We start from the raw sequence: 57,671 nt of genomic DNA on the forward strand, positions 1-57,671 counted from the left end.
CGCCCTGCTCCTCGAAGAGATCAACAACAAGCCGCCCCGGATACCCGGCGACGACCGGCCCATCACCTACACGATCAACCCGTGATCGACATTCAACGGCTCGCGGAGCTCAATTTCCGGAGCTCTGAGTCCCAGGGCGGCGAAACACTCCTAACTAGGCCGCGGAAATGGACTTCGGCAGAGCCGCAGGCCCATCCCCTCGGGATGCCTCCCGTGCGATGGGAAGAGCCGCTCACTCCCGATGGCGCTGCGTGTCCGGAATGTTTCGTTTTAGGCAGACCATTGACGGCTTGGAACCTTGACCCATATCGTCCCGGTGAAACGAACGATGTACCAATGAACGGAACGCACATGAAGGGTTGGGTACCAGAGCATGACGTCGAGCGAAATCCGGCCGCTGCTGGAGCCCTTCCTCTTGGGTGGCGTCTACCTGCGCAATCGTGTCTTCGTCGCCGGCCACACCACCAACTTCGGCCACGACAACCGCCCCACCGTCCGCCACGTGGACTACCACGCAGAACGTGCCAACGGCGGCGCCGGGATGATCATCACCGAGGCGATCCGGGTGCACCCCACCAGCGCGGGCCGCCACATCAGCCTCGGCAGCTTCGACGACGCCTCGATCCCGGCGTACGCGGCGGTGGCCGAGGCCGTGCGGGCCGGCGGCGCGGCGATCTTCGCGCAGATCATGCACGCCGGGCGGCAGGCCAGCGGCGACGCCACCCGCACCGCCGCCTGGGCCCCAGCCGGGGTGCCGTGGGCCGCGGGCGCGCACATTCCACACGCCATGGGCCGAAGCGACATCGCCACCGTGGTCGCCGCCTTCGGCGCGGCGGCCAGGCGGATGCGCGCGGCCGGATACGACGGCGTCGAGGTGCACCTGGGCCACGGCCATCTGCTCCAGCAGTTTCTCTCCCCGTTCTCCAACACGCGCGACGACGCCTACGGGGGCGACGCCGACCGCAGGCTCCGCCTCACCCGGGAGGTGCTGACCGAAGTGCTGGCTCAGGCCCCGGGACTGCCGGTCGGCATCCGGGTCAGCGCCGACGAGTTCCTGCCCGGCGGTCTCACCCCGCCCGACGTGGTGGAGATCGTCGCGACTCTGCGGGGCGAGTTCCCCTTGGCGTACGTGCATGTCAGCCACTCCGCCTACCACGGCAGTTACTCGCTGGCCACCCAGATGGCCGACATGAGCTTCGGCCACGCCCCGTTCCGGCACCACGCCGCGCTCTTCAAGCGCGAGTTCCCCGGCCTGCCGGTGCTGGCCGTCTGCCGCCTCGACACCCTGGCCGAGGCCGCCGATCTGGTCCGGTCCGGCGACGCCGACCTGGTCGGCCTGGCCCGCCCGCACATCGCCGACCCGCACCTGGTCCGCCGCGCGATGGCGGGCGAGCCCGCCCGCTCCTGCCTGGCCTGCAACCAGGGCTGCGTCGGCAGGTTGGAGGCGAGTCTGCCGATCTCCTGCGTGGTCAACCCGGAGGTGGGGGCCGAGCGGGCTTGGGCGGCCGTGTGGGCCGGACCGCATGAAGAGACCCGGCGGGTGCTGGTGGTCGGCGGCGGACCGGCGGGGACGGAGGCGGCGCTGGCCGCGCACCGGGCGGGCCACGAGGTGACGCTCGCCGAGGCGGCCGACCGGCTGGGCGGCCAGATCGTGCTGGCCGCCCAGGTGGCGGGCCGGGAACGGCTCGGGCTGCTCGCCGCCGAACCCGCCGCCCGGCTGGCCGCGACCGGCGTATCAGTACGGCTCGGCCTGCGCGTGACGGCCGACGACCTGGTGCCAGGCGGGCGGCTGGCCGGGTTCGACGACGTGATCGTGGCGACCGGGTCCCGGCCCCTGCGTCGCGAGCTGCCCGCCGGGCCGCCGGTCTTCGACCTGTGGCAGGCCGTACGGGCACTCGCCGACCTGCGCGGCACCGTGGTCGTACGCGACGACGAGGGAAGCTGGGCGGCGGCCTCGGTCGCCGAGCACCTGGCCCGGCTGGGCGCGAAGGTGCACCTGGTCGTCCCCACCGCGTCGCTCGCGGCCAGGGTCACCACCTACTCCAAGCTCGCCCTCACCCGCCGCCTTGGCGACCTCGGCGTCAAGGCCCACCTGCTCAGAAGCGTGACCGGCGCCAACGGCGACCGGGTCACCCTCCAGGACTCCCTGACCGGGGAGACCGAGGAGCTGACCGGTGTCTCCGCCGTCGTGGACGCCGGCCGCCCGGAGGCCGCCGATGAAATCTATCGCGCGCTGGACGGGCAGGACAGCGCGCCGAGAGTGCACGTCGTCGGCGATGCCAACGCTCCGCGTACCGCGCTCGAAGCCGTGTACGAGGGCCGGCTCGCCGGTGCCTTCCTTACCGACCCCGTCGGCGGCGCCACGGCGCTCGCGCAGGCGGGCTGACCATGAGGAGAAGTCACGTGATCGACATCGAGGACCGTCTGGAGCTCGACGAGCGTTCCGCCGTCGACTTCGTGCTGGCCATGCGGAAACGCTGGTCGGACACCGTCTACCCGACGATGGCGGAGCAGTACAGCCAGAGCGGGCCGCCCTCGGGAGACGTCGCGGAGGCCGGACGGCGGCTCCGGGAGCTGGACCTCTACCCGTGGTACAGCCACCTGGAGCGGGTGCAGCAGAAGATGCTGTGGAAGATCGCCGGGGATGCGGTGCTGCGCCGCCGGGCCGACCTGCTCGCCCAGTACGACCAGGGGTCCGAGGTGCTCGGCAGCCTGACCCTGGACCCGGACCTGGAACTCCCCTCCTGGTACACCGACTACGACATCCACATCCAGCCGGGCAGCTTCTACTCCGACGACATGTCCGCCTACGTGTACGAGTTCGGCGCCCGGATCGTCATGCTCCGCGACAACGACGGCTACAAGTTCCACCGCCTGTTCACCGAGACGGCGCTGCCCGCGGCGGACGGTGTCTCCCGTGTGGTGGACATCGGCTGCGGGTTCGGCAAGAGCACCCGCCCGCTGGCGCTCCGTTACCCGGACGCCGAGGTCATCGGCATCGACCTGGCCGCACCGGGGCTGCGCCTGGCGCACGCCGAGGCCGAGGCAGCGGGGGTGCGGATCTCCTACCGGCAGGGTGACGGCCGGGCCACCGGCCTGGAGGGCGGTTCCTGCGACGTGGTCACCGGCACGATGGTGCTCCACGAGATGCCCGCCGCGGCGGTCGGCGAGACCCTGCGGGAGGCGGCCCGCCTGCTCAAGCCGGGCGGCGCGCTCCGCTTCCTGGAGTTCCAGCCGACCGGAGACCCGTTCCGGGACGCCACCATCTTCGAGCACGCCGAGCGGAACAACGAGCCGTTCTTCCACGACCTGTTCGGCTCCGACCTGCTCCAGATGTGCCGGGACGCCGGGCTCGTCGATCCCCGCTGGACCCCGTTCGACGAGCGCCGGGACGGCGTCAGCCCCGACGGCTGGGGAGAGCGCCGCGAATGGCACTTCCCGTGGGCCGTCCTGTCCGCGACCAAGCCGGAGTGACGTAAAGATGGCCGACGAATTCGACTACTTCCACGACCGCGCGGTGGGCAAGCTGTTCGATCTGATCCTGCAGCTCGGCACCGACCTGCACGTGACCAACAACCGGCTGCACGCGCTGGAGGCGCTGCTGGTCCGCAAGGGCGTGCTGGCCGCGGGCGAGCTGGACGCCCTGGTGCCCACCCCCGAGGAGCGCCAGATCCTGGACGCCCAGCGGGACGCCCTGATCGGCCGGCTGATGCGGATCATCACCGAGAGCGGCCCCGCCGAGCACCCGCTGCGCGACCAGTGGGAAGCGGCGCTCGCCGCGAAGGCCGGCTGATGACGAGCCCGTCCCCCGCCGCCCTGGTCGATCGTTACCTCCAGCTCTGCGAGGACCGCGACCTGGCCGCCGCGTCCGCCTTTCTGGCGCCGGGCGCGCGGCTGAACTTCCCCGGCGGGCGCAGCCACCCGTCGCTGGCCGCGATGGCCGCGGCGGCGAGCGGCGCCTACCGGTGGGTGCGCAAGCGGCGCGACCGCTACTTCGAGGCGGCGGGTGACGGCGCCGACCAGGTCGTCATCTCGCTCGGCACGCTCTACGGCGAGGATCTCGCGGGCGAGCCGTTCTCCGGCGTGCGCTACGCCGACGTGTTCGTGCTGCGCGACGGACTGATCGTCGAGCAGAACGTTTTCAACGATCTCCCCGAGGCCGGGATCGTCCCCGTCCCCACCCCCCGATAGCCGGCTCGAACGAGGTGCCGAAAACCATGAAAATCCCCCACCGCATCACTGCTCTCGCGCTCACCTTCACCACCGCACTCGCCCTGTCCTCCTGCGGCTCCGACCCCGAACCGGCCGCGCAATCCACCGGGGACGCCGTCACTCCGCTGGTGTTCGCCATCGCCTCCGCGGTGATCGGGCCCAAGGAGGAGGTGGCCACCTTCGGCGTCGCCAAGGACCAGGGCTTCCTGGCGGAGGAGAAGCTGGAGGTGAGCACGATCAACACCGACGGCTCGGTCGCCGCGCTCCAGGCGGTCGCCTCCGGCAGCGCCGACATCACCGCCGCCGACGCCGGGTCGATCCTGGCCGCCAGGGAGAAGGGCCTGAAGATCAAGGCCATCGGCGGTCTGGTCCAGAACTGGCCCTGGAAGATCGCCGTCAAGCCGGGCTCCGGGATCGCCGCGGGCGCCGACTTCAAGGGCAAGCGGATCGGCGTGATCAGCCTCGCCTCCGGTTCGGCCCCCTTCGCCCGCGGTTTCGTACGGCAGGCGGGCCTGGACCCGGAGAAGGACGTCGAGCTGGTCCCGGTCGGCGTCGGCGCCCAGGCGGCGGCCGCGATCAACGGCGGCGAGGTGGACGCGCTGGCCCTCTACGACCAGGCCTACCAGGTGATCGCCAACTCCGGCACCACCTTCGACTACCTCCCCAACCCGGACATGTTCCAGGGCATCCGGTCGATCACCTTCGCCGTCCGCGAGGAGGCGCTGACCGAGCAGAAGGACGCGATCACCCGCTACCTGCGGGCCGCGTACAAGGGCATGCTCTTCTCCGCGGTCAATCCGGAGGCCGCGATGAGCGTGGGCTACAAGGTCTTCCCCGCGATCCTGGCCGGTAAGGACGCCAAGGCGCAGCTGGCGGGCGACACCACGGTGCTGAACGCCTGGATCAAGACCGCCACCCCGCTCACCGGCGCGCCGGAGACGTTCGCGAACTGGGGCGCGATCAGCGACGCCGAGTGGTCCAAGACGCAGGCGTACACGCTGGGCGCCGGCCAGATCACCAAGGAGGTGCCGCTGGCCGAGGTGTGGGACGCGAGCCTCCTGACCGGCGCCAACGACTTCGACTCGGCCGCCGTGGTGACCAAGGCGAAGGCGTACACGGCCGGCTGACAACGCGACAACGAGCATCACGAGAGGAGGGCCCGATGGCCATCAGAACGCACCGGGCGTCCGCGACCGCCGCGACCGGCACGGCCGAGGAGTCCTGGATCGAGGTCGGCGGGTTGCAGAAGTTCTACCGGCCGCGCCGGTCGGAACCGACGCACGCGCTGTCCGACATCGGCTTCACGGTCCGGCGGGGCGAGTTCGTCTCGGTCGTCGGGCCCTCCGGCTGCGGCAAGACCACGCTGCTGAAGATCCTCGCCGGGCTGATCCCGAAGAGCGAGGGCGTCGTGCGGATCTCCGGGCGGGATGTGCGCAAGCCCATTCCCGAGGTCGGCATGGTGTTCCAGTCGGCGACGCTGCTGCCGTGGCGGACCATCCTGCAGAACGTCATGATCCCGGCCGAGGTGCAGGGCCTGAATATCGCGACCCACCGCGCGCGGGCCCGCGAGCTGCTGAGCATGGTCGGCCTGGACGGGTTCGAGGACAAGTACCCGCATGAGCTGAGCGGCGGCATGCAGCAGCGCGCCGGGATCTGCCGGGCGCTGGTGCACGACCCCGCGGTGCTTCTGATGGACGAACCGTTCGGCGCGCTGGACGCGATGACCCGCGAGCACATGAACGTGGAGCTGCTGCGGATCTGGCGGGAGAGCGGCCAGACCATCGTGTTCGTCACCCACTCCATCTCCGAGGCGGTGTTCCTGTCCGACCGGGTGGTGGTGCTCAGCCCCCGTCCCGGGCGGATCGCCGAGATCGTGCCGATCGACCTCGGCCGGCCGCGCGACATCTCGCTGGTGTCCTCCGACGCGGCGGGCGTGTACGTGAAGCGGATCCGCGAGCACTTCAACGGCGCCGGCGCCATCGACTGACGAGGGACGATCCATGACCATGACCGTGAAACCGCCCGCGACCGCCCGCAAGCCGCGGATCGACCTCAGGGAACGTCCGGAGATCGTGCTCGTCCCCGCCGTCTTCGTGGTCGTGGTGGCCGGCTGGGAGTTCCTGCTCGAACCGCTCGGGGTGGAGGCGTACGTGCTGCCCCGGCCGTCGCAGATCGCGGCCTCGCTCGGCGACCAGCTCGGCGACGAGCTGTTCTGGAGGCACCTGTGGGTGACTCTCCAGGAGTCGCTGGCCGGTTACCTGATCGGTGTCGCGGCGGCGCTCGTGCTCGGCACCCTGATCTCGCAGATCCGGCTGGTGGAGCGGACGCTGATGCCGTACATCGTGGCGTTCCAGACCGTGCCGAAGGTGGCGCTCGCGCCGCTGTTCGTGGTCTGGTTCGGGTTCGGCATGACCAGCAAGATCGTGATGGCCGCGGTGATCTCGTTCTTCCCGATGCTGGTGAACGTGGTCGAGGGGCTGCGCGCGGCGGACGCCGACCGGATCCAGATGCTGACCGTGTTCGGCGCGAGCAAGGCGCAGGTGTTCCGCCTGGTACGGCTGCCGACCGCGCTGCCGTTCATCTTCGCCGGGCTGGACATCGGCATCGTGTTCGCCATCCTCGGCGCGGTGGTCGGCGAGTTCATCGGGGCCAAGGAGGGGCTGGGGTACCTGCTCCTGCAGACCAACTACAACTTCGACATCTCCGGCATGTTCGCGGTGCTGGTGGTGCTTTCGGTGCTCGGGCTGGTCGCGCACTTCCTGATCCGCTTCCTGCAGCGGCGGATCGCCTTCTGGGCCGAGGACAGCCGGGTGATCGGCGCATGACCGCGGTGAACCGGTTCGACGGGCGGGTGGCCCTGGTCACCGGCGCGGCGCGTGGTATCGGGGCGGCCGTCGCGCTGGTGCTCGCCGAGCGCGGGGCCACCCTGGCGCTGGCCGACCTGACGGAGGCGGACTGGGAGCTGCCGGAGCTGCCCGGGGCCGGGCACACCCGGCACCAGGTGGACGTGCGGTCGGGCGAGTCCTGCCGGGCGCTGGTGGCCGCCGTGCTCGACGCGCACGGGCGGCTGGACCATCTGGTGAACAACGCCGGCATCGTCCGGCGCGGCCCGGCGACCACCATGTCCGAGCGTGACTTCACCGACGTGCTGGACGTCAACCTGACCGGCACGTTCCGAATGTCGCAGGCCGCCCACCCGGCGCTGCGCGGGTCCGGCCACGCCAGCGTGGTCAACCTGGGCTCCACCAACGGGCAGGTCGCGGTCCGCGACTCGCTCGGCTACTGCGTCAGCAAGGCGGGCGTCATGCATATGGCCCGGGTGCTCGCGCTGGAGTGGGCCGGGGACGGCATCCGGGTCAACGCGGTCGGGCCGACCATCGTGCCCACCGCGATGACCGCCGACGTGCGAGCCGACGCGGCGTACCTGCGGGACAAGCTGGCGAGCATCCCGCTGGGCCGGATGGCCGGGCCCGTCGATGTGGCGAACGCGGTGGCCTTCCTGCTCAGCCCGGCTGCCGCGATGACCACCGGCCAGACGATCTTCGTTGACGGCGGCGTCACCATTCACTGAAAGGAACCCCCCATGCCTCAGTACGACGTCTCGGCCGCGCTGGCCGCGGTCGACGAGCATTTCGACACCTTCGTCGCCGAGCTTCAGGAGTTGTGCCGGATCCGGAGCCGCCGCCAGGAGCCGGATCAGATGGCGGTCACCGCCGATTTCGTGGCCGGGTCGCTGCGCCGGTGGGGCGGGAGCGCCGAGGTCGTGCCGTGGGAGCACTCCTATCCGTACGTGATCGGTGAGTTCGGCGGGGGTTCTCCCGCGTTGCTGCACTTCAATCACTATGACGTCGAGGTGGAGCCGACAGGGGACGACGACGCGTGGACCAGCGCGCCGTACGCGGCCGAGATCCGGGACGGGCGGCTGTTCGCGCGCGGCGTCGCCGACGACAAGGGCGCCCTGATGTCCCGGGTGCACGCGGCGGCCGCGTTCCGGCTGGCCGGGCTGGACGCGCCGGTCACCAGCCGGTTCCTGATCGAGGGCAAGCGGCAGTTGCACAGCCCGGGCCTGGCCTCCTTCGTCCAGGCGTACGCCGACCGGCTGGCCTCGGACGCGGCGCTCTGGGAGAACTCCTGGGTGGACGCCGCCGACCGGCCGCTGCTGAAGCTGTCCGAGAAGGGCGTGCTCTACCTGCGGCTCACCGCGACCACCCTGGGCCGCGAGCTGACCAGCCAGAACACCGCGCTGCTCCCGGCCGCGACGGCCCGGCTCGCGGCGGCCCTGGCCACCCTGCAGCGGCCGGACGGCACGGTGCTGGTGCCGGGCTTCGCCGACGACGCCCGAGTGCCCACCGAAACCGAGCTGGCGCTGCTGCGGGCGCTGCACTTCGACGGGGAGTTCCTGCGGACCAGAGCCGGGGTGAACAGGTTCATCGGGGACCTGACCGACGAGCAGGCCGCCGTCGAGATCAGGACCCGCCCGACGCTCACCGTCACCGGCTTCACCGGCGGCGACAACCGGGACGACGTCACCCTGGGCATCCCGGCCACCGCTTCCGCCAAGCTGGAGATCCGCCTGATCGCCGGGCAGGATCCGGTGCGGGTCAGGGAGACGATCGTCAAGCACCTGGCCGACCAGGGTTTCGGTGACCTGACCGTGCAGACCATGGCGACCAGCAGCCCGCACCTCACCGACCACCGCGACCCCTTCGTGACGCTGGTGGCCGACGCCGCCCGGCGCGTGTACGGAGCGGAGCCGGTGGTGGAGCCCTACACCCAGTGGGTGGGCAACCAGGGCGTGCTGGCGGGGCGGCCGATCGTCGGGGTCGGGGTGTCCAGGTTCGACTCCGGCGTGGACGGTCCTGACGAGAACATCCGGCTGGACGACTACCGCGACGGGATCAAGCACGTGATCGAGGTCATGGGCGCGATGGCGGTGACGGCGTGAGCAACGCGTCTCATCTGCGGGGCGACTCGCCGCGCGCGTACCTGACCCTCCCCTGGGGGCAGGTGCACTACCGCGCGGCCGGCGACCCCGCCGCGCCGCCGCTGGTGCTGCTCCACCAGTCCCCGCTCTCCTCGGCCACCTACGAGCCCGCGCTGGCCGAACTGGCCGGGCACGGCGTGCACGCCATCGCCGTCGACACCCCCGGCTTCGGCCTGTCGGACGCCGCCCCCGCGCAATGGACCATCCCCGAGTACGCGCGAGCGATCTGGCAGATCATCGACGCCCTCGGCCTCGGCCGGGTCCACCTGCTCGGCCAGCACACCGGCGCGATCATCGCCGCCGAGGCCGCCCTCCAGCAGCGCGACCGGGTGACCGGCCTGATCTTCCAGGGCATCCCCCTGTACAGCCCCGCCGAACGCGCGGAGAAGAAGGCCGGGTACGCCCCCGGCTACACGGTCACCGCGGACGGCGCCCACCTGACCGTCATCTGGGACCGCATCCGCTGGCTCTACCCCACCATCTCCGGCGAGTCGGCCAGCCGCCAGGTCGCCGAGTACCTGAGCGTCGGCCCCGACTACGCGGTCGCCTACCGCGCCGTGTTCGACCACGAGCTGGACGTGCCCGCGCTGGCCGGGATCCCCACCCTGCTCCTGCACGGCGACCAGGACGTGCTCAACCGGATGAACGACGTGGTCACCGCCGCCTTCCCGGACGCTCCGCTGGTCACCATCCCCGGCGGCACCGACTTCGTGGCCGAGGAGCAGCCGCAGGCCTTCGCCAAGGAGGCCGCCGCGCACGTGCTCGCGCACGCCCCGCGCGGCCAGGCCCCCTTCACTCCCGTCTACACCGCGCGGGTGGCGGTCACCGGCGGACGCGGCGGCACCGCCAATTCGCTCACCGGCGACTTCACCGCGACCCTGGTCCGGCCGACCGACCGAACGGCCGCCGGCACCGACCCCGAGGAGCTGTTCGCCGCCGGGTACGCGGCCTGCTTCGACAGCGCGCTGGCGGTCGTCGCCCGGCGCGAGCGGATCTCCACCGGACCGGTCGAGGTGACCGCCGCCGTCACGCTCGGCACCGCCCCCGGCGGGACCTACCGGATCGAGGCCGCGCTCCGCATCCAGGCCCCCGACTGCCCGCAGCAAGACCTGGAACGCCTGGTACGGCAGGCCGACCTGGTCTGCCCGTACTCCAACGCGATCCGCGGCAACACCAAGGTCACGATCGAAGTGATCGGTGGCGGCTGAGCCGCGCCTGCCACTGGACTTCCCCCATGACCATTTCCACAGAAAAGGCTCCGATGGACCCCAACGACCTGGCAGAAGAGCAGGGACCGTCCAGATCGGGCATCGCCCGCGCCCTGTCCGTGATGGACGCCGTGGCCCGGTCACCCCGGCCGCCCGGCGTCTCCATGCTCGCCAGGGAGACCGGCCTGTCCAAGGCGGTGGCCCACCGCATCCTGCGCGAGCTGGTGGTCGGCGGGTTCCTGCGGTTCGACGAGGACACGAAGGTCTACCAGCTGGGGCCGCTGGCGCTGAAGATCGGCCTGGCGGCGATGCGCGAGTTCGACGTGGCGGCGGTCGCGCACCGGCACCTGGTGGCGCTGACCGAACGTACCGGCGAGACCTCCACGCTGTCGCTGCGGCAGGGCTGGTCCCGGGTGTACGTGGACCAGGTGCTGTCCACCCACGAGATCCGCATGTCGGTGGCGCTCGGCACCAGCCACCCGCTGCACGCCGGGTCGTCCTCCAAGGCCATCCTGGCGGCGCTGCCGGACGGCGAGGTGGCCGACTATGTCGCCCACCACCGGCTGGACAGCGTCACCGACGCGACCATCACCTCGGCCGACACGCTCCGCGAGGAGATCGACCGGATCCGCCGCCTCGGCTACGCGGCCAGCTCCGGCGAGCGCCAGTCGGGCGCGGCCAGCGTCGCCGCCGCGGTGTACGGGGCGACCGGCCAGGTGGTCGGCTCGGTCTCGCTCTGCGGCCACCAGGACATGTTCACCCGGAGCCGCAGGGACGCATTGGCCGCGCAGATCGTGGCGGCGGCGGCCGTCATATCCAGCGAGCTCGGGTACCGCCCGGCCGCGGGCGCGCCGGGCGACGTGGCCTAAATTCACGATTTTCACGACTTGGGGGTAGCAATGCCGGACGGACCGCTGCACGGGCTGCGGGTCCTGGACGTCTCGACCATCCTGGCCGGGCCGCTCTGCGCCCAGCTGCTCGGCGACTTCGGCGCCGAGGTGCTGAAGATCGAGCACCCGGTGGCTGGGGACGGCATGCGCGGGCACGGCGCGTCCAAGGACGGCCATGCGCTGTGGTGGAAGGAGATCTCCCGGAACAAGCGGACGCTCGGCCTGAAGCTCAGCGACCCGAAGGGCGCCGCCCTGCTGCTGCGCCTGGCAGAGCGCTCGGACGTGCTGGTGGAGAACTTCCGTCCCGGCACCCTGGAACGCTGGGGTCTTGGCCCCGACCTGCTGCACGAGGTCAACCCCGGGCTGGTCATCGTAAGGATCACCGGCTTCGGCCAGCAAGGTCCGTACGCGGGCCGGGCCGGGTTCGGCACCCTGGCCGAGGCGATGAGCGGCTTCGCCCACCTCACCGGCGACCCGGATGGACCGCCCACCCTCCCGGCCTTCGGCCTGGCCGACAGCGTGTGCGGCATCGCCGCGGCCGCCGCCACCACGATGGCCCTGCTCCACCGGGAACGCACCCCGGGACACCCCGGCCAGATCATCGACATGAGCCTGCTGGAGCCGCTGATGACCGCGGTCGGCCCTTCCCCCACCGTCTACGACCAGCTCGGCGTGGTCGAGACCCGGCACGGCAACCGCTCCACCAACAACGCGCCGCGCAACACCTACCGGACCGGCGACGGCCACTGGGTGGCCGTCTCCACCAGCGCCCAGCAGATCGCCGAGCGGCTGATGCGCCTGGTCGGCGACCCCGAGCTGATCGACGAACCATGGTTCGCCACCGGGCGAGGCCGGGCCGAGCACGTGGAGCTGCTGGACAAGGTGGTCGGCGACTGGATCGCGGCCCGGCCCCGCGACCAGGTGCTGGCCGCGTTCGCCGAGGCGGGCGCCGCCGTCGCCCCCGTCTACGACTCCCGCGACCTGGCCGGGGATCCGCACGTGCGGGAGACCGGCATGCTCACCCGGGTCGAGGACGCCGACCTCGGCTCGCTGCTCATGCACAACGTGATGTGGCGGATGTCGGCCACCCCGGGGCGGATCAGGTTCACCGGCCGGGAGCTCGGCGCCGACACCGATCACGTGCTGTCCGGGGAGCTGGGCCTGGACGCGGTGGAGCTGGCCGCGCTGCGGGAGGAGCAGATCGTGGCATAGCCGTACTCCCGCGAAAGAAGGCCGCCCAGCTGAAGAAACGAGAAGACATGACCATCACCGGAATCGACCCGCTGCTCGCGGCGGTACGCGGCGGGCTGACCGTCTACGACCTGGCCCGCCCGCTGTTTGTCGGCATGCCGCAGTCGCCCAACCATCCCGCCTACTGGCGCACCCTGCCCCGGCGGCACGGTGACCGGGTTCGCGGCGACGGCGGCTCGGCCGCCAATGACATGCTGGTCATGGGCACCCATGTCGGCACCCATATCGACGCCCTGGCCCACGTCTCGCACGATGGCCTGCTGCACGGGGGCGCCGACGCTCACCTGGCCTGCCGCGAGGGCGGGTACCCCGATCACGGGGTGCACACCATCGAGCCGATGTTCCGGCGCGGCGTCCTGCTGGACATTCCGCGCCTCGGGCGGCCTTGCCCCGGCGGGTACGAGATCACTCCCGCCGACCTGGAGCTGGCGGAAAGCGCCCAGAGCACCCCGGTCGGGCCGGGGGACGTGGTGCTGATCCGCAGTGGCTGGGGGCGCCACTTCGACGACCCGGATCGCACCCGCTACCTGGGGCACGACACCGGCGTGCCGGGCATCGGCGAGGCGGGGGCGTACTGGCTGGCCGAACGGGGTGTGCACGCCGCGGGCGCGGACACCATCGCGTTCGAGCGGCTGGGTCCCGGCCGGGGGCACAGCTCGCTGCCCGCGCACCGGGTGCTGCTGGTCGAGGCCGGCATCTACCTGATCGAGACGATGGCGCTGGAGGAGCTCGCCGCCGCCGGCGTGCACGAGTTCACCTTCGTGCTGGCCCCGCTGCCCCTGCACGGTGCGACCGGCTCCCCCGTGCGCCCGCTCGCCGTCGTCGGGGGGGCGTGATGGCCGAGCCGACCCTGGGCAGGATCCTCGCCGGGTTCGCCGCCGACACCTCCTTCCGCTCGCTCCCCGGCGATGTCGTGGTCAGCGTGCAGCAGCGCGTCCTGGACGTGCTCGGCCTGTGCGTGGCGGCGCACCGGCTGCCCACCAGCGCGGCCATCGTGTCGTACGTACGCGATCAGGGCGGGGCGGCGCAGGCGCACGTCGTCGGCGGTGGACCAGGAGGGTCGCCCGCGCCGCTGGCCGCGCTGGCCAACGGCGTGCTGGCCCACTCGCTCGACTACGACGACACCCACCTCCCGTCGGTGCTCCACCCGAGCGCGTCCGTGGTGCCGACCGCGCTGGCCGCCGCCGAACTGTCCGGCGCGAGCGGCGAGGAGGTGGTCCGGGCCATCGCGATCGGCCTGGAGGTCTGCGCCAGGCTCGGCATGGCCGGGTACGACCCGCAGGCCGGCAACTCCACGTTCTTCGAGCGCGGGCAGCACGCCACCTCCATCTGCGGCACGCTCGGCGGCTCGGTCGCGGCCGGGTTGCTGCTCGGCCTGGACGCCGAAGGGCTGCTCGACTGCCTGGGCGTGGCTGCCTCCATGGCGTCCGGCCTGATCGAGTCCAACCGGACCGGTGGCACCGTCAAGCGGCTGCACTGCGGGTGGGCCGCGCATGCCGCGGTCACCGCCGCCGACCTGGTCCGGCGCGGCTTCACCGGACCGCCGACCGTCCTGGAGGGCCGGTTCGGCTTCTTCCAGGCGTTCCTCGGCGGGAATTACGAGGCCGCGCAGATCACTGGTGGCCTCGGGGTCGAGTGGGCGGTTCCTGGGATCTTCTTCAAGCCGTATCCCGCCAACCACTTCACCCATACCGCCGTGGACGCCGCCCGCGCGCTGCGCGAGCAGGGCCTCGACCCGGACCGGGTGGACCGGCTGGTGCTCGGGGTGCCCGCGCCCGTCGTCCGCACCATCGGGCAGCCGATCGAGGTCAAGCGTGCGCCGGAGACCGGCTACCAGGCCCAGTTCAGCGGGCCGTACGCGGTGGTCACCGGCCTGCTCGGCGGGGGCGGTCTTGGCGCGAGCCTGGACGACTACACCGACGAGCTGGCCCGCGACCCGCGCCGCCGGGCGCTGATGGCCAAGGTCGAGGTGGTGGCCGACGACCGGGCCACGGCGATCTTCCCGGCCCAGTTCCCCGCCATCCTGACCGCCGTGGACTCCGACGGCCGGGAGTGGCGGCAGGAGGTGCTGACCAACCGGGGCGGCCCGGACCGGCCGCTGTCGGAGGCCGAGCTGACCGGCAAGTTCCTGGACAACACCAAGGGGCGGCTGCCGGTCGGCCGAGCCGCCGAGGTGGCGGAACGGGTGCGCGGGCTGACCGGCCTGGCGCACGTGAGCGAGCTGCTCCGCCCGCTGGCGGAACTGGAGGACGGCGATGAGTGAATTCGACTTGGTGATTAAGAATGTCCTGATCGTCGACCCTGACCGGGACGACCCGGTGGCGGGCGACATCGCCGTACGGGACGGGAAGATCGCCGCGGTGGCCCCCGGCGTCGACGTGACCGGCGTCCCCCAGGTGGTGGACGGCGGCGGGAAGCTCGCTTTTCCCGGCGTGGTCGACGCCCACCAGCACTGGGGCATCTACAACCCGCTGGCCGAGGACACCGCAAGCGAGAGCCGGGCCTGCGCCCAGGGCGGGGTCACCTCCGCCCTCACCTACATGCGGACCGGCCAGTACTACCTGAACAAGGGCGGCGACTACGCCGACTTCTTCCCCGAGGTGCTGGACCTGGCGCGGGGCGGCGCGCACGTAGACTACGCCTTCCACCTCGCGCCGATGTCCAACCGGCACATCGAGGAGATCCCCGACCTGGTGGAGCGGTTCGGGGTCACCTCGTTCAAGGTCTTCATGTTCTACGGCGGCCACGGGCTGCACGGGCGCTCGGCCGACCAGAGCGCGTTCCTGATGACCCCGCCGGGCGAGCGGTACGACTACGCGCACTTCGAGTTCGTGATGCGCGGCGTCCGCGCGGCCAGGGAACGGTTCCCGCACCTGGCCGAGGAGATCTCGCTGTCCCTGCACTGCGAGACCGCCGAGATCATGACCGCCTACACCCGGATGGTCGAGGAGGCCGGCGAGCTGACCGGCCTGGCCGCCTACAGCGCCTCCAGGCCCCCGCACTCCGAGGGCCTGGCGGTCTCCATCGCCGCATACCTGGCGCACGAGACCGGCCTGCCCACCATCAACCTGCTCCACCTGTCCTCCCGCAAGGCGGTCGACGCGGCGGTGCGGATGGCCTCCGCCTTCCCGCACATCGACTTCCGCCGCGAGGTCACGGTGGGCCACCTGCTCGCCGACATCACCACCGCGCACGGCCTGGGCGGCAAGGTCAACCCGCCGCTGCGGCCGCGCGAGGACGTGGAGGCGCTCTGGGAGTACATCGCCGACGGCACCGTCGACTGGGTGGTCAGCGACCACGCCTGCTGCCGCGACGAGCTGAAGTTCGGCGACCCGCGCGACGACATCTTCCTGGCCAAATCCGGCTTCGGCGGCGCCGAGTACCTGCTCCCCGGCATGATCACCGAAGGTCGCCGCCGCGGCCTCTCCTACGGCCGCATCGCCGCCCTCACCTCCCGCAACCCCGCCGTCCGGTACGGCTTGCGCGGCAAGGGCTCCCTCGCGCTTGGCAAGGACGCCGACATCGCCCTGGTCGATCCCGCCCGCACGTGGACCGTCCGCGCCGAGGATTCCGAGTCCACCCAGGAGTTCACGCCCTTCGAAGGCTTCGAGCTCACCGCCGAGGTCACCGACACCTTCCTGCGCGGCACCCGCATCCTGGAGGCGGGGAAGGTCGTCGGCAGCCCCTCCGGCCGCTACCTGGCACGTCCTTATGACCACGCCTGAACGGACCGCGCCCGGCCGGACCACGTCTGCCCGGACCGCGCCGGGCCTGGTCAGATCTGCCCTCTATGTCCCCGGGGACCAGCCGGGCAAGCTGGCCGGCGCCGCCACCCGCGGCGCCGACTCGCTGATCGTGGACCTGGAGGACGCGGTCCCTGCCGCCGCCAAACCGCAGGCCCGCGCGACGGTCGCCCGCTGGCTCGCCTCCGATGGCCCCGCCGTGGCTCGGGAGACGCAGCTCTGGATCAGGATCAACCCCGGCGAGGCGGGCCTGGCCGACCTCGCCGCGGTCGCCCACCCCGCCGTGACCGGCATCTGCGTCGCCAAGACCGAGAGCGTCGACTGGCTGGCCGAACTGGATCGCAAGCTGGCCGGCCACCCACACATCGTGCTCTGCCCGATCCTGGAAAGCGCCGCGGCCGTCCTGAGCGCACCCCGGCTGGCCGAGGGACCTCGGGTCACCCGCCTCCAGCTGGGCGAGGCCGATCTCCGCGCCGACCTGGGCGTCGATCCCGGCGACGACGAACGCGAACTCCTCTGGGCGCGCTCGCACGTCGTCCTCGCCTCGGCCGCCGCCGGTCTCGCCCCGCCGCTGGCTCCGGTCAGCACCGCCATCACCGACCCGGACGCGCTCCGCCGCTCCACGCACGCCCTCCGACGCCTGGGCTTCCACGGCCGCGCGTGTATCCATCCCGCGCAGATCCCCATCGTGCACGAGGTCTTCACGCCGACCCCCGGCGAGCTCTCGCGCGCCCAAGCGCTGATCACCCGTTTCGAGAACACCCCTGATGGCGTCCTGGTGGACGACGATGGGCGCATGGTCGACGAAGCCGTCATCCGTCAGGCCCGCCGTACCCTGTCGATGAGCTGACCCACCCACACCGGGGTGTGGGTGGGTCAGGAGAATCAGGCGCAGGTGTAGCCGGACGGGAGAGCGGTGTTGCCGTTCGGGCGGCTCGCCTGGAAGCCGACGCTGGTCGTGCTGGCTCCAGGGGCGAGGGTGCCGTTGTGACCGACGTTCCTGATGGTCACGGTCTGCCCGCTGACGGTGACGGTGCCGTTCCACGAGCCGGTCAGGGTGTGCCCGGCCGGCAGGGTGAACGTGGCCGTCCAGCCGGTGATAGTCGAGGTGCTGGTGTTGGTGATGGTCAGCGGCTGGATCACGTACCCGTTGCCCCACTGGGTCTGTACGGTCGCGACGGCCGAACAGGTCCCGGTGGACGTGCCGGGCAGGGTGGTGATCTGGGCGGTGTTGGAGACCGGCGAGATGTTGCCCGCGGCGTCCCGCGCCCTGACCTGGTAGCGGTAGGTGGTGTTGGCGGTCAGTCCGGTGTCGCCGAACGAGGTCGTGGTCGAGGTGCCGACCTGGGTGAACGTGCCGCCGGTGGCGCCGGGGGCGCGCAGGATGTCGTAGCCGCTCACGCCGTTGTCGTCGGTCGAGGCCGTCCAGGCGAGGTTCGTGCTGGTGGACGTGGTCCCCGCGGCCGCGAGCCCGGCCGGGGCGGTCGGCGGCGACGTGTCGCCTCCGGTGGTGGCCGTGGTGAAGGTGACCAGGGCGGAGTTGCCCGACAGGTTGCCCGCGCCGTCCCGGGCCCGGACGTACACCTGGTACTGGGTGTTCGCGGTCAGCCCGGTCAGGGTGGTGGAGTTGGTGGTGGACTGGCCGATCTGCGGGTCGGTCGTGCCCTGCTCGCGGTAGAGGTTGTAGCCCGCCAGGCCGGAACCGCCCTGGTCGGTGGAGGCGCCCCAGGTCAGGGTGGCGCTGGTGGCGGTCACGCCGGACGCGGTCGGGGTGCCCGGGGTGCTCGGCGGGGTGGTGTCGGTCGGGTTCGGGGTGGAGTCGCTGAGGGTCGGCGTCGTCCAGTCCCGCCAGTCGGCCAGGTTGCCCTGCGCCCTGGACGAGATTCTGATCGCGCCAGGAGCGTTGCCCGTCTTCAGCAGGAACTTCTGGATGTTCTGCTGCAACGGGGTCCGCCATTCAGCCCTGTTGGCGCAGTGGGTGCCGTCCTGGACGTCGGACCAGTAGGTGATGTTCTCGCCCGCGCCGAGCGCCTTGTAGACCTCGGCGCCGCCCAGGGCCGCCACACTCGCGGACCGGGGGCCCAGGTTGGCGATGTGCGGGTTGTCCATGATGAACAACCCTCGCGGCGCGATCATGGCCACCGTTTCATGCGTGTCCACGGGAAGCCGGTTCGGGCTGCCCGTGAAGGAGCCGAACGCGTCGCCAAACCACGGCTGCTCGCCGTAGGCGCTGCTCAGGCTCTGGGCACCTTCCCCGGGGATCCCACGGAAGATGGGAACACCGGCGCTGCCCGACTCGATCGGCATGGTCAACGCGATGCGCTGATCGAACGCACCGGCCACGAAAGCACCCTTGCCGAACCGCGAGCATCCCGTGACGCCGGTCGCGTCCGCTTTGAGAATGTTGCCGCCCGACTGCTCGATGACGTCGATGATCCGGCTCACCCCCCAGCCCCAGGCGACGAGCAGCCCGGTGCTGCTGGTGTTGCCGTAGATGCTGTAGAACGCGCCTTGCTTGTTGTTCCGTGGGGTGCCCTCGCGTCCGACCACGTAGGGGTCGTAGCTGATGACGGCGGCGCCGGCCGCTCGGATGGCGGCCGTGTCCGCGCCAAATCCTCCATAGACAACGACGGCCGGGAAAGGTCCGGTGCCGCTCGGCAGTGAGACGCTCGCCGAGAAGCTGGAACTCCTGCCGTTGTGGTTCACGTTCACGGTGATGCTGGTGTTCGAGACCGTTCCCGTGACGCTTGTCGGCTTTCCGGGCTTCTCGCCGTAAACGAAGCGCTCCGCCAGCCTCTTGATCTCTTCGCGTCGGCAGCGCCAGTCGGACTTAGTGGAGATGCGGGTATTGTCCAGCTTCCTGAAGGGATCGGGGAGCCTGGAGTTGGTGGGCAAAGATCCTTCGCTGGGCAGGGCGGGCACGGTGCAGTCGGCACCTTCGTTTTCCACTCCAACAGCCGCGGCGGCCTCGGTGGAGACCAGGGCTACCGCTCCAGCGATCGAGAGCGTCGCCGCCACCGTCAGCGCGACGACCTTCGAGCGGATCCTAGAGCGACCTAAGCTGATGATCACTAGGCTCTCCCTTCCGGGTGGGTGTTCGCGATCAGTCTGGGAATCCGTTCGAAACACGTCAACGCAGGCGTCGAAATGTTTCTTTGTGCCGCACCCCTGAGCTGGAAATATGTCCATGACGAAGCCGAAACATTTCGGAAACTAGCTGAATGCAAAGGACGTTCCCGCTGCGCAGCCCGGCGCCCCGAAACTTTCGCTAGAGTTATGCCTTCGCCTGGAACGTCACCTTCCGGCCGTTCGCGGTGAATCTCGCGCGGGCGAGGCGGGGACCTCTCCCGGCGTCCCCGGCGAAGGTGAACGTCACCGTAAGCGCCGCCCCGGGTTCCAGCGCATCCGTACGCTCGCTCTCGAAGGTGTCCAGGCTCAGCCGCACGTTCCGCCACGGCGACGCCGAGCCGTTGTGCAGGGTCACCATCACCTCGCTCCCCTCCTCCCGCACCTCCAGCCCGTACGGCACCCGCGGATCGTCCCCGATCGACCGATCCAGGAGATCGACGAGCTCGGCGACCAGCTGCGGATTGCGCGCGGAGACGTCGTGCCGCTCACCGCGGTCACCGCGCAGGTCGTAGAGCTCGATGCGGCCTTCCGGCCCGGCTCCGGCGATGTTCGGCGCGAAGCGGATCAGCTTCCAGTGGCCGCGCCTGATCGCCTGCATCTTGCGCGGCCGGTTCCACAGCAGGAACGCATGTCCGGAATATCGCCCTCCGGTCAGCAGGCCGCGGAACGACTTCCCGTCCAGGTTGGCCGGAGCGGGGACACCCGCGAAATCGGCCAGCGTCGGCAGGACGTCCCACAACGCCACGGGCTCGTGAACGACCTTCGCGGTGAGGGACGGCGACCAGGCGATCATGGGCACCCGGATGCCGCCGTCGTAGAGCTGGCGCTTGACCCCGCGGAACGGCCCGTTGGAGTTGAAGATCGCCGGGTCGACGCCCTTCTCGTGGTGCGGCCCGTTGTCGGCGGTGAACAGCACCAGCGTCTCGTCCGCCACTCCGGCCTCCTGGAGCGCGCGGACGATGTCGCCGACGTGCGAGTCCAGCCAGGTCACCTGGGCGGCGTGGCGTCGGTTGGGACGGGTCCACGGCTCATTCGCGTACCGGCCGCTGTCGCCGGGGACCTGGCTCGGGGAGTGCGGAAGGATGGTGGCGAAGTGCAGGAGAAAAGGGCGGTCGTCGGCCTCCTTGATGAAGGCGACGGCCTTGTCGCGTAACAGATCCGGCGCGTACGTCTTGCCGTCGAGCGCGACCTTCTCCCGGTTGTGCCAGAGGTAGGACGGAAAATACTGATGGGCGTGGGCGTGGGTGATATAGCCGAAGAACTCGTCGAATCCCCGGACATTGGGATGGGAGACCTGGCCCGGCGCTTCGGGGCCGAACCCCCACTTGCCGATGCAAGCCGTCCGGTATCCGGCCATCCTGGCCAGGTCCGCGAACGTGAGGTCGGCGGCGACGAGGGAACGCTGCGGCCCGCCCTCCGGATTCTCGCGTACGGTTCCGTGGCCGGCGTGCAGGCCGGTCAGCAGCGTGCAGCGCGACGGCGCGCACAGCGAAGACCCGGCATACGCGCTGGCGAACCGGACGCCCTCGGCCGCCAGCCGGTCGAGGTGGGGAGTCACGATCTTCTGCTGCCCGTAGCATCCGATCTCACCCCAGCCCATGTCGTCAGCGAGGATGATGACGAAGTTGCGCGGGGTGCGGCCTTTCGCCGCCGCTGTCTCGGCCGCGCTCGCGGAGGTGAGCCCGGCCGCGACCAGGCCTCCGGTGCCCGCGAGAAATCCACGTCTGGTGGTGGGCAGCATTAATCCTTGACCTCTGGTGGAAGCGTTGGTACGGCGTTACGGTGGCACATCTCGCGCCAGGAGTTCGGCTATCTCGGGAACATCATGGCGACCGGAAGCGGCCCACCGTGCTGGACCGTACCGGATCAGATCTTTCTTCCGCCAGTGGCCCCTCGTCGCATGATCGAACCGATTGACAGACCCGGTCAGCGTCCAGGATTCTTCATGCGATATCCGATGGGGGCGGAGTTGAGTGGAATTTCACGTTCTCGGACCGCTGAGCGTCTCCCGGGACGGTCCGCTGATTCCGGTCGGTGGAGCACCAAAACTGCAGCTCACCCTGGCCGCGCTGCTGTCCAAGGCCGGCCAGCCGGTGTCGATCGACTGGCTGATCACCGCCGTCTGGGGTGACCAGCCGCCCGCGTCCGCGCGCCGCAACATCCACCTTTACGCCCACCAGCTGCGCCGGACGTTCGGCGCCGACGTCCTGGCCGGCCGGCCGGGCGGGTACGCGATCATCACCGACGCGCTCGACGCGACGCGTTTCCGCAGCCTGGCGGCGCAGGGGAACGCAGCGCTGGACCGCGGCGATCTCGAATCGGCGCGGGACCGGCTGCGCGCGGCGCTGAACCTGTGGCGGGGACCCGCGTTCGCGGAGTTCGGCGACTGCGCGCTCATCACGGAGGAGGCCAGGCGGCTGGAGGAGGCGCGGCTCACCGTGCACGAGCGGCTGGCGGAGGCCGAGCTGGGTCTGGGCGGGCACGTGGAGGTGGCCGCCGAGCTGGCCGATCTCACCCGGGAGCATCCCTACCGGGAGAGCCTGCGCGGGCACCTCATGCTCGCGCTGTACCGGTCCGGCCGTCAGGTCGAGGCGCTGGAGGTCTTCCGGGAGACCCGCGATCTGCTGCACGCTCAGCTCGGCATCGAGCCCGGCCCCGTGCTCCAGCGCCTGCACGAGGCGATGCTCCGCGGTGACGCGGAGCTCCTTCCCGCCTTAGATCAGCCGCCGCAGGAGGCGGACGACTGCCCGTACCGGGGGCTGATGGCGTTCCAGCCGGAGGACGAAGCGTGGTTCTTCGGCCGCTCCCACCTGATCGACCGGCTCCACGACCTGGTCGGCCGCCTTCCGGTGGTCGGCGTGTTCGGGGCGTCGGGCAGCGGAAAGTCCTCCCTGCTGCGCGCCGGGCTGCTGGGCACGTACGGCCAAGGGCTGATCATGACGCCGGGCGAGCACCCGATGGACACGCTGGCCGACGTGGTGGCAAAGGTGTCCAGCGACGATCCCAAAGAGCTCCGCGACGACCCCGCCGCCTTGAGCGCCGCCCTGAACGGCCGCCCGCTGCTGGTGGTGGACCAGTTCGAGGAGATCTTCACCCTGTGCGCCGACGACGGGGAACGGCGCCAGTTCGTCGAGTCCCTGCTGAGCCTGTCGGGCACCGTTCTCGTCCTCGGCGTACGGGCCGACTTCCTCGCCCACCTGACCCAGCATCCGGCCCTGGTCGAGGCGCTGGGCGGCGAGGCCCAGCTGCTCGTCGGACCGATGTCGCCCGCTGACCTGCAGGAGATCGTGGTACGGCCCGCCGCACAGGCGGGCCTCACCGTGGAACCCAGCCTGCTGGCCACGGTCCTGGCCGACGCCGCCGAGGAACCGGGCTGCCTGCCGCTGGTCTCGCACGCGTTACTGGAGACCTGGCGGAACCGCACAGGACCGAGTCTCACGCTGTCGGCCTACCAGGCGGCAGGCGGAGTACGCGGAGCTATCGCGCAGAGCGCGGAACGCGTCTACCACGAACTCGCCTCGCCGGAGCAGCAGGCCGCACGCAGGATCTTCGTGCGGCTGACCGCGCTCGGAGACGGCACCGAGGACACCAGGCGGCCCATCTCCCGGACCGAACTCGTCGGCCTGGCCCACCCCAGACTCACCTCGGGCGTGCTGGACCGGCTCGCGGCCGCGCGGCTGGTCGTCCTCAGCGAGGACACGGTGGATGTGGCGCACGAAGCGCTGATCCGGGCCTGGCCCCGGCTGCACCGCTGGCTGACCGACGACCGCGAGAACCTGTTCGTGCACCGGCGGCTCACCGGCGGCTCACCGACGCCGCGCAGACGTGGCAGGAGCTGGGGCGCGATTCCGGAGCGCTGTATCGAGGCGTCCAGCTGCTGGCCGCCAGGACCTGGGCGGAGGATCACCCGCAGGAGCTGAACAACGTCGAGAGCGCCTTCCTGCGGGACAGCGGCGCGCTGGAGGAGAGCGAGCGCACCGCGACCAGGCGCCGTACCCGGCTCCTGCAGCGCCTGCTGGCCGGGATGGCCGCGCTCTTCCTGCTCGCCCTGCTCGGCGGGGCGGTAGCCGTACGGCAAGGGCAGGAGGCCAGGCACCAGCAGTTGGTCGCCCTGTCCGGGCAGCTGGCGTTGAAGGCCCGATCGCTCCTCAGCACCGATCCCGATCTGGCCGGGCTGCTGGCGATCACCGCGTTCCGGCTCAATCCGGAGACCGAGACGCGAGGCGGCCTGCTGAGCCAGTCGGCCGCGGCGCCCCGCCGGATCGAGCTCAACGCCGACGGGCCGGTGATCTTCGGGGTGGGGTTCAGCCCGGACGGCTCGCGGCTGGCCTCGGCGGGCACCGACGGGGTGATCACCCTCTGGGATCCACGCCGCGGCACGCGCGTCGCGAGCTTCGTGGAGCACGCGGAACTCGCCGGGACGGCAGGCGTGTACGCGAGGAAGGTGGCCTTCAGCAGCGACGGCAAGCTGCTGGCCTCCGTCGCCAGGGAGCCGGGCGTCGCGGCGACCAAGGGCTCGGTGTTCGTGTGGGATCTGGGCACCGGCCGGCCGGTGTTCCGGCGGACAGCAGACAAGCTCACCGACGCGCTGGCGCTGAGCCCCGATGGCAAGAAGATCGCCTTCGGCGTGGGCGAGGGCGCGTTCGAGGTGTGGGACCTGCCCAGCGGAAGCCGGTACACGCTGAAGGGGCACCGGGAAGAGATCGCGGCGCTGGCGTTCAGTCCCGACCAGGCATTTCTTGTGTCGGCCACCGGCGGACTCGAGAAAGCCGTCGTGTGGGATCTCGCCTCCAGGGCGAAGATCGCCGCTTTCGGACCCGAGCATGTCCACCGGGTGGCCTTCGATGCCACCACCGGCACCCTCGCCACGGCCTCGCCCTTTCACGGGATAGGCTTCTGGAAGATCGATCACGACGGTGCGACCCTGGTGTCCGAGTTGCCCAAACGGTCGCCGTACGCCTGGGACATGTCCGCTCCCGTCGCCGGCCGGATCGCCGTCGCCGACGAGAACGGCCTGATCACCGTCTGGGACATCACGCGACGCCAGACCGTCGAGACCTACCAGGACAGAAGCATCACCGAAACGTTGTCCCTGGCCTTCAGCGCCGACGGCTCGATGCTCGCCTCGGCCGGATTCGGGCGGACCATCGTGGTCCGCGAGCGGGCCCGGCCGCCGTTCAGCGGGCACAGCGGGGCCGTGAACGACGTCCGGGTCAGCCCGGATGGCCGGGTCGTCGCGTCGGCGAGCAGCGACGGGACCGTCCGGTTGTGGGACTTGTACGGGAACCCGATCGCCACGCTCGGCGACCATCCCGATCACGTCCGGGCTGTCGCGTTCAGCCCGGACGGTCACCGGCTCGCGGCCATCACGCGCAGCCATACGGTCATCGTCTGGGACGTCGACGGCAGGCGGCAGCTCGCCACGATGTCGTACAACGGGCTCGGCGCCTCCACCGACATCGACTTCGATCCGCACGGGCGTTTTCTCGCGGCGGCCGCGCTCGGGCGGATCCGGTGGGACGTTCACGATGCCCATGATGTTCACGAGGTGCCGTTTCCTGGTCCTGCGTACATCGCCTCCGCGCTGGCGTTCAGCCCGCGCGAACCCCTGCTCGCCAGCACCGACCCCGCCGGAAATCTCATCGTCTGGGACCTGGCCCGGAATCGGGCGGCCCACGACTTCAGGACCAGGCAGGGGTCGGCGCTCGACGTCGCCTTCAGCCCGGACGGCAAGCTGATCGCCACGGCGGGAGCCGACCGGACCGTCAAACTGTGGGACACGCGGACCGGAAGCCTGCACACCACGCTCACCGGACACACCGCCCCGATCCAGGCCCTCGCCTTCAGCCCCGGCGGCCACGCGCTCGCGGCCGCGGGCGACGATCGCACGATCACCATCTGGGACGTCCCGTCCAGCACGCTGACGGCCACCCTCACCGGCCACACGGCCCCGATCAAGGGCCTGGCCTTCAGCGGCGACGACGACCTGATCTCCGGAGGGGACGACGGCAAGATCATCCACTGGTCGCTGCGGCCCGATTCGATGATCGGGAAGCTCTGCCGGGAGATCGGCCGTGACCTCACCCAGAACGAGTGGGCCACCTACCTCCCGACCGAGGACTACCGGCCCACCTGCTGAAAGGACGGCTTTCTGTGGGCGGCCACGTCGGTCGCCGCGCGGACGAAAGCGGCCAGGGCCGGTGACCGGCTCTGCTCCGGCCAGGCGATCATCATGGTGATCGGCGGCGCGTCGAGAACGGGCACGTACACCACGTCACCGCCCAGATAGGCACAAGCGGACTCCGGTAGCACGGCGATGGTCCGCCCCATCACGATGAGCTGCATCAACTGCCCGGCGTCGCGCACTTCGGGGCCGCCGTCCTGAGACAGGCCCACCCAGCGCGGCAAGACCTCACCCTCCAGGTCCGCCAAGGTCACCGCCTCCTTGCCGGCCAGCCGATGCCGGGCCGGCAGGATGGCAATCTGGCCCTCGACCAGCAAGTCCTCCGAGTCGAGCCCGGTCAGGTCAGGCCGGCCATGCAGCAGCCCGACGTCGGCGAACCCGCCGCGCAGCAGGGCCGCGTGCTCGCCAAACCCACAGAACAGCACCTCCACGGGGATCGCGTCCGGCTCGCGCTCGTAGGCGGCCAGGATGTCCGGCATCATGCCACCATCGCCGACGGCTTTCGTCACCAGAACCAGCCGGGGATCCTGCCGCCCCGCCCGCTGAGCACGACGCTCTGCCGCCGCCAGCCCGTCCAGGGCCCTCCTCCCCTCATCGAGCAGCACCTGCCCCGCCGCCGTGAGCGCGACCCTTCGGCTGGTCCGCTCCAGCAACACGACACCCAGACGACGTTCGAGCTGCTTGATGGCCCTGGAGAGCGGCGGCTGCGCGATACCGAGGCGCTCCGCCGCCCGGCTGAAGTTCAGCTCCTCGGCAACCGCCACGAAATAGGCAAGCTCGCGAGCATCCATACTCCCAGGGTATCGCTCGTGACCGAGCTGGTCTTGGCCCTCCGCACCCACCCCATGGTGAAGTCCGATCATGACAGCTGACACCAAAGTCGCCCTCGTGACCGGCGCGAACAAGGGCATCGGGTACGAGATCGCCGCTCAACTCGCCGCGCTGGGCATGACGGTCCTGCTCGCGGCCAGAGATCCGGACCGCGGCGGCAAGGCGGCCGAAGCACTGCGATCCACCGGCGCCGACGCCCACCCGATCACGCTCGACGTCACCCGCCCCGCCACGGCCACGTCCGCCGCCACACAGATCGAACAACGCTTCGGCCACCTCGACATATTGATCAACAACGCCGGGATCTCCGGAAGCCTCACCCAGCAGTCACCCAGCACCGCCAGCCTCGACGCGGTACGCGAGGTATTCGACACCAACGTCTTCGGCGTGATCACGGTGACCAACGCCATGCTCCCCCTCCTGACCCGCTCCCCCGCCCCCAGGATCGTCAACGTTTCCAGCGGCGTCGGCTCGCTGACCGCCCACGCCCCCGGCGGCCCCATGGCCTGGCTCCCAGGATTAGCCGGGTACGCCCCCTCCAAAACCGCACTCAACGCCCTGACCGTGCAATACGCCAAAGACCTCCGCAAGACCGGCATCCTCGTCAACGCCGCCGACCCCGGCGGCTGCGACACCGACCTCACCAGACCAACCGGCATCCCCGTCCACCGAACCGCCACCCAGGGCGCCGCCATCGCCGTACGCCTCGCGACCCTCGGCCCCGACGGCCCCACCGGCGGCTTCTTCAACGACGACGGCCAGGTCCCCTGGTGACCACGAAAAGCTACTGCCGCCCAGGCTGGCTCACCATCAATGTGCTCAACCCTCTTATTCGACGCCTGGGAACGGCCAGCACCCTCAAAGTCACCCGACGCCAGACCGGCACCCTCCAACGCGTCCCGGTCAACGTGCTCGAACTCGCCGGAGTTCGCTATGTGGTCTCCATGCGAGGCCAAACCCATTGGGTACGCAACCTCCGCGCCGCTGGCCGCTGCACCATCCAAAGACGGGGCAGGCGCCAGCCGTACCTGGCGGTGGAACTGTCCGAGGAGCAGCAATCACCCATCATCACCGCCTACCGGTCCCAATGGCAGGTCCAACGCTTCTTCGACCAAATGCCCAACTCGATCGACCATCCGGCCTTCCGCCTTGACCCGATCGAAAGCAGGGGGTGATCAGAGGGGTGATGCCGTGGCCGAAGCGGTTCGATCCAGGAAGTTCGCGACAAGGGGTACGTCGCGCTGCGCTAGGAAGTGATTGCGCAGGTCGGTGAGGGCTCCGGTGCCGCGTACCGAGTCCACACCGCCCATTCGACTCACTGCTCGGTCGGCGGTTGCCACCGCGCCGTCCAGGTCGCCGAGTGCGATCTGAGCTTCGGCTGGCCGGGCCAGATAGATCGCGGCACCTCGCGGAAACTGGCCCTCCTGGTACGTGTCGATTGGACGAGCGTCGGCTTCGGCGGTCTCGAAGCGATGCAACGCGTCCTTCGGCTGACCCAGGTTCAGGTCACTGCTGCCGTGCAACATCAGTAGCTCGCCCCAGTTCACCCAGTACACGTAGTCCGGGTCAGCCGAGGGGTCGGTGTCACGTGCCCGATCGTAGGCGTCGGTGGCCGCGTTCTGTGCGTGCGCGGAGGCGTGGCTGTCACCAGCGCGGGCGTACGCACGCGCAAGGCGAGCTTGGAGCATGGCGTCCATGCGCGGCGACCCGATCCTGCCGCTGTAGCCGAGGGCCTTGGTGACCAGGTCGACGGCACCATTCGGGTCGCCTGTGCTGTACCGCGCGATCGCCCAGAACGACAGGACGTTGGCGGTGATGGCCGGGTCGTCGGCGGTGCGAGCGGCGCGGAGCGCGGCCAGGTAGTACTCCTCAGCCAGCGCGGGCCGTCCGGAGTCGTAGGCGGTCCATCCGCATTGGCGCGCTGCCTCGGCTCCCGCCGCGTACAGGCGGCGGCCGGTCTCCAGGGTGTAGGAGCTCTCCTGCAGAGTGCTCACGATCAGGCGCAGCTGCGCCCGGGCCGCGTGGTGCACGTGGTTGGACCCGAACTGGTCGTCCTGGCGGCGTAACACGGCAAGTGACTGCTCGAACAGGCCTGGAGTCCCAGCCCCAACGCGCCGACCGGCGCTGCTGGCGTTGGCGGGGACGGCGTCGGCGGCTTGGGCGAGGACGGGGAGATCCCCATAATGATCAAGAAGCCTCGGCGGTCCATCGGGTCTCCCTGGGCAGCGGTACGGTCGAGATGCTCCAAAGCAAGCGCGGGCGTCCACGGGTCGTCCAGCAGACGATGCCGGGTACAGGCCAGGGTCAGCCAGTGCGGCCAAGGCCGAGCGTTGATCAAGTCGGCGGGGATGCCGTGCATGGCGGCCATGGCCTGCTGGGCGCTGGACTCGGGGACGACACCGCTGCGGATCCAGCGCGAGACCCGTTTTCGATCGTGGGCGATCGGGCCATAACCGAGGTCCCGATGGACCGTGTCCAACCGCGCCAGGAAGTCCAGAGCGCTCCACCCGGCGGCGCGCAGCAGGTATTGCAGCGGATGGGTATCGACGTCGTGCACGACACACCTCCGGGTGCCAGCAACAGGCCCTGGTCGGTCCATCATGGCAGGGTCACACGTGGCAGGGGCAAGGCGCCAAGGGTGGTTCACCCGCGATGGGTACGGCTGGGTACAGTCAGCGCCTTCCCTGCCCTGCCTGCGTGGCGAAGCCTGCAGGCATTCCGGAACGGACGCGTGTGAACGCCGGCTGCCAGTGACGGCAGAGCGGCGGAGTTTCCGGCCCCGCGGCGGCTTATTAGAGAGAGGGCACCATGGTGGACACGATGAGCGCCGATGAGCTTCGGGGGGCGCTGGTCGAACGGATCGTTTCCCGGCATCGGGCGCTCGGCTTGGTGTTGTCAGATGAGATCGAGAGCGCGCTGCGGGCGGTCCCCCGTCACCTGTTCACGGGCGATGTCAACCTGGAGGCTGCCTACGAGGACACCGCCGTCGTCACCAAGCGCGACGAGAGGGGCGTCTCTACCAGCTCCGTGTCGGCTCCCTGGCTCCAGGCGATGATGCTGGGCCAGGCCGGACTCAAGCCCGGCGACCGAGTTCTGGAGGTCGGCAGCGGCGGCTACAACGCGGCACTGATCCGCGAGGTCGTCGGGCCCTCCGGCGCGGTGACCACGATCGACATCGACGCAGAGATCACCGACCGCGCCGAGCGGTACCTGGCTCACGCGGGCTACACCGATGTGGAGGTGATCTGTGCGGACGCCGAGTTCGAACTCGTCCCTGGCCGGACGTTCGACGCGATCATCGTCACAGTCGGGTCGTGGGACATCCCGCCAGCCTGGTCATCTCAGCTCGCCGAGGGCGGGCGGCTCGTCGTCCCGCTCCGCACCAAGGGTCTGACCCGCTCCTGGGTCCTAGAGGGCCAGGGCGACGTCTTGGTGAGCCGGGGTCACCAGATGTGCGGGTTCGTACCGATGCAGGGGGCGGGAGTTCATCGGGGCACCGGGATACCGCTGCTGGACGGTGACGCGGTCGGCCTGTGGCTGGACGAGGGGGAGGTCACCGAGGCGGCGGCACTGTCCGGCGTCCTGGACCAGCCCCGTGCCGAGGTGTGGACCGGCGTCACCGTGGGCGCGGGAGTGCGGTTCAGCGATCAGGATCTGTGGCTCGCCACGACCCTGCCCGGTTTCTGTTTGATCACCGCGTCGCAGGAGGCGATCGACGACGGCATCGTGGCTCTGCCGTGGCAGTACGGCACGCCGGCGTTCGTGGACGGTCCGAACCTCGCCTACCGTACGAAGCCGCGTCCGGTCGACGCCGACGGTGAGCTCTTCGAGTTCGGCGCTTTCGCGCACGGCCCGCACGCGGAGCGGTCCGCGCGGCTGCTGGCCGAGCAGATCGCCGCGTGGGACCGGGCCGGACGGCCGGTCCCTCGCCTGTCGGTCCACCCGGCTGGCACTCCGGACGCGGACCTGCCCGACGGAGCTGTGCTGGAGAAGAAGCATTCCCGTCTCGTGATCTCCTGGCCGACGGCCAGGTAGTACCCCTTCCGGATCGAAAGGGATCTTGCGATGGAGCTGAACGAATTCACCCTCGATGTCCGTCTCGTGGCTACCGGACCGGCGGTTACGGGAGTCGCCACCGAGGATTGCACCAGCGACAACTGTGGTGACACCCCGGGGAGCGCCGGCATCGCCAACTGTTAGCCCCCGTCCGGGTGTTCCCGGCTCCGTCGTGCCGGGGCCGGGAACATCCCCGCCCTGAACGGAGGATCAGCAATGGCGCATCGACCGGGCTTTCGGGCCATGGACGCCGTCGTCATTCGCGTCGCCGCCTACCCTGACGCCCTGGTTCTCCCGCCCTGGCCGGACGCCCACGTTTCCGGATGGGTGGACTGGGTCTGTCAGGTCTGGGCGTTGGCGGGTGTGGCCGAAGCCGTCGGTGTGGCGAGCCCCGACCTGGCGCGCGTACTCACGGCGTTGTGCGAGAACCCGGGCCGGTTCCGGCCGCGCCAGGTCCGCCGTGCGGCCGAGGCACTGATGCGCTATCTGCTGCGGTGGACGAGCCGGGCGACACCGTTTGGCCTGTTCGCAGGAGTCGCTCCCGTCGACCTAACCCCCACCGCTTCGGTCGTGTTCGGTGAACGGCATACCGCCCTGCGTCGCCCTGACTCCAGATGGCTCGCGGAGATGATCGACGCTCTGGAGAGCCAGCCGGAGCTGCTCCGACAACTGCCGGTCATGGCGAACAACGTGGGGTTCGCGCGCGGAGGAGATTGGGTGCTGCCCTGTCAGCCTTGCGTGGGGGGACCGTTGTCGGACGTCTCCGTGCGCTACACCAGGGCGGTCCGCATGGCCATCCAGGAGGCCAGAACCCCGATCGTCTTCGGTGATCTCCTCGCGAAACTGGCCGCCGAGTCTCCCCAGACGCCGATCGCGGTCATCGAGGAGATGCTCACTGAGTTGGTGCGCCAGCGGATCCTGCTCACGAGTGCGCGGCCGCCGATGACCGTCACCGATCCGCTCGCCCATGTCGCCACCCAGCTCGACGGGCTGGAGGGCGCCTCTGCCGCCCCCGACCCGGGTCAGCGGCTGTCGGTCGACCTGCGGCTGGACTGCAGGATTGGCCTTCCCGCCGCCGTGATCGACGAAGTCGAGGCGACTGCCGCGATCCTGGTCCGGCTGGCACCGGGACGGCCCGCCTGGCGGTCCTACCACGCCGCGTTCGTTGACCGTTATGGTCCCGGCGCTCAGGTCGGGGTCAAGGAGCTCGTGGATCCCGACCGGGGACTCGGCTACCCCGCCGGGTTCCGGGGCTCGCTCTTCGACAACGAACCGCCGCTGGCGCGCAGGGACATCGTGTTGGCGGCCCTCGCCCAGGCCGCCGCCCTGAAAGGCTGCGCCGAACTGGTCCTCAACGAGGAGACGGTGGCCGAGCTGGAGACCGCCGGCACCGCCGGGGTGGTCCCGCACACGGAGTTACGGGTCACCCTGAACGCCTCCACCCCGGCCGCGTTGGACGGCGGGGACTTCACCCTCACGGTGGCCTGCGCGTCGCGGCACGCCGGAACCTCGGTGGGCAGGTTCCTGCACCTTTTCACCGCCGACGAACAGGACCGCATCGCCGAGGCTTACCGTGGCCTTCCGACAAGTGCGGCCGGTGCGATGGCCGTGCAGCTGTCCAGTCCTCCGCTGTCGGCCCGTGCCGACGCCCTCGCCCGCACCCCGGCCGTCCTGCCAGTGCTGTCACTCGGGGAACATCGCCCGCCGCTGGACTCGGCGGTCGATCTCGACGACCTGGCGGTCACCGCCGACGCCCACTGCCTGATCTTGATGTCGCTCTCACGCGGGCGAGCGGTCGAACCGTTGATGTTGAACGCGATCGACTTGCGCCACGGCACCCACCCGCTCGCCCGGTTCCTGTGCGAGGTCAGCACCGGGACGTCCGCGCCCTGCACTCCGTTCTTCTGGGGTCGCGTCGCCAACCGGTTCGCGTTCCTTCCGCGCGTCCGTTACGGCCGTACAATACTCAGCCCAGCCCGGTGGAAGCTCACCGCCACGACCCTGCCCGCCTCAACCGCCACCTCAGCGGAATGGGTGCGGGAGTTCCAGGAGCAACGGCACATACACCGTATTCCGGACGTTGTGCAGTTCGGCGAGAATGACGTCCTGATCCGCCTGGAACTGACCGAGTATGCGCACCTGGCGCTCCTGCGCCGCCACCTGGACCAGGCAGGCAAAGCGACGCTAACCGAGTACGGAACCGACTACGGCTGGATCGATGGCCGCCCCCACGAAATCGTCGTTCCCCTCGCCTCCACCGCGACGCCCCGCCCACTGACCCGACCTCTACGGCCAGAACGGACTCACCGCGACCCGGGCCATCTGCCAGGGGCCTCATCGTGGCTGTACGCGAAACTGTTCGGGCACCCGGGACGCCAGGCCGAGCTGCTCACGATCTCCCTACCGGACCTGCTCGCCGATTGGACGCATGGTGTCCCGGACAACTGGTGGTTCATCCGCTACGACACCCCGGCACCACACCTGCGGATCCGGTTGCACCTGTACGAACAGGACCTCTATGGGGCCGCCGCGCGCTCGTTCGGGCAATGGGCGCGCACCCTTCATCATGCCGGGTTGCTCCGCGATGTCATCCTGGACACCTACCGGCCCGAGACTGGCCGGTTCGGCACCGGCCCGGTCCTGGCCGCTGCGGAGGCCGTGTTCGCAACGGACTCCGCGGTCGCGGTCGCACAGTTGCGCACTGCGGCGAACGCCCAAGCCGCGACTGCGGCGAGCCTGGTCGACCTCGCGACGGGTTTCCTCGGCGCCGACGGGCCGCATTGGCTCGTGGAGCACGTCACCCACGGCGGGGACCCGGCGCTCGATCGGCACGTGCTGCGGCAGGCCCGGCGGCCAGTGAACGTTCCGTCAAAGTTGCTGGAGCGGCGGCGGACGGCCCTCACCACCTACCGGAAGCAGCTCGACGTCAACCACATCGACGTTGTCATGGCCGACCTGCTGCATCTGCACCATGCCCGCATGATCGGAATCAATGCGGAGTCCGAGCGGATCTGCATGCGGATGGCCCGTTCTGTCGCCCAGGGCCTGATCGCGCGAGGAGGAGGGAGCGGCACATCAACCTTCGCGACCGGGCTCGCCGCCAGGCCGACGGTATAGCCCAGCAGCTCAGGACACCTCACCCAGTCGGGTCAGCAGTCCAGTCACTCAGCGGTGGCGCCGTCGGGATCGCGCTCCTGCACATCGAGCGGGCCAGTACCGGCATCGCCGACTGGCAGGACGCGCACGCCTGGCTGGCCGCGGCGGCACGCGACGAACTCACTATCGGTGCGGACGCCTGCCTTTACCACGGGGCGCCCGCGCTCGCGTTCGCGCTCCACCTAGCCGGCCGGCCCGGGTACGAACCCGCGCAGGCGATCCTGGATGAGGGCGTCGCAGCCGTCACCCGGGACCGGCTCAATTCCGCCCAACGGCGTCTCGTGCGAGGCGAACGGCCTGCCCTCGCCGAGTTCGACTTGATCAGCGGCCTCACCGGTCTCGGCGCTCACCTGTGGAGACGTGACCCCGGGGGCGATCTGGTCAAGGAGGTGCTGGCCTACCTCGTCGCTCTCACCGAACCGGTGGGCGGACTCCCGGGCTGGTGGACGATATCGTCGGCCAGCCGTACCGCTGAAGACCCGCCTGGCGGGCACGGCAACAATGGGATGGCCCATGGCATCTGCGGGCCGCTGGCTCTGCTGGCTCTCACCGCCCGTGGCGGCCTAGTCGTGCGAGGTCAGGTCGAGGCTATCGGCCGGATCTGTGCTTGGCTGGACGACTGGCGGCAGGATCACCGGGGCGCCCCATGGTGGCCAGAAATGGTCTCCTTCACCGAAGTTCAGCAGGGGCGAACCACCCAACCCGGGCCGCTGCGTCCGTCCTGGTGTTACGGCACCCCCGGGATCGCGCGCGCTCAGCAACTCGCGGCACTCGCGATCGGCGACACCGACCGCAGGCTCGCCACCGAGTCCGCCCTGATCGGATGCCTCAACGACCCACACCAGCTCCGGCGGATCGGCGACCCGAGCCTGTGCCACGGAACGGCGGGACTGTTCATGACCGTCACCGCCTTCGCGGCCGACACGCTGGCCCCCCACGATCTGCCACTTGCCCGCGTCACCGAACTGCTCCTGGACGGTTCAGCCGGCACCGGCACACCTCCGGGGTTCCTGACTGGACACGCCGGCTACGGACTTGCCCTCCACACCCTCGCCCACCGCACTCCACCCGCCAGCTTCTGGGACGCCTGCCTGCTCCTCCGCTGACCGAAAGGGGCACCTGTGCAACCTGGCCAATGGCGGCAAGCCAACGTCGCCTTCTCCGACCCCGACGACGCCGAACGCCTAGCTGTGACGCGCATCGGCCCGGCCCTGAGGAACGCGGAAGAACACGGGCTCGTCTCCACCTGGTTCTTCATCCGGAAGGAGCAGTGGAGATTGCGGTGGCTGCCCACCAGCCCCACGGCCGCCGACAGGTTACTCCACGCCCTGGCCGGAGCCGACGAGTCGATGACATGGACCTCAGTCGTCTGCGAGTTCGAGTCGCTCGCTTTCGGCGGACCTATGGGCTTGGGCGCCGCATGCACCCTCTTTCACGCCGACAGCCGCCATCTCCTGCGCTGGCTGAAGACCGAACGGCCGCTCGGACAGCGCGAGACCTCGATCCTGCTGTGCTCCGCACTGTTGCGTAGTGCCGGTTTGGACTGGTTCGAGCAGGGCGACGTATGGGCCAGGGTCAGTGACCTCCGGTCGCGCGGGAACACCATTCCCACGGACTCGGAATATGCCCCGGAACTCCTCGACGCGATGCGAACCCTTATGACCACTGATACCACCTGCCTGTGGGACCCGGCCAAGGACGGCCCGTTGTCCGGCTACCAGGCCTGGCTAACCGCATTCGCCGAAGCCGGGGCAGACCCTCGCCCGTCTGAACCGCCACGGACAACTGGAGCGCGGCCTGCGAGCCGTCCTGGCCCACCACCTCATCTTTCATTTCAATCGTGCGGGTTTGGGCGGCGCAGAGCAGGCGGTCATGGCCGCCCTCGCGGTCGAGGTCGTCTTCCACAACCCCAGAACCCCCTGCGTACGGCGTTGATGGTGAGAAGGCCGGGACGGGTCGAGGCCGAGGTGGTGCGCTGCCGTCCGTCCTAGGGTGGACGGACGCGGGAGGTGCGCTGTGGCTGAGGGTGAGGCGGGCGGTAGCGAGACGGTTGAGGCTGTTCGGGCGGGCGATCAGGGGGTGTTCGCTGAGCTTGCGGAGCGTTATCGGCATGAGCTTCGGGTGCACAGTTATCGGATGCTTGGTTCTTTCACCGAGGCGGAGGACATTGTCCAGGACACGCTGCTTCGAGCTTGGCGTAAGCGGGAGAGTTTTCAGGGGCGGTCGACGTTTCGGGCCTGGCTGTATCGGATCGCGACGAATGCCTGCCTGGATGTTCTCTCCAGTCCCGCGCGCGGCCGGGAGGTTGTCGTGGCGGCGGGTGCCGATGGGATGCGGGTGCCGATGGCTGAGGTTGGGTGGTTGCAGCCGTATCCGGACGCTTTGCTGGATCTGGCCGCGCCTGGGGAGGGGGAGCCTGACGCGGTGGTGATCATGAGGGAGACGATTGAGCTGGCGTTTCTGGCGGCTATCCAGCACCTGCCGCCGAGGCAGCGGGCGGTGTTGATCCTGCGTGACGTGCTGGGCTGGCCTGCGGCCGAGACCGCGGCGGCGCTTGAGTTGAGCGTTGTCTCGGTCAAGAGCGCGCTGCAGCGGGCCCGGGTGACGATGCGCGAGCAGTTGCCTGAAAGGCGTTCGGACTGGGGGCGGGGTGCCCCGCCGAGCGAGGAGGAGCGTGCCGTGCTCCAGCGCTACCTGGAGGCCTCCGACCGAGCCGACCTCGCGGCGCTGGCCGAGTTGTTGCGTGCGGACGCACGGCAGACGATGCCTCCGCTGGCGGCCGTGTACGACGGGCGGGAGGCGATCCTGGCGATGTGGCGACCGGTCCTGGTCGGGCCGGAGGCTTGGGGCGAGTGGCGCGGGGTGCTCACCGCAGCGAACCGGCAACCCGCGGTGGCCAACTATGTCCGGCGGCACGGCGAGCGTGATTTCTCCGCCGTCAACCTCGACGTCCTGCGGATCGAAGGCGACCAGGTCGTGGAGATCACCACGTTCGGCGTCGAGCTGTTCACCGCGTTCGGGCTGGTCACGAGCTTGTGAGCGCGCGCCGATTCCTTTGAGTCCGCCCGCCCGTCATACGGGTGAGACACGAAGAGAGGAATGATCATGACCGAGAATATCCCGGACCCGGCGGTCAAGGCCCTGGATCGGCTGGTCGGTGTGTGGCGGGTCACGGGCGGGACCCAGGGGACGGTCACCTACCGGTGGTTGGCGGGTGGCTTCTTCCTTGTTCAGGACATCGAGATGGAGTCGGAGGGTAAGCCCATCAAGGGTGTGGAGATGATCGGCCGCGAGCGTACGTTCGGGTCGGAGGAGCCGGGCAAGGACATCAAGTCCCGCTACTACGGCAGCAATGGCGAGACCTTCGACTACGTGTACGAACTGGACGGCGACACCCTCACCATCTGGGGTGGCGAGAAGGGATCGCCCGCCTACTACCAGGGCACCTTCAGCCTGGACGGGAACACGGTGACCGGCGCGTGGGTCTACCCGGGCGGCGGAGGCTACGACTCCGCCATGACCAGGATCACGACCAGCCACTAAACACCTCCGGCCGGACCATGATCGAACGCCTGGTGGTGCATTCGGTGAATGTGCCACCAGGCGTTGAGATTTCAGGAATGCACCAGATCCGACGTCACCGGGGCGTCCCAGTCGATCACGTAGCGCTGCTCGGGGCCGAGCGTCTTCTCCGGGTTCATGGCGATCTTCATCAGGAGCGGCATCAGCAGGGGCATCAGCGCTCTGGCCACCGCGCCCGGAGCCTTGGCCTGGTTGATGCGTGCCGCGCGGCGGGCGACCTTCTCCACGCGTTCGCGCCGCAGGCGCTCGAAGGTGGCGTACGCCGAGGGGATGTCGGGCAGGTCGCGCAGGCAGCGGGCCAGTTGCACCGCGCTCTCGATCGCCAGCGAGGCGCCCTGGCCCGAGCTGTTGGAGGGGGCGTGCGCCGAGTCGCCGACCAGCACCATGCGGCCCCGATGCCAGTGCTTGACGGGCGGCATGATGTGCAGCGATCCCACCACCTGCAGCTCGTCGGCGTTGCTGGTCAGCAGCAGGTCACGGCCGGGATCGTCGTCGGCGAAGGTGGCGCGCAGGGTTCGCATCCACTCGGATGAAGGCACCGCGCGGGCCTCGGTGAGGCTCATCGGCCGCTCCTGCGGCAGGTTGATACCCCACCGGGTGCCGCCGCCTGGCTCCGGCCAGTAGAGGTAGTAGCCGCCCTTGCCGAAGGCGAAGGTCATCGTGCCGGGCTCGGCGTCAATCTCGTGCCGCGCGACCGCCTCGAATCCGAGCAGCCCGGTGTATAGGGGACCGGCCGCGTTCGGGTCGATGAGGCGGCGCACCGTGGATCGCACGCCGTCTGCCCCGACGAGGATGTCCGCGGTGGCGGTGCTGCCGTCGGCGAACCTGGCGGTGATGCCGGAAGCGGTTTCCTGCGTGTCGACCAGGCGCTTGCCGTGCTCGATGGTCACACCGCCGGCGACGGCGCGGTCGTGCAGGGAGCGGTGGAGATCGCTGCGGTGCACCAGTTGCAGGGGCGGCACGTCGGCCAGGCCAGGCATGTTCAGGTGCTTGCCGCCCACAGACATGACCATGCGCGGGAGCGGCGTGGAGATCGCGGTCACGGTTTCGGCCGCGCCGATGGTACGCAGGGCCGCGACGCCGTTCGGCGCGAGCGCGAAGGTGCCGCCGATGCCGTCGGCGGTACTGGGGTAGGCCTCGTAGACGGTTGCCGTGATGCCCGCCTTGTGCAGCGCGAGTGCGGCCACGGGGCCGGCGATGCCGCCGCCGATGACGATCGCTGTCTTTACCTGAGTCATGGTCTTCTCCCTTGGGTGATCGGTATCGCAGGTCCGAACCGCCCTGGGAGGGAGCAGGCTATCCTCGTGGTTGCCGCCTCGGGCCGAGCGCCTTCCCAGGTGTGGTTCGAGGAAAGGGTCCCGGCGTGGTGTTGGCGCACCGCGCCGGGGCCCTGAATCAATCCGTGGAGCTGGTCCTTTCGGCTAGTTCGGTCAGCTCCGCCGGAATCTCGCCGGTTTCGTGGAAGGCCCGCCACGCGTCCAGCCCCGGGTAGGCGCCCGAGGTGAGCTCGGCGAGCAGCGAGCGGATCCAGGCCGCTTCCGCCTCCTGGATGGCCAGGTCGTATTCCGACTCGACCAGGAACAGCCGCGGGATGTTCTGCCGCAGGTACTGCGCCAGCTCCTCGCGTGCGGCGGTGAGGTGGTCTTCGAGCAGGTCCAGCCGCCGCCGCAGGAGGCTCGTGGCCTCGTCCGGGTGGAGGGCGGCCAGCACCGACAGGCCGGCGCGGAAGCGCGGATGTTCCCGCACGGGCGTGGAGACCAGCTCGCGCGCCCAGTCGACGAGCTCCGCGCGGCCGTCGTCGGTGATGCGATAGACGGTGCGCTCGGGCCTACGGCCTTCGCGGACGCTCTCCACGGCCTCGATCAGGCCGTGTTTGTCCATGTTGCGGACGACTGTGTAGAGAGATCCCCACTTGATCTCCATGTCCTGGTCTTTGCCCCAGCCGCGCAGTGCGGTGGCGATCTCGTAGGGGTGCATGGGGCGCTGGACGAGGGCGGACAGCACGGCGAGTGCCAGCAGGTTGCTGACCTTGCGCTGCTTCGGCATTCCCCGCACCTCAATATCCTCGTTCACGATTACTTGTAGACGAGTATATGCACACGAATAAGCGAGGAGCAAGAGGCCCTGCGAGCCACGGCTACAGGTCGTTGCCTGCGTAGGACAGGTTGAAGCTCTTGTTGACCAGGGGGAAGTCGGGCACGATCGCGCCGTCGAGGGCGACGGGCAGCGCGGGCCAGTTGAAGAACGACGGGTCGACGATCTTCACGCGGGCGAGCGTGCCGTCGGGGGCGAGCTCCACCCGGTGGACGATGGTGCCGCGCCAGCCTTCGGCGATCCCGACCCCGGACGCGTGCCGGTCGATCGATGGAGGTGTGCTCCGGCCGGAGGCCGATCTGCCGACCAGCCAGGAGATCAGGGCGATGGAGGCGGCGATCTCGTCCGCGCGGATCTGGAAGCGGGCCAGGACGTCCCCGCCGGTGCGCAGGGCCGGGGTGAACGAGCCGAGGTCGGCGCTGGGATGATCCCGGCGGGCGTCCGCGTCGAGACCGCTGGCACGGGCGACGTAGCCGAGAGTGCCCAGGTCGCGGGCGGCCTCAAAACGCAGGAGTGCGGTGCCGGTGAACCGGTCGGCGACCACGGTGTGGGACAGGGCGAGCTCGACGATCTCGGCGACGTCCGCCCCGATGGCCGCCAGGCGGGCCGGATCGGGCAGCGCGCGGAGCGCCGCGCCGCCCAGGATCACGCCGCCGCGGAGCAGCCGGTGCCCGGTGACCTCGTCGTTGACGCGCAGGAGCTGCTCGCGCACCCGTCCCGCGTGCGCGTGCAGGATGCCGTGGGCGACGTCGTTGCACAGCGCGCCGAGGTCGGTGACGTGGTTGTAGAGGCGTTCCAGCTCCAGCAGGATCGCCCGCGCGCTGCGCGCCTCCTCCGGCACCGCCGTGCCGGTGGCCTCCTCCACGGCCAGGCAGTAGGCCAGGGCGTGGCCGACGGAGGTGTCGCCGCTCACCCGTTCGGCCAGCGGCAGCGCGTCGGCCGGGGCTCGGCCCTGGAAGAGCTTCTCGATGCCCTTGTGGACGAACCAGAGCCGGGCTTTGAGCTTGAGGACGGTCTCGCCGACGACGGAGAAGCGGAAGTGCCCGGGTTCGATGAGTCCGGCGTGTACGGGACCGACGGGAATCTCGTACACGCCCGGCCCTTCCACGGTGAGGAAGGGAAACGGTCCCTCGGGGTCGCCGAAGGCGGGGGGCGGGCCCGCGTCGGCACGCATCGGGTACCAGCCGCGTGGCCAGTGGTGGTGGCGGACCAGGCGCCGGGGCTGCGGGTGGTCGAGCGGCGTGATGCCGTACAGGTCGCGGATCTCCCGCTCGAAGCGGCCGGCGGGGAACGACACCCGCGCGAGGCTGGGCAGCGTGGGGTCGTCCGGCGGCAGGTGGAGGTGGAGTTCGGTGTGGTCGAGGCCGGGGGCGGCGAACAGGTAGACCACGCCGAATCCCCGGGCCTGCTGGTGGGCCGACATCAGGGCGAGCCGGTGGCCCCGGGCGATCAGCTCGGTGGCCGCGCCGGTCAGGTCGCCGGGGGTGAGGGTGCGTGTGGTCATGGCAGGGCTCCGGCGATGGCCGCGGCGGTCCGCAGCAGGGTGTTCAGGGGTCCGGCGGCGACGCCCAGGACGGCGCACGCGGCCAGCCCGGCGATCAGCGCGGCGGCCACGCTGCGGGGCATGGGGATGGCGTCGGCCGGGGAGGCGGGGCCCAGGAGCATGTCCCTGGCGTGCCGGCCGAGGGCGGCGGCGATGACCAGCACCAGCACGAAGGCCGGTGCGATCACCCAGCCGAGACCGGCGGAGAAGCCGGCCCTGGCGATGCCCAGCTCGCTGGCGAACAGGCTGAACGGTGGCAGCCCGAGCAGGGCCAGCAGGCCGAGCGCGAACGCTCCGGCCAGCAGCGGCGCGCGCGCCGCCAAGCCGCGCACGGCATGGATGCGGCTGCTGCCGACGGCCTGGTGGAGGTGCCCGGCGCTGAGGAACAGCACCGATTTGCCCAGCCCGTGGCCGAGGATGTGCAGCAGGACGGCGGCCAGCGCGAGCGTGCCGCCGATGGCCGTGCCCAGGGCGATCAGCCCCATGTGCTCGATGCTGGAGTAGGCCAGCAGGCGCTTGTAGTCACGCTGGGCCAGCAGCAGCAAAGCCGTGACGATCAGGGAGGCCAGGGCCACGATGACGAGCAGCAGGCGGGTGAAACCGGTGCCGAGGGCGGCGTCGGCGATCACCTTGACCCGCAGGATCGCGTAGAACGCCACCGACAGCAGCACTCCGGACATCAGCGCGGAGACCGGCGCGGGGGCCTGGCTGTGGGCGTCGGGCAGCCAGGCGTGCAGCGGCGCGAGCCCGGCCTTGGTGCCGAAGCCCAGCACGAGCAGGACCACGGCGATCCGCATCACCCCGGGGTCGAGCCGGCCGGCGTGCTGGGACAGGGTCGTCCAGTCCAGGGAGGCCACGCCCACGTGGGCGGCCGCGTAGTGCACCAGCACGATGCCCAGCAGCGCCAGCGCGATACCGACCGAGCAGATGACCACGTATTTCCAGGCCGCCTCGGTCGCCTCCCGGGTGTGCCGGTGGCCGACGAGGAAGGCGGTGACGATGGTGGTCGCCTCCACCGCCACCCAGAGCATGCCCAGGCTGGAGGAGAGCACGGCCAGGGCCATCGCGGCGACGAAGGCCTGGGTGAGGACGCCGTAGCGGCGCATGGCGCGCGGCCAGGTGTGCCCGGCGGCCAGTTCGGCCGCCAGGTAGGCGGGGCTGGCGGACATCGCGAGCAGGGCCACCACGCCGATCACGATCAGCATGTACGCGCTGAGCGCGTCCGCCCGCAGCAGCCCCCACAGCGCGGCACCCGGCCCGGTCACGGCGAGCCCGATCGCGGCGGCGAGCAGCCCGGCCGCGGCCGCCGCGCCCAGCCACGCGGTCACCCGGTTCCAGCCGAACACCGCGCAGCCACCGGCGGCGAGCAGGGGAAACCCGACAGGGGCGAGTATCAGCAGGGTGTTCATCAGTCGTGCAGCTCCCGGAGCTCGTCCAGGTCGGTGCCGCCGAAAGCGGCGCGCATCCGGGTGGTCAGAACCTGGAACACCAGCACGGCCAGCAGCACGTCCATCGAGATCCCCAGCTCGACCACGAGCGGCACCCCGCTGGTGGTGAGGAACGCGGTCATGGTGATGGCGTTGTCCATCAGCAGGAAGCCCACCACCTGCGACAGCGCGCGGCGCCGGGTGACCAGGACGAAGAACCCGACCAGCAGCACGGTCAGCGCGATCGGCACGGCCTGGGTGGCGGGCGTGGGCGACAGCCGTATCAGGGGCTGAGCGACGGCGTAAGCCAGCATGGCCAGCACCGCCGCCACCAGCAGCGAGGTCGCCACGTTCACCACGGGCCGCACTTCCCTGCCCGCACCGCCGGCGATCAGGGCGCGGCGCATCAGGTACGGCAGCAGCCCCGCGCGAAGCGCCCCGACACCGAGCCCGACGGCGACCAGTTCCACATCCTGCTCGTACACGCCGAGTACGACGATCAGCGCCGCCAATGCGATGCCCTGCAGGGCGAACAGCCGGACGATCGCCGCCAGGTCGCGCCGCCAGAGCACCATCATCCCGGTCAGCAGGAACGCGCCGCAGGCCAGGTCCAGCAGCGGGACGTACAGCGAGGACGGCAAGGTGAACATCGTTTCAGTCATGGACCTCACGCCAGGAAGAAGGACGCCGCGACGGCCAGCAGGGCCATCAGGAAGGACCCGGCGAGCAGTTCGGGGATGCGGAACAGCCGCAGCTTGGCCATGAACACCTCACCGACCGCCAGGAGGGCGCCCAGCAGAGCCACCTTGGCGATGACGACCACCGCCGCCAGCAGCAGGGCCAGCGGCCCAGCGTTCCCGGTCGCGATGCCCCACGGGGCGAACAGGCTGGTCAGCAGGCCGAGCAGGACCGAGAGGCGCATCGCGGACGCCCACTCGATGAGCGCCAGATCGGGCCCTGCGTACTCCAGCACCATGGCCTCGTGGATCATGGTCAGTTCCAGGTGGGTGGACGGGTTGTCCACCGGGATCCGGCCGGTCTCGGCGATCGTGACGATCGCCAGCGCGGCCGCCGCGAGCAGGCTGGCCGGGGAGATCACGGCCAGCGGGTCGGCCACCACCGAGGTGACGATCGTGCCCAGGTTGGTGGTGCCGACCCGGACCGACAGCGCGAACACCGACAGCAGGATGGTGGGTTCCACCAGCGCGAGCACGATCATCTCCCGGCTGGCGCCCATCCCGCCGAACGCGGTGGAGGTGTCCAGGGCGCCCAGCGCGAGCGCGACCGAGCCCAGCGCCAGCAGCGCCACCACCGCGAACAGGTCGGCGACCTCGTCCAGCGGCGAGGTAGTGGACACCAGCGGCACCACGGCCGCCACCACGAGCACGGTGCCGGCCAGCAGCAGCGGCGCGGCCCGGAACACCCAGCCGGTGCCGTCGGGGGCGATCGGCTCCTTGCGCACGAGCTTGCGCAGGTCCCGCCATGGCTGGCCGATCCCCGCGCCCGCCCGGCCTTCCAGCCGGGCCCTGACCTGGCGCATCATCCCGACCAGCAGGGGGGATCCCACCGCGACGAGAACCACCTGCAGCACCGCTCCGGCCATCACTGGAACACCGCCAGCATGATCAGCGCGCCGGTGAGCGCCCAGAATCCGTAGGCCAGGTAGCGGTGCACGCTCCCGGTGGCCAGGTGCCGCGCGCCCCGGCCGACGAAGGTGAGCACGGACAGCACCGGCTCGTACAGGCGACGCTCGATCCGGTCGGGCACCTTGGCCCGGAACCGCACAGATTCCACCAGGTAGGCGGATTCCTTGACCGGGGTCACGTCCACGTCGCTCTCCGGGGCCAGCACGTTGTCGAAGACCCGCTGCAGCGGCTCGGCGAACGAGGTCGCGGTGTACTCCATCCGGGCTGACATCGGGCCTCCGCCACAGTCCCACAGGCGGGCGGCTCGCCGTACCCGGCGGGTGGCGAACACCCGGGTCAGGGCCAGCGCGCCCGCGACCGCCACGCCCAGCGCGACGGCGATGAGCAGCGGCGAGATCACGCTGGAGATCCCGGCCAGGTGCAGGGACACCTCGCCGGTCACCGCGCCGGGGCCGGGGAGCGCCACGGCCACCGCGTGGCTCAGAACGGGGAGGATCGCGGTGGGCGCGAGCGCCAGGACCAGGCAGCAGCAGGCGGCCAGGGCCATCCCGCCGAGCATGGCCGGGGGACTTTCGGCCGCGCGTGCGGCCTCCGGGCCGCGCGGTTTGGCGAGGAATCCGATGCCGAAGGCCTTGACGAAGGTGGCCACCGCCAGCCCGGCCGACAGCGCGATCACGCCCACGGCCAGTGGCATGGTCACCGCCCCCACCACGCCGGAGGTCGGCAGCGCGTGGATCAGGCTCTGCAAGAGCAGCCACTCGCTGACGAACGCGTTCCCCGGCGGCAGCGCGGACGCGCACAGCGCCCCGACCGCGAACAGCCCGGTCGTGTACGGCATGCGCGTGCGAAGCCCGCCCAGCTGATCGAGATCGCGCGTCCCGGTGGCCCGCTGCACCGAGCCCGCGGCGAGGAACAGCAACGTCTTGAATCCGGCGTGGTTGACCACATGCAGCAGCGCGGCGGTCAGGGCCAGGGCCGCCAGGACGGCGTTGCCCCAGGCGGCGAACAGGCCCGCCGCGCCGACTCCGATCAAGACCAAGCCCATGTTCTCCGTGGTGGAGTGGCCGAGCAGGCCTTTGAGGTCGGCGGCCACGGCGGCCTGCAGGATGCCGTACAGCGCGGAGATCGCGCCCGCGATGAGCACGACCATCCACCACCAGACCGGTCCGCCGTGCAGCAGGTCCAGGCCGACGCGGACGATGCCGTACACACCCATGTTGACCATGGCGGCGCTCATCAGGGCCGAGATCTGGCTCGGGGCCTCGGGGTGGGCTCGGGGCAGCCACACGTGCAGCGGGACGATGCCGGCTTTGGAGGCGAATCCCACCACCGTCGCCAGGAACACCGTGCCCCGCAGGGCGGGGGACAGTTCCGCGTGCCTGAGCTGGTCGAAGGACTCGCCGCCCGCTCCGGCCGCGAAGGCGAGGAGGCCGGCCAGGATCGTGACGAAGCCGAGGTGGGTCATCACGCCATACCAGAGACCGGCCTCGCCCACCGCGGACCGGTGCCGGTGATCGGCCACCACCAGCAGCAGGGAGGTGATCGCCATCAGCTCCCACGCCACCAGGAACGTGCTCACGCTCGCGGCGGCGGGCACCAGCAGCAGCGCGGCCACGAACAGGGGCGCGGTGGCCTGCACCACCCGACCGTCGAGGCCGTCGCGCGAATAGCCGATGCCGTAGATCGCCGCGCAGAGCGCCACGACGCCGGTGACCGCGAGGAACAGCCCGGCCAGCGGATCGATCGCCAGCCTGACCCCGGCCAGCGGGAGCAGCTCGGGGAGCCAGGCCGACCAGGATTCGCCGAGCAGGGCCGCCAGGCCCGCCGCCGTGCCCAGCGCGCCCGCGCCCGCCGTACCGAGACCGGCCAGCGGGAGCCGCAGACGGGTCGGCGCGACGAGCCCGGCCAGCGCCGAGGCCGCGCAGACGGCCAAGGCGGTGCAGAACAGCGTGCCGACCAGGTTCATCGGCCGGTCAGCTCGCGCAGCGCCGCGACGATCGCCTCCGGTCGCGGCGGGCAGCCCGGAATCTCCGCGTCCACCGGCACCACGTCGCTGACCGGTCCGGTCACGCCGTATGCCCCGGCGAACGCACCGCAGTTCCTGGCGCAGTCACCCAGCGCGATCACCAGGCGGGGCTCCGGCACCGCCTCGTAGGTGCGGCGCAGGGCCATCTCCATGTTGCGCGTGACCGGTCCGGTCACCACCAGGGCGTCGGCGTGGCGGGGAGAGGCCACCAGCCGCGCGCCGTAGCGCTCGGCGTCGTACACCGGGCCGAAGACCGAGGCGATCTCCACCTCGCAGCCGTTGCACGAGCCCGCGTCCACGTGCCGGAGTTGCACGGAGCCGCCCAGCTCGGCCGCCGCGGGCAGGACATTGCCTGGGGCACGCTCCGGGGCGGGTTCCGCCACCCGGCCGGTCTTTCTGATCTTTTGCCACAAACTCACTACCGCGACTCTCCCTGTCGTACCCAGATCCCTGATCCCGAGCGGAGCGTCAGCCTGGGCGGGGCTGCTCGGCGTCGCGCAGTTCGGCCAGCAGCTCGCCCTGTCCGACGATCATGTCGGTGAGGATCCGGCGCGCGGCACGCATCAGCTCGGCCACGTCGGGGCTGCTCAGCGCGTAGACGACGGTGGATCCGTCGCGGGTGGACGTCACGATTCCGGCCCGCCGTAGCACCGCCAGCTGCTGGGACAGGTTGGACGGCTCCACTTCGATCTCGGCGAGCAGATCGCGCACCGGATGTGGCCCGGCCTGCAGGAGTTCCAGCACCTGGATGCGGACCGGATGCCCCAGGGTCCGGAAAAATTCCGCCTTGGCCTGATACAGGGGAACCGGCATCGCTCAGCCCTCCCCTTCCAGAACAGGATTCTGCGGATCTAGAGAACACATGATGTCGATAATTGCAGAATTCTTCAAGTCGCAAACGTCCGAATTGAGGGAGATCGTTGTTGGTGCGCGTCAGAGTTCGGAGGCGGTGATCTCGTCGGCGGCGGCGATCAGGCGGCTCGCGGTCCGCTCCACGTCGAGATCGATCATGGAGACGATGCCCAGGCTGGCGTCCAGCGCGTGCCCTTCGGCCGTGTAGAGCGGCACCGCGATGCCGACCGCGCCGGGGGTGAGGTGGCCGCGGGTGACCGCGTATCCGCGCGACCTGGCCTCGATCACGGTCTCGGAGTCCCTGACCTGGGGATCGCGGGACATCATGATCGCGATACCGCTGGCGCCCTGGGCCAGCGCGTGCCGCGCGCCGCTGCGCTGGGACAGGTGGAAGACCGCGTCGGACGGTTCGACCACGGCGAGCACCACCGCGTCGTCGCCCTCGGCCACCACGCACTGCGCGGTGACGCCGAGCTCCTCGGCCAGGGTGCGCAGGTGCGGCAGCACGGCGCGGCGCAGGTGCGGGTTGGCCTGCCGGGCCAGCTGGATCACGCCGAGACCCAGCCGGTAGCGCCCCGAGCTGCCCTCGGCGGCCAGCCGGTGGGTGCGCAGGGTGGTCAGCAGCCGGTAGACGGCCTGCCGGTGCATGCCGAGCGAGGCGGCCAGCTCGGCCACCGTCATGTCCCGGTCCTCGGTGGCGAGCAGTTCGAGCAGTTTCAGGCCGCGGTCCAGGGTCTGCGAGCCGCTGACCGGACTCGCGCCCTCGGCGGCGTGATCACTAGCGCCCAAACGAAGTCACCCCTACCGCTGTCGGTGTCCACCCGCGCGCCCCGCTCGCGGCGGGGTCGCCCGGCGCCATTCGCCGCATCTGAGTCATCCTCCGACGATCATGTTGGCCGCGGCGTTGCGCCCCGCGATCCGGCCGAACGCGAGGCATTCCGCGATGCTGCCCCCACCCGCCGGATAGAGCAATCCGTGCAGCGATCCTAGCTCACCGGCGGCGTACAGGTTTTCCACGAAACCGCCGCGAACCGAGGCCACGCGGCTCTCCGCGTCCCGGCGCGGGCCGCCGACGGTGTGCGAGCCGCCCGGCCACAGCGGCACCGCGAAATAGCGGGGGCCGCGGATCGGCGTCAGGGTGGATGGGGCCCGGCCGAAGTCGGCGTCCTCCCCTGCCGCGCAGTGCGCGTTGTAGCGGTCGATCGTCGTTTCCAGGGCCGCCGGGTCGAGGCCGCAGCGCTCAGCCAGCTCGGCGGCCGAGTCCGCTGACAGGATCCAGCCGCGGCGCAGTTCCTCGGTGTTGTCCTCGCTCCAGGTGAAGTCGCCGACCGGTCCGGCGGGGCCTGAGTAGGTCGGCACCAGCGTGGCCTCGTGGAACCTGGCCTGGTCGAAGATCCACCAAGTGGGCACGCGCGGATGCTTGAGCCGGGCCGCGTCCATGCCGAGGAGTTCCAGGTGGGCGGCGTGCTGCCGGCCGGGCTCGCGGAGGAACCGGCGCGCGGAGCCGTCCACGAAGATCGAACCCGGGGGGCGCCTGCCCTCGGCGGGGCCGAACCTGCCTGATCCCCACAGGTCGATCGCGGTGCCCCCGCCGTAGCCGCTGTCCGGAAATCTGGCCACAAAGTGGCCCGGCCAGACGTTCATGTGCCACAGCTCGGCTCCCACGTCCACTGCCATCGCGATGCCGTCGCCGGTGTTGTGCTCGGTGCCGTAGAAGTGCACGGGGGTGACCGGAAGGTACTGGGTTTTCAGCCGCTTGCTGGCCTCGTAGCCGCCCACCGCGAGCACCACGCCGCGGCGCGCGCCGATGCGCTCGTGTTCCGTCTGGACTCCGGTGACCGCGCCGCGCTCGTTGGTGAGAAGCCAGCGGGCGGCAGTGCAGTACAGGACCTCGATGCCGCGTTCGGCGACGAGGTGGCGCAGGAAACCGTGCATCGGGCAGCCGGTGTAGCCCGCCGGGCGGGGGCCCGGCTTGGCTTTGTAGACGGTGATCGCGTCGTGGCCTGGCACCGCGTGGTGCTCGCCGAGGATGCCCGTGTCGGCGTAGCCGCAGCCGTGCTTGTCCAGCCAGGCCGGATTGGCGGCGGTCTCCCTGGCCCAGGCGCGGATCAGCTCGGGGTCGACCCGCTCACCGTTGACGGCGTACAGCGCGGACAGGTACTCGGCCGCGCGCTCGACGTCCGTGGGCACCAGGAAGAAGCCCGCCGCGTACCTGCTGTTCGGCCGGTGGTCGCCGGCCTGCTGCTTCTCGAGGACGAGCACCTCGGCGCCGGCGTCGTGGGCGGTGATCGCGGCGACCGCGCCGGCGTCGCCGAACCCGAGCACGACAACATCGACAATCCGGTCGTACGGCCCGGCGTGGTACATCGCGATCTCCTTGCTCAGGCCAGCCCGAACAGCCGGGCCGCGTTCTCCTTGAGGATCTTCGGGCGGACCTCGTCCCTGATCTCCAGCTTGCCGAAGTCGGCCAGCCAGCGATCCGGGGTGATCATCGGGAAGTCCGAGCCGAACAGCACCTTCTCCTTCAGCAGCGTGTTGGCATACCGCACCAGCAGCGGCGGGAAGTACTTGGGCGACCATCCGGACAGGTCGATGTGCACCTTCGGCTTGTGCATGGCTACCGAGAGGGCCTCGTCCTGCCAGGGGAAGGACGGGTGGGCCAGGATGATCTGCAGGTCGGGGAAGTCGGCCGCCACGTCGTCGACGTGCATCGGGTTGGAGTACTTCAGCCGCAGCCCGCCGCCGCCCGGGAGTCCCGCGCCCGCGCCGGTCTGGCCGGTGTGGAACAGCGCGGTCAGGCCGTGCTCGGCGATCACCTCGTACAGCGGGTAGGCGAGCCGGTCGTTCGGGAAGAAGCCCTGCGAGGTGGGGTGGAACTTGAAGCCCCGGACGCCGTGCTCCTCGATCAGCCGCCGGGCGGCCGCGACCCCGGCCGCGCCCCGGTGCGGGTCGATGCTGGCGAACGGGATCAGCACGTCGGCGTGGCGGGCCGCCTGCTCGGCTACCTCCTCGTTGGAGGGGATCTGCTCGCGCCCGCTCAGGTGCATGGTGTCCACGGTGAAGATCACCGCGGCCATCCGCCGCCGCCGGTAGTACTCGGCGATCATCGGTACGGTGAACCTGGTGACCGCGCCCGCTTTGAAGTAGTCGGCCATGGCGGCGAAGGCTTCGTCGCCGTCGGCGGTGGCCGGGCTGTCCAAGATCGACGCCTGCACGTGGGTGTGCACGTCGATCGCCTCCAGCGCGGCCACGTCCATGGCTGGGCTCGCTTGCCCGCTCACCGGGCCGCTCCGTTCCGCACGGCGTCCGGCACGCCGGGCGCCGGGTCCTGGGCGGCATCGGACACGCCGGGTGCCAGGTCCCGCGCGGCGTCGGACACGCCGGGTGCCGGGTCCCGCGCGGCATCGGACACGCCGGGTGCCAGGTCCCGCGCGGAGTCGGTGATCAGTGCGGTCGCGGTGCCAGTGAGGACCTCGGTGCCGGTGGCGTTGACCGCGGAGAGGGTGATCTCGGCACGTCCCTCGGCCATGCCGGTCACCTTGGCGGTGACCGTGAGGGTGTCGCCCGGCCAGACCGGGGCCTTGAACCTGGCCCGGTAGCGGAGGATGTTCTCGTGGCCGAACCAGCCGGTCAGCACCCGCCCGGCCAGGCCCATGGTGAGCATGCCGTGGGCCATCACGGTGGGGTTTCCGGCCACCTGGGTGGCGAAGGGCTCGTCGGTGTGGAGGGGGTTGTAATCGCCGGAGGCTCCGGCGTACATGACGATCTGGGTGCGTTTCAGGTCGGTGACCACCACCTCGGTCCTCTCCCCCGTCATGACGCCACCGCCACGATGACCGTGACCGTGGTGGAGCGGGCGACGAGCTGCTCGTCCGCGTCGTAGAAGTCGATGTGGCGTTCGGTGAAGTTCAGCACGCCACGGCCGCCCGGTTTCTGCCAGGTCCGGCCGTCGCGCCGCCGCGCGGACAGCGTCTCGCCGATCCGGAGCGGCCGGATGTACTCGAACTCCTGCTCCGCGTGGAGCCCGCCGGGGCCGCCCGAGGCCACGCCAGGTTCTGCGCCGGAGCCGTTCCAGGGCTTTCCCGGCTCCATGCGCAGCGGCCAGTCCGGGTCGAACTGGGCGAACGCGATCGGGAAGGTGGGCGGGACGGCCGCCGCCTCCGCGCCCGCCGTCCCCTCACCCGCCGTCTCCTCGCCCAGGGCGCGGGCGAAGGCCAGCACGTGGCCTCGCTCGATCGGGAACGGGGTGCCTGTCACGGTGCTGTCTCCTCTGTCACCAGTTGCCTGGCCAGCGAACGGTTGGCCTTTCCTGCGGGCGTCCGGGGGACCACGCCGACCCTGATGATCCGGCGCGGGCTCTTGTACGCGGCCAGCCGGTCCCGGACGTGCTGGATCAGCTCCTCGTCCGGCACGCCGCCCAGCCCGCTCGCCGGGGCGACCACGGCGGCCACGATCTGGCCCCAGCGCGGGTCGGGGATCCCGACCACGATCGCGTCGTCCACGGCGGGGTGCGTGATCAGTGCCTGCTCGACCTCCTCGGGGAAGACCTTCTCGCCGCCGGTGTTGACCACGCCGTCGCCCCGCCCCAGCAGGATCAGCCGACCGTCCGCGTCCAGCGAGGCCAGATCGCCCGGGACGGCGTAACGCACGCCGTCGATCGTCCGCCAGATCCGAGCCGTCCGGTCCGGATCGCCGAGATAGCCGACCGGCTGGGGGCCGGCGCTGGCCAGCACGCCCACCTGCCCGCTGCCTGGCTCGATATCGCGATCGTGCTCGTCCAGAATGCGGGCCACCGGCGACAGATTGAACCGCCCATCGGCCAGGTCCGCCTCGGAACTCGCCTCGGCCAGCCCGAACGGCCCGCCCTCCGAAGCGGAGATGTTGTCGACCAGCGTGAGCTTCCGCCCCCGGCGCAACAGCTCCCGCTTTACCTCGGTGCTCCACAGCACGCCCGAACTGGTCATCCTCCGCAGGCTGCCCAGGTCGTACGGATTGCCCGCGCGCTCGGCCGCATCCAGGGCGTCCACCAGCGGGCCGCCGAAGGCGTCGCCGACGATGACCATCTCGGTCACCGCGTGCTCCTGCACCGTCCGCCACACCTCCTCCGCGTCCAGCGAGCGGGAGTCGCAGAAGCAGAGCACACCACCCGCGAGCAGGGTACGCATCGCGTGGAAGAACCCGGTGCCGTGCATCAGCGGCGACATCGGCAGCACCACCGGGACCTGGTCTCTCACCTGCAGCTCGCGGACCCGCTCGGCGACCTCGGCCGGCGTCGTGGGGGTGGCGAGGCCCTGCTGGCGGAAGACCCCGTTGAGGATGCCGAGCAGCCCGTCACGGTCCCAGATCACGCCCTTGGGCGTGCCGGTGGTGCCCCCGGTGAGCAGGATGATGCCGTGCGGGGAATCCTCGGCCGGATCGGAAACCGTGGCCGGGGACCCGGGACCGGAAACCGTGGCCGGGGACCCGGGACCGGAAACCGTGGCCGGGGACCCGGGACCGGAAACCGAAGCCGGGGACCCCGGTTCGGAAACCGTGGGTGGGGACCCCGGTTCGGAAACCGTGGGTGGGGACCCCGGTTCGGACTCAGAATCGGGCTCGGCCGCACGCTCGAATGCCAGCGCCCCTGGCACCACCGACGCCTCGTCTCCGCCGACCTCGAGGAGAGCGATCGGCGCGGGTAGCTCATCGCGGATCCCGCGCACCCGGTCGGCCAGGCTCGTGTCGTAGACGAGCGCCGCCGCGCCCGTGTATTCGAGCACGTAGCGCAGTTCCTTCTCCCGGTAGCGGTAGTTGACGTTGACCGGCTGCGCGCCGATCTTGAACGCGGCAAGCACCGACTCCACATATTCAAAGGAGTTGAAGAGGGCGATGGCCACCGTCGAACCGACACCCACCCCCCGCTCGGCCAGCGCTCGGGCCACCCGCTCGGCGCGGGCCTCCAGCTCTGAGTAACCGCGCCGCCGATCGCCCTGGATCATGGCGGGGCGATCACCCGCGGCCTGCACCGCCGCCCTTAACGCAACGGCCACGCTCATCTTCGGCTCGGTCATTGTCATTGTCGATGCTGATGATTCACGCAAGATGGCCTCCTATCCGGGTGAAACCTCGTAGCAGGTCCCGCGACAGGATGAGTCGCTGGATCTCATCCGTCCCCTCGAAGATCCGCATCGCGCGGACCGCGCGATACCACCCCTCCAGCGGGAGTTCCTTCGTGTAGCCCATCCCACCGTGGATCTGCAGGGCCCGATCGACAACCCGGCCTACCATCTGGCAGCAGAAGAGTTTCGCCATCGCCACGGAGTGGCGCGCGTCGGCCCCCCGATCCACGTCCCACGCGGCCCGCAGGGCAAGCCAGCGGGCCGCCTCCAGCTCGGTCTCCGAGTCGGCGATCATCCACTGCACGGCCTGGTTCTCCCCGATCGCCCGGCCGAAGGTCTCCCGGAGGTTGGCGTAGTCCACCGCCATCCGCAGGCACCGCTCGGCGATCCCCACGCAGTGGGCGGAGATCACGTGCCGGCCCCTGCCGATCCAGCGTTTGGCCAGGTCGAACCCGGCGCCCACGTCGCCGAGCACCTTTCCTGGCGGCACCCTGACCTGGTCGAAGAAGAGCGTGGCCGGCTGGTGCCAGCTACCCATGGTCGGGATCGGGGTGGAACTCCACCCGGCGTCCCGATCCACCAGGAACGCGGTCGAGCCGTGCCGCGCTCCCCGCTCCGTATCTGTGACCGCGATGACGATCGCGTAGTCGGCGTCGTCGCCGTTGCTGATGAAGGTCTTCTGGCCGTTGATCACCCAGTCGCCGCCGTCCTGCCGGGCCGAGGTGCGGATGGCCGCGGCGTCCGATCCGGCGCCGGGTTCGGTCAGCGCGAAGCAACCCAGCCGCCGGCCCTCGATGGTGGGTTTGAGGTATTCCTCCTGCTGGGCGGCATCCGCGGCGTACAGGATGTTGTCGGCCTCGCCGCCGAATCGGAACGGCACGCAGGTTCTGGCCACTTCGATGTGGATGAGGGCCTGGGTGAGGGCGGGCAGGGCCATTCCTCCGTACGCCTCCGGGGTGCTCATCCCCCAGAAGCCGAACTCCCTGGCCTTGGCCTGGAGGGCACGTTCCTGTTCGCGCGGCAGCCGTACCGCGCCGCTTCGGAGGAACTCCTCCTCCAGTGGAAGCAGCTCCTTGGTGACGAAGGCGCGGGCGGTGTCGCGGATGTCGCGCTGCTCGTCGCTGAGGTCGAAGTCCATCAGCCCACCTCCGAGTCGCGCCGGGGCAGGCCGTGGGCGCGCACGTTGGAGATCATCGCCGCGTCCAGCATCCACTCCTTGGCCAGCGCCGGGTCGGCCGCGATCTGCGACATACGCCGCCGGAAGCCGCGCCGCTCGGCCTCGTCCTGCTCGGCCATCTCGGTGGTGGTGCGGTGGGTGATCTCCTGCACCGCCTCGATGGCGGCCTTGCGGCGGCGCTGCGCCCAGGCGTCGAGCACCTCGTCTCCGGTCCCGTCCTGCAGCACCTTGCCGAGCTGGACCGACAGGTCGAACGCGTCGTGGATGCCGCCATTGAGGCCCATGCCGCCCATCGGGCTGTTGACGTGCGCGGCGTCGCCGAGCAGCAGCACCCGGTCGGTGCGGAAGTTGCCCGCCACCCGCTGGTGCACCGAGTAGATCTTCCGTTCCCGTAGCGGCAGCTCCGGGTGGTCGCCGAACAGGCCGCGCAGCCGCTCGGCCACGTACCCGTCGGCGAGTGCCTCCTCGGCGCCGAGCTCGGGCCGTACGGCCACCACGACCCGCCACACGTCCGGAACCCGCAGGATGAGCAGGTGCTCGCTGGGGTCGGCGATGTAGTTGACGTCGCAGATGCCCGGCAGCAGGGTCTCCACCGGGTAGTCGATGCTCAGCACCAGGTAGCGGTGGTCGTAGGTGAGGCCCTCGAAGCTGGTGCCGAGGGCCTTGCGCAGGGTGCTGCGCGCGCCGTCGGCGGCCAGCACCCAGCGGGCCTCGACCTGCTCCCCCGCGACGGTGGTGAGCACCGCGGCGTCGGCGTGCTGGGTGACCCCGGTGATGCCCTCGCCGAACCGCAGCCCGACGTCCGGGTGCCTGCCGTCCAGCGCGTCGCTGATGATCTGGGCGTACTTGTACTGCTCCAGCTGGAGCCGGAACGGGTAGTCGGTCTCGCCGGCGAGCAGGCCGAAGTCGAACTCGGCGATCAGGCCGTCCCGCCGGTCCCTGATCTGGTACGTGCGGGCGATGATGCCCTCGGCCAGCATCGCGTCGGCGATGCCGAGGTCGCAGGCGATCTCCAGGGTCGGCGGGTGGAAGGTGGAGGCCCGCCACTCGGTGCTGAGCCGCCCGGCCTCCTCGAAGACGGTGACCGCGATCCCGCGCCTGGCCAGCGCGAGCGCGGCGGTGAGCCCGACCGGCCCCGCGCCCACGACTGCCACGTCGAGCACGCCCATCACCCGGCCCATTCGACGATGTGGTCGCACATGGTGGCGGCCAGGTCGGGGCGGCCCTGGAAGTAGTGGTCGGCGCCCTTGATCTCGACGAGCTCGCGGCGCTGGTGGCCGACGGCGTCGTACATGCCGCGGGCGTGGCTGGGGAAGGCCGCGCAGTCGGCGGACCCGTAGACCACCATCACCGGGGCCTGGACGCCGGGCAGTTCCCGGTACGCGTTGGCCCGGCTCCGGTCGTAGCTCCACTGGCTGAGCCAGGAGCGCAGGCTGGTCAGGTGCCCGAGCGAGGCGGGCAGGAAGTTGGCCACCCACGGGCTGCCCCAGATGGTGCGGGCGATCCGGTCGGAGGGGTCCAGGGTGAGGTCGAGGAAGCGCGGGTCGGCGGCGGTGCCGTGAACGACGAAGGGCAGGTCGTCGGGGGCCTCCGACCCACGCGTCTGCGAGCGCAGCGCCTCGATCTGCTGGAGTGCCCAGTCGGTGATCCGGCGGTTGCGGTCGATCTGGGCCTGGCGGTAGCGGGTCACGAACTCCGGGCTGTACACGGGGCCGTTGGCGGGCTCGAACATGTCGAGGTCCGGGTCCCGGTCGAAGGGCAGGTGCTCGTCGGTGATCGCCGGGTCGAGCCCTTCGGTGTAGACCACCGCGCGGCCGGGGTGAGCCATGGCCATGACCAGGCGGTCGGCCGGGAGCAGGTCGGCGGCGGTCAGGTCCGCCGGGTCCCCGGCCGGGGTGTGGGTGATGGTGGGGTTCTCGGCCTGCGCCTGGTAGAGCGCGGCCAGGCCGCCGCCACCGGAGTTGCCCACCAGGACGACCTGGTCGTAGCCGAGCTCGCGCAGGTGGCGGATGGTTGCGCCGACGTCCAGGACGCAGTTCTCCATGATCAGCGCGGAGTCGTTGCCGGCGTAGCGGGTGGCCAGGCCGACGGCGGCGACCCCCCGGGAGGCCAGTTCCTCCAGCGCGTAGTGGCCGATGAAGTTGGAGGACGGGTGCACGATCAGCACCGCGGTGCCGGCCGGGCGCCGGTCGTCCTTCCAGAGGGTGGCCCAGATCTTCCCGCTCAGCCGGGCGACGCCCGAGTTGATGTCGAGGCGCCCGCCCGGCGTCAACGGTACGGGGAGTAGTTCGCGGGTCAGCACGGGAAGCTCCTGAGGGGCGGCGGTTGGGACACGATCAGCGTGCGTTCCACGTCCGCAGGGTTTCGGCGCCCTGGCGGGCGTCGTCCTCGGTGAGCGGGCGGGTCTGCAGCGTCAGCTCGATCCGGACGCCGTTGGGGTCGAAGATGTACAGCGACTCCCAGACCCCGTCGTGGTCGACGATGCCGACGCTCTCCACGCCCTTGGCGGTGAAGTGCGCCTGCCAGGCGTGGAGTTCCTCCATCGAGTCCACGTTGAGCGCGATGTGCCGCACCCAGGAGGGCACCGAGTCGGGCCCCGGGTCTGGCAGGCCCTCCACCTCGAAGAAGGCGATGGCGCTGCCGTCGTGCAGGCCGAAGAAGGTGTGCAGGTACGGGGTCCGCGCACCGCTGGAGGGGACCACGTCCAGCTGGATCGCGGTCAGGAATTCGCACTTCAACACCTCGGTGTAGAAGTCGTGCGTGGCCTGCGAGTTCCAGGTCGGGTAGGCGATGTGGTTGAGCGAGCGCGGTGCGCGGAGAGCGGCGGTCGCCATCATCACTCCTCGATCTTGTTTCAATTATCGGACAACTAGTCCGAAATATGTGTTTGATTGTCTGGCGGTTCGTACCGTTCTGTCAACCGCCGTCACAACACCACCGCGTCATGGCGATGCTTCGGATGCTCAACCCCGATGTCTTCCCTCGTCGCTTCGCTCCTCAGTCCAGACACCGGCGCATCCTCACGACGCCACGCAGTGCCTCGCCAGAGAGCAGCCGGTCATAGCCGGCCTGCGCCTCGTCCAGCGGGTAGGCGCCGGTCACGTACTCCTCCAGCGGGAGCCGACCATCCAGGAAGAGCTCGGCGAGCAGGGGCAGGTCCCTGGCCGCCTCGCAGTCGCCCCAGATCGAGACCTGGATCGAGCCGCCGGTCAGGAACAGGTGGCGCAGGGGTAGCTCGACCGTGTCGCCCTGCCGGGGTGCGCCCACCACCACCAGACGGGAGCCGGGACCGCGCAGCTGGTTGGCGGTGGTGAAGGAGGCGGGGCCGCCGACCGCGTCGAGCACGACGTCCGCGCCCTGGCCGTCGGTGAGTTCCCGCACGCGGGCCACCGTCTCCTCCCGGGAGGCGTCCACCACGTCGGTGGCGCCGAAGCGCCGGGCCGCGTCGAGCTTGGCCGCGTTGACGTCCACCGCGACGATGCGCCGCGCGCCCGCGTAGGCGGCCCCGGCGACAGCCGCGACCCCGACCCCACCGCATCCGAGGACCACCACGTCGTCGGCGGGGCCGACCGCCGCGGTGTT

The 57,671-nt window shown here is 70.6% G+C and carries 50 protein-coding genes (1 of these 50 running past the window's edge); 25 read left to right on the plus strand and 25 right to left on the minus strand.

All coding sequences use genetic code 11. From position 1 onward, the window contains the following. The first annotated feature begins 373 nt into the window (after nucleotides 1-373). The 16 genes from ABGB08_RS05265 to ABGB08_RS05340 are packed head-to-tail and all read left to right on the plus strand — an operon-like array spanning nucleotide 374 to nucleotide 17,138. Nucleotides 374-2,386, plus strand: coding sequence for an FAD-dependent oxidoreductase (locus ABGB08_RS05265; RefSeq protein WP_347586860.1), 2,013 nt, complete (start codon nucleotides 374-376; stop codon nucleotides 2,384-2,386). 17 nt (nucleotides 2,387-2,403) lie between these two features. Then, nucleotides 2,404-3,474 (plus strand): methyltransferase domain-containing protein, encoded by a 1,071-nt coding sequence (locus tag ABGB08_RS05270; RefSeq protein WP_347586862.1) that lies wholly within the window; start codon nucleotides 2,404-2,406, stop codon nucleotides 3,472-3,474. 7 nt (nucleotides 3,475-3,481) lie between these two features. Continuing rightward, nucleotides 3,482-3,793, plus strand: coding sequence for a hypothetical protein (locus ABGB08_RS05275; RefSeq protein WP_155346338.1), 312 nt, complete (start codon nucleotides 3,482-3,484; stop codon nucleotides 3,791-3,793). Then, nucleotides 3,793-4,191: a nuclear transport factor 2 family protein gene (locus ABGB08_RS05280; RefSeq protein ID WP_347586865.1), complete on the plus strand. Its 399-nt coding sequence runs from the start codon at nucleotides 3,793-3,795 to the stop codon at nucleotides 4,189-4,191. Before ABGB08_RS05275 ends, ABGB08_RS05280 begins: the two co-directional genes overlap by 1 nt. Nucleotides 4,192-4,217: 26 nt before the next feature. Then, nucleotides 4,218-5,339 (plus strand): ABC transporter substrate-binding protein, encoded by a 1,122-nt coding sequence (locus ABGB08_RS05285; protein WP_347586867.1) that lies wholly within the window; start codon nucleotides 4,218-4,220, stop codon nucleotides 5,337-5,339. Between the two features lie 35 nt (nucleotides 5,340-5,374). Next, complete coding sequence (locus ABGB08_RS05290) at nucleotides 5,375-6,199, plus strand: ABC transporter ATP-binding protein (RefSeq protein ID WP_347586869.1); 825 nt, start codon at nucleotides 5,375-5,377, stop codon at nucleotides 6,197-6,199. A gap of 13 nt (nucleotides 6,200-6,212) precedes the next feature. Beyond that, complete coding sequence (locus ABGB08_RS05295; RefSeq protein WP_347586871.1) at nucleotides 6,213-7,037, plus strand: ABC transporter permease; 825 nt, start codon at nucleotides 6,213-6,215, stop codon at nucleotides 7,035-7,037. Beyond that, nucleotides 7,034-7,783, plus strand: coding sequence for an SDR family NAD(P)-dependent oxidoreductase (locus ABGB08_RS05300; protein WP_347586873.1), 750 nt, complete (start codon nucleotides 7,034-7,036; stop codon nucleotides 7,781-7,783). The genes ABGB08_RS05295 and ABGB08_RS05300 overlap by 4 nt, the downstream gene beginning before the upstream one ends. Nucleotides 7,784-7,795: 12 nt before the next feature. Further along, a complete protein-coding gene (locus ABGB08_RS05305; RefSeq protein ID WP_347586875.1) occupies nucleotides 7,796-9,157 on the plus strand; it encodes a M20/M25/M40 family metallo-hydrolase in 1,362 nt (453 codons plus the stop codon). Next, nucleotides 9,154-10,404 (plus strand): Ohr family peroxiredoxin, encoded by a 1,251-nt coding sequence (locus tag ABGB08_RS05310; RefSeq protein WP_347586877.1) that lies wholly within the window; start codon nucleotides 9,154-9,156, stop codon nucleotides 10,402-10,404. Before ABGB08_RS05305 ends, ABGB08_RS05310 begins: the two co-directional genes overlap by 4 nt. Before the next feature lie 26 nt (nucleotides 10,405-10,430). After that, nucleotides 10,431-11,273 carry an IclR family transcriptional regulator gene (locus tag ABGB08_RS05315; protein WP_218041513.1) on the plus strand — a complete coding sequence of 281 codons (843 nt, stop codon included), beginning with the start codon at nucleotides 10,431-10,433 and terminating at the stop codon, nucleotides 11,271-11,273. Nucleotides 11,274-11,303: 30 nt separating this feature from the next. Then, nucleotides 11,304-12,506, plus strand: a complete 1,203-nt coding sequence (locus ABGB08_RS05320) for a CoA transferase (protein WP_347586880.1) — start codon at nucleotides 11,304-11,306, stop codon at nucleotides 12,504-12,506. 47 nt (nucleotides 12,507-12,553) lie between these two features. Beyond that, nucleotides 12,554-13,381, plus strand: coding sequence for a cyclase family protein (locus ABGB08_RS05325; RefSeq protein ID WP_347586882.1), 828 nt, complete (start codon nucleotides 12,554-12,556; stop codon nucleotides 13,379-13,381). Continuing rightward, nucleotides 13,381-14,808: an MmgE/PrpD family protein gene (locus ABGB08_RS05330; protein WP_347586884.1), complete on the plus strand. Its 1,428-nt coding sequence runs from the start codon at nucleotides 13,381-13,383 to the stop codon at nucleotides 14,806-14,808. Before ABGB08_RS05325 ends, ABGB08_RS05330 begins: the two co-directional genes overlap by 1 nt. Further along, on the plus strand, nucleotides 14,801-16,270 hold the full coding sequence (locus ABGB08_RS05335) for a dihydroorotase family protein (protein ID WP_347586886.1): 1,470 nt from the start codon (nucleotides 14,801-14,803) through the stop codon (nucleotides 16,268-16,270). The genes ABGB08_RS05330 and ABGB08_RS05335 overlap by 8 nt, the downstream gene beginning before the upstream one ends. Continuing rightward, a complete protein-coding gene (locus ABGB08_RS05340; RefSeq protein ID WP_347586888.1) occupies nucleotides 16,257-17,138 on the plus strand; it encodes a CoA ester lyase in 882 nt (293 codons plus the stop codon). The genes ABGB08_RS05335 and ABGB08_RS05340 overlap by 14 nt, the downstream gene beginning before the upstream one ends. Before the next feature lie 35 nt (nucleotides 17,139-17,173). Here the strand turns inward: ABGB08_RS05340 and ABGB08_RS05345 are convergent, their stop codons facing one another. Then, on the minus strand, nucleotides 17,174-19,360 hold the full coding sequence (locus ABGB08_RS05345; RefSeq protein ID WP_347586890.1) for a fibronectin type III domain-containing protein: 2,187 nt from the start codon (nucleotides 19,358-19,360) through the stop codon (nucleotides 17,174-17,176). Between the two features lie 202 nt (nucleotides 19,361-19,562). Further along, complete coding sequence (locus tag ABGB08_RS05350) at nucleotides 19,563-21,158, minus strand: arylsulfatase (RefSeq protein WP_347586892.1); 1,596 nt, start codon at nucleotides 21,156-21,158, stop codon at nucleotides 19,563-19,565. 232 nt (nucleotides 21,159-21,390) lie between these two features. Between ABGB08_RS05350 and ABGB08_RS05355 the strand changes: the two genes are divergently transcribed. Beyond that, entirely contained in the window at nucleotides 21,391-23,337 is a 1,947-nt protein-coding gene (locus tag ABGB08_RS05355) for a BTAD domain-containing putative transcriptional regulator (protein WP_347586894.1), read from the plus strand. 104 nt (nucleotides 23,338-23,441) lie between these two features. Further along, a complete protein-coding gene (locus ABGB08_RS05360) occupies nucleotides 23,442-25,556 on the plus strand; it encodes a WD40 repeat domain-containing protein (protein WP_347586896.1) in 2,115 nt (704 codons plus the stop codon). Here the strand turns inward: ABGB08_RS05360 and ABGB08_RS05365 are convergent. Further along, nucleotides 25,538-26,392 carry a LysR family transcriptional regulator gene (locus tag ABGB08_RS05365; RefSeq protein ID WP_347586898.1) on the minus strand — a complete coding sequence of 285 codons (855 nt, stop codon included), beginning with the start codon at nucleotides 26,390-26,392 and terminating at the stop codon, nucleotides 25,538-25,540. The genes ABGB08_RS05360 and ABGB08_RS05365 overlap by 19 nt on opposite strands. A gap of 70 nt (nucleotides 26,393-26,462) precedes the next feature. Between ABGB08_RS05365 and ABGB08_RS05370 the strand changes: the two genes are divergently transcribed. Beyond that, nucleotides 26,463-27,206 carry an SDR family oxidoreductase gene (locus ABGB08_RS05370; RefSeq protein WP_347586900.1) on the plus strand — a complete coding sequence of 248 codons (744 nt, stop codon included), beginning with the start codon at nucleotides 26,463-26,465 and terminating at the stop codon, nucleotides 27,204-27,206. Next, entirely contained in the window at nucleotides 27,203-27,607 is a 405-nt protein-coding gene (locus ABGB08_RS05375) for a nitroreductase/quinone reductase family protein (protein ID WP_347586902.1), read from the plus strand. Before ABGB08_RS05370 ends, ABGB08_RS05375 begins: the two co-directional genes overlap by 4 nt. Here ABGB08_RS05375 and ABGB08_RS05380 read toward each other — a convergent pair whose 3' ends face one another. Continuing rightward, the gene (locus ABGB08_RS05380) at nucleotides 27,608-28,501 is read right to left on the minus strand and encodes a hypothetical protein (RefSeq protein WP_347586904.1); all 894 of its coding nucleotides are present in this window, start codon (nucleotides 28,499-28,501) and stop codon (nucleotides 27,608-27,610) included. Beyond that, the gene (locus ABGB08_RS05385) at nucleotides 28,429-28,989 is read right to left on the minus strand and encodes a hypothetical protein (protein WP_347586906.1); all 561 of its coding nucleotides are present in this window, start codon (nucleotides 28,987-28,989) and stop codon (nucleotides 28,429-28,431) included. The genes ABGB08_RS05380 and ABGB08_RS05385 overlap by 73 nt, the downstream gene beginning before the upstream one ends. Nucleotides 28,990-29,252: 263 nt before the next feature. Between ABGB08_RS05385 and fxlM the strand changes: the two genes are divergently transcribed. The 5 genes from fxlM (at nucleotide 29,253) to ABGB08_RS05410 (ending at nucleotide 37,187) form a co-directional block, all read left to right on the plus strand. Beyond that, nucleotides 29,253-30,467 carry a methyltransferase, FxLD system gene (gene fxlM / locus ABGB08_RS05390; protein WP_347586908.1) on the plus strand — a complete coding sequence of 405 codons (1,215 nt, stop codon included), beginning with the start codon at nucleotides 29,253-29,255 and terminating at the stop codon, nucleotides 30,465-30,467. Between the two features lie 237 nt (nucleotides 30,468-30,704). Beyond that, nucleotides 30,705-33,605 (plus strand): lantibiotic dehydratase, encoded by a 2,901-nt coding sequence (locus ABGB08_RS05395; RefSeq protein ID WP_347586910.1) that lies wholly within the window; start codon nucleotides 30,705-30,707, stop codon nucleotides 33,603-33,605. Then, nucleotides 33,602-34,750, plus strand: a complete 1,149-nt coding sequence (locus ABGB08_RS05400) for a lanthionine synthetase C family protein (RefSeq protein ID WP_347587238.1) — start codon at nucleotides 33,602-33,604, stop codon at nucleotides 34,748-34,750. Before ABGB08_RS05395 ends, ABGB08_RS05400 begins: the two co-directional genes overlap by 4 nt. A gap of 910 nt (nucleotides 34,751-35,660) precedes the next feature. Next, on the plus strand, nucleotides 35,661-36,683 hold the full coding sequence (locus ABGB08_RS05405; protein WP_347586912.1) for an RNA polymerase subunit sigma-70: 1,023 nt from the start codon (nucleotides 35,661-35,663) through the stop codon (nucleotides 36,681-36,683). 66 nt (nucleotides 36,684-36,749) lie between these two features. After that, entirely contained in the window at nucleotides 36,750-37,187 is a 438-nt protein-coding gene (locus ABGB08_RS05410; RefSeq protein WP_347586914.1) for a hypothetical protein, read from the plus strand. Between the two features lie 71 nt (nucleotides 37,188-37,258). Here the strand turns inward: ABGB08_RS05410 and ABGB08_RS05415 are convergent, their stop codons facing one another. The 20 genes from ABGB08_RS05415 to ABGB08_RS05510 form a co-directional block, all read right to left on the minus strand. Then, on the minus strand, nucleotides 37,259-38,464 hold the full coding sequence (locus ABGB08_RS05415; protein WP_347586916.1) for an NAD(P)/FAD-dependent oxidoreductase: 1,206 nt from the start codon (nucleotides 38,462-38,464) through the stop codon (nucleotides 37,259-37,261). A 157-nt stretch (nucleotides 38,465-38,621) separates the two neighbouring features. After that, the gene (locus tag ABGB08_RS05420) at nucleotides 38,622-39,272 is read right to left on the minus strand and encodes a PadR family transcriptional regulator (RefSeq protein WP_347586918.1); all 651 of its coding nucleotides are present in this window, start codon (nucleotides 39,270-39,272) and stop codon (nucleotides 38,622-38,624) included. 91 nt (nucleotides 39,273-39,363) lie between these two features. Then, complete coding sequence (locus ABGB08_RS05425) at nucleotides 39,364-40,824, minus strand: NADH-quinone oxidoreductase subunit C (protein WP_347586920.1); 1,461 nt, start codon at nucleotides 40,822-40,824, stop codon at nucleotides 39,364-39,366. After that, entirely contained in the window at nucleotides 40,821-42,272 is a 1,452-nt protein-coding gene (locus tag ABGB08_RS05430) for a proton-conducting transporter membrane subunit (RefSeq protein WP_347586921.1), read from the minus strand. The genes ABGB08_RS05425 and ABGB08_RS05430 overlap by 4 nt, the downstream gene beginning before the upstream one ends. Beyond that, the gene (locus ABGB08_RS05435) at nucleotides 42,272-42,952 is read right to left on the minus strand and encodes a hypothetical protein (protein ID WP_347586922.1); all 681 of its coding nucleotides are present in this window, start codon (nucleotides 42,950-42,952) and stop codon (nucleotides 42,272-42,274) included. The genes ABGB08_RS05430 and ABGB08_RS05435 overlap by 1 nt, the downstream gene beginning before the upstream one ends. A 5-nt stretch (nucleotides 42,953-42,957) precedes the next feature. Further along, complete coding sequence (locus ABGB08_RS05440) at nucleotides 42,958-43,893, minus strand: NADH-quinone oxidoreductase subunit H (RefSeq protein ID WP_347586924.1); 936 nt, start codon at nucleotides 43,891-43,893, stop codon at nucleotides 42,958-42,960. Next, nucleotides 43,893-45,902 carry a proton-conducting transporter membrane subunit gene (locus ABGB08_RS05445; protein ID WP_347586926.1) on the minus strand — a complete coding sequence of 670 codons (2,010 nt, stop codon included), beginning with the start codon at nucleotides 45,900-45,902 and terminating at the stop codon, nucleotides 43,893-43,895. Before ABGB08_RS05445 ends, ABGB08_RS05440 begins: the two co-directional genes overlap by 1 nt. Continuing rightward, a complete protein-coding gene (locus ABGB08_RS05450; protein ID WP_155358210.1) occupies nucleotides 45,899-46,381 on the minus strand; it encodes an NADH-quinone oxidoreductase subunit B family protein in 483 nt (160 codons plus the stop codon). Before ABGB08_RS05450 ends, ABGB08_RS05445 begins: the two co-directional genes overlap by 4 nt. A 49-nt stretch (nucleotides 46,382-46,430) precedes the next feature. After that, nucleotides 46,431-46,775, minus strand: a complete 345-nt coding sequence (locus ABGB08_RS05455) for a metalloregulator ArsR/SmtB family transcription factor (RefSeq protein ID WP_347586929.1) — start codon at nucleotides 46,773-46,775, stop codon at nucleotides 46,431-46,433. A gap of 120 nt (nucleotides 46,776-46,895) precedes the next feature. Continuing rightward, entirely contained in the window at nucleotides 46,896-47,603 is a 708-nt protein-coding gene (locus tag ABGB08_RS05460; RefSeq protein WP_347586931.1) for a helix-turn-helix domain-containing protein, read from the minus strand. Between the two features lie 84 nt (nucleotides 47,604-47,687). Then, nucleotides 47,688-49,181 (minus strand): FAD-binding protein, encoded by a 1,494-nt coding sequence (locus ABGB08_RS05465; RefSeq protein ID WP_347586933.1) that lies wholly within the window; start codon nucleotides 49,179-49,181, stop codon nucleotides 47,688-47,690. A 14-nt stretch (nucleotides 49,182-49,195) separates the two neighbouring features. Then, nucleotides 49,196-50,095, minus strand: a complete 900-nt coding sequence (locus ABGB08_RS05470; protein WP_347586935.1) for an amidohydrolase family protein — start codon at nucleotides 50,093-50,095, stop codon at nucleotides 49,196-49,198. Beyond that, on the minus strand, nucleotides 50,092-50,631 hold the full coding sequence (locus tag ABGB08_RS05475) for a MaoC/PaaZ C-terminal domain-containing protein (protein ID WP_347586937.1): 540 nt from the start codon (nucleotides 50,629-50,631) through the stop codon (nucleotides 50,092-50,094). Before ABGB08_RS05475 ends, ABGB08_RS05470 begins: the two co-directional genes overlap by 4 nt. After that, nucleotides 50,628-51,071 (minus strand): MaoC family dehydratase N-terminal domain-containing protein, encoded by a 444-nt coding sequence (locus ABGB08_RS05480; RefSeq protein WP_347586939.1) that lies wholly within the window; start codon nucleotides 51,069-51,071, stop codon nucleotides 50,628-50,630. Before ABGB08_RS05480 ends, ABGB08_RS05475 begins: the two co-directional genes overlap by 4 nt. After that, on the minus strand, nucleotides 51,068-52,864 hold the full coding sequence (locus tag ABGB08_RS05485; protein ID WP_347586941.1) for an AMP-binding protein: 1,797 nt from the start codon (nucleotides 52,862-52,864) through the stop codon (nucleotides 51,068-51,070). The genes ABGB08_RS05480 and ABGB08_RS05485 overlap by 4 nt, the downstream gene beginning before the upstream one ends. A gap of 22 nt (nucleotides 52,865-52,886) precedes the next feature. Beyond that, nucleotides 52,887-54,053 carry an acyl-CoA dehydrogenase family protein gene (locus tag ABGB08_RS05490; RefSeq protein ID WP_347587240.1) on the minus strand — a complete coding sequence of 389 codons (1,167 nt, stop codon included), beginning with the start codon at nucleotides 54,051-54,053 and terminating at the stop codon, nucleotides 52,887-52,889. Further along, nucleotides 54,050-55,252 carry an FAD-dependent oxidoreductase gene (locus tag ABGB08_RS05495; protein WP_347586943.1) on the minus strand — a complete coding sequence of 401 codons (1,203 nt, stop codon included), beginning with the start codon at nucleotides 55,250-55,252 and terminating at the stop codon, nucleotides 54,050-54,052. Before ABGB08_RS05495 ends, ABGB08_RS05490 begins: the two co-directional genes overlap by 4 nt. Nucleotides 55,253-55,257: 5 nt before the next feature. After that, nucleotides 55,258-56,391 (minus strand): alpha/beta hydrolase, encoded by a 1,134-nt coding sequence (locus ABGB08_RS05500; protein ID WP_347586945.1) that lies wholly within the window; start codon nucleotides 56,389-56,391, stop codon nucleotides 55,258-55,260. Nucleotides 56,392-56,425: 34 nt separating this feature from the next. Beyond that, complete coding sequence (locus ABGB08_RS05505; protein WP_347586947.1) at nucleotides 56,426-56,926, minus strand: VOC family protein; 501 nt, start codon at nucleotides 56,924-56,926, stop codon at nucleotides 56,426-56,428. Nucleotides 56,927-57,086: 160 nt separating this feature from the next. Then, nucleotides 57,087-57,671: the 3' portion of a zinc-binding dehydrogenase gene (locus tag ABGB08_RS05510; protein WP_347586949.1), read on the minus strand. The gene runs 516 nt beyond the window's last position; the window shows 585 of its 1,101 coding nt (coding positions 517-1,101); the start codon falls outside the window, past its right edge — the gene reads right to left on this strand; it ends in the stop codon at nucleotides 57,087-57,089.

The organism is Acrocarpospora sp. B8E8 (genome assembly GCF_039871605.1).
GTDB lineage: Bacteria > Actinomycetota > Actinomycetes > Streptosporangiales > Streptosporangiaceae > Acrocarpospora > Acrocarpospora macrocephala.

What these genes read in the sequence shown, in the direction of transcription:
- ABGB08_RS05485 (WP_347586941.1), bottom strand. Translation starts at nt 52,864, where the DNA reads ATGACCGAGCCGAAGATGAGCGTGGCCGTTGCGTTAAGGGCGGCGGTG.
- ABGB08_RS05330 (WP_347586884.1), top strand. Translation starts at nt 13,381, where the DNA reads ATGGCCGAGCCGACCCTGGGCAGGATCCTCGCCGGGTTCGCCGCCGAC.
- ABGB08_RS05415 (WP_347586916.1), bottom strand. Translation starts at nt 38,464, where the DNA reads ATGACTCAGGTAAAGACAGCGATCGTCATCGGCGGCGGCATCGCCGGC.
- ABGB08_RS05305 (WP_347586875.1), top strand. Translation starts at nt 7,796, where the DNA reads ATGCCTCAGTACGACGTCTCGGCCGCGCTGGCCGCGGTCGACGAGCAT.
- ABGB08_RS05465 (WP_347586933.1), bottom strand. Translation starts at nt 49,181, where the DNA reads ATGTACCACGCCGGGCCGTACGACCGGATTGTCGATGTTGTCGTGCTC.
- ABGB08_RS05365 (WP_347586898.1), bottom strand. Translation starts at nt 26,392, where the DNA reads ATGGATGCTCGCGAGCTTGCCTATTTCGTGGCGGTTGCCGAGGAGCTG.
- ABGB08_RS05340 (WP_347586888.1), top strand. Translation starts at nt 16,257, where the DNA reads ATGACCACGCCTGAACGGACCGCGCCCGGCCGGACCACGTCTGCCCGG.
- ABGB08_RS05285 (WP_347586867.1), top strand. Translation starts at nt 4,218, where the DNA reads ATGAAAATCCCCCACCGCATCACTGCTCTCGCGCTCACCTTCACCACC.
- ABGB08_RS05425 (WP_347586920.1), bottom strand. Translation starts at nt 40,824, where the DNA reads ATGACCACACGCACCCTCACCCCCGGCGACCTGACCGGCGCGGCCACC.
- ABGB08_RS05430 (WP_347586921.1), bottom strand. Translation starts at nt 42,272, where the DNA reads ATGAACACCCTGCTGATACTCGCCCCTGTCGGGTTTCCCCTGCTCGCC.
- ABGB08_RS05275 (WP_155346338.1), top strand. Translation starts at nt 3,482, where the DNA reads ATGGCCGACGAATTCGACTACTTCCACGACCGCGCGGTGGGCAAGCTG.
- ABGB08_RS05440 (WP_347586924.1), bottom strand. Translation starts at nt 43,893, where the DNA reads ATGGCCGGAGCGGTGCTGCAGGTGGTTCTCGTCGCGGTGGGATCCCCC.
- ABGB08_RS05315 (WP_218041513.1), top strand. Translation starts at nt 10,431, where the DNA reads ATGACCATTTCCACAGAAAAGGCTCCGATGGACCCCAACGACCTGGCA.
- ABGB08_RS05475 (WP_347586937.1), bottom strand. Translation starts at nt 50,631, where the DNA reads ATGACGGGGGAGAGGACCGAGGTGGTGGTCACCGACCTGAAACGCACC.
- ABGB08_RS05290 (WP_347586869.1), top strand. Translation starts at nt 5,375, where the DNA reads ATGGCCATCAGAACGCACCGGGCGTCCGCGACCGCCGCGACCGGCACG.
- ABGB08_RS05325 (WP_347586882.1), top strand. Translation starts at nt 12,554, where the DNA reads ATGACCATCACCGGAATCGACCCGCTGCTCGCGGCGGTACGCGGCGGG.
- ABGB08_RS05370 (WP_347586900.1), top strand. Translation starts at nt 26,463, where the DNA reads ATGACAGCTGACACCAAAGTCGCCCTCGTGACCGGCGCGAACAAGGGC.
- ABGB08_RS05300 (WP_347586873.1), top strand. Translation starts at nt 7,034, where the DNA reads ATGACCGCGGTGAACCGGTTCGACGGGCGGGTGGCCCTGGTCACCGGC.
- ABGB08_RS05395 (WP_347586910.1), top strand. Translation starts at nt 30,705, where the DNA reads ATGGCGCATCGACCGGGCTTTCGGGCCATGGACGCCGTCGTCATTCGC.
- ABGB08_RS05350 (WP_347586892.1), bottom strand. Translation starts at nt 21,158, where the DNA reads ATGCTGCCCACCACCAGACGTGGATTTCTCGCGGGCACCGGAGGCCTG.
- ABGB08_RS05420 (WP_347586918.1), bottom strand. Translation starts at nt 39,272, where the DNA reads ATGCCGAAGCAGCGCAAGGTCAGCAACCTGCTGGCACTCGCCGTGCTG.
- ABGB08_RS05295 (WP_347586871.1), top strand. Translation starts at nt 6,213, where the DNA reads ATGACCATGACCGTGAAACCGCCCGCGACCGCCCGCAAGCCGCGGATC.
- ABGB08_RS05445 (WP_347586926.1), bottom strand. Translation starts at nt 45,902, where the DNA reads ATGAACCTGGTCGGCACGCTGTTCTGCACCGCCTTGGCCGTCTGCGCG.
- ABGB08_RS05360 (WP_347586896.1), top strand. Translation starts at nt 23,442, where the DNA reads ATGGCCGCGCTCTTCCTGCTCGCCCTGCTCGGCGGGGCGGTAGCCGTA.
- ABGB08_RS05455 (WP_347586929.1), bottom strand. Translation starts at nt 46,775, where the DNA reads ATGCCGGTTCCCCTGTATCAGGCCAAGGCGGAATTTTTCCGGACCCTG.
- ABGB08_RS05435 (WP_347586922.1), bottom strand. Translation starts at nt 42,952, where the DNA reads ATGACTGAAACGATGTTCACCTTGCCGTCCTCGCTGTACGTCCCGCTG.
- ABGB08_RS05265 (WP_347586860.1), top strand. Translation starts at nt 374, where the DNA reads ATGACGTCGAGCGAAATCCGGCCGCTGCTGGAGCCCTTCCTCTTGGGT.
- fxlM (WP_347586908.1), top strand. Translation starts at nt 29,253, where the DNA reads ATGAGCGCCGATGAGCTTCGGGGGGCGCTGGTCGAACGGATCGTTTCC.
- ABGB08_RS05505 (WP_347586947.1), bottom strand. Translation starts at nt 56,926, where the DNA reads ATGATGGCGACCGCCGCTCTCCGCGCACCGCGCTCGCTCAACCACATC.
- ABGB08_RS05335 (WP_347586886.1), top strand. Translation starts at nt 14,801, where the DNA reads ATGAGTGAATTCGACTTGGTGATTAAGAATGTCCTGATCGTCGACCCT.
- ABGB08_RS05280 (WP_347586865.1), top strand. Translation starts at nt 3,793, where the DNA reads ATGACGAGCCCGTCCCCCGCCGCCCTGGTCGATCGTTACCTCCAGCTC.
- ABGB08_RS05410 (WP_347586914.1), top strand. Translation starts at nt 36,750, where the DNA reads ATGACCGAGAATATCCCGGACCCGGCGGTCAAGGCCCTGGATCGGCTG.
- ABGB08_RS05320 (WP_347586880.1), top strand. Translation starts at nt 11,304, where the DNA reads ATGCCGGACGGACCGCTGCACGGGCTGCGGGTCCTGGACGTCTCGACC.